Annotated in this window: 49 protein-coding genes, 1 pseudogene and 1 riboswitch (1 of these 51 cut by a window edge); of the genes and pseudogenes, 27 read left to right on the top strand and 23 right to left on the bottom strand. The window is 71.4% G+C overall.

The genetic code is table 11. The features are described 5' to 3' along the window. Window positions 1–425: the 3' portion of a TetR family transcriptional regulator gene (locus ACFYY1_RS18495; RefSeq protein WP_388586409.1), read on the top strand. The gene continues 226 nt to the left of window position 1, outside the view; the window shows 425 of its 651 coding nt (coding positions 227–651); its start codon lies beyond the left edge, outside the window; its stop codon occupies window positions 423–425. A gap of 41 nt (window positions 426–466) precedes the next feature. On the opposite strand, the gene def is transcribed toward ACFYY1_RS18495, so the two are convergent. Then, window positions 467–1,030 carry a peptide deformylase gene (gene def, locus ACFYY1_RS18490; RefSeq protein ID WP_388586407.1) on the bottom strand — a complete coding sequence of 188 codons (564 nt, stop codon included), beginning with the start codon at window positions 1,028–1,030 and terminating at the stop codon, window positions 467–469. A 114-nt stretch (window positions 1,031–1,144) separates the two neighbouring features. Between def and ACFYY1_RS18485 the strand changes: the two genes are divergently transcribed. The 5 genes from ACFYY1_RS18485 to ACFYY1_RS18465 all read left to right on the top strand — a co-directional run bounded on the left by ACFYY1_RS18485 (window position 1,145) and on the right by ACFYY1_RS18465 (window position 5,605). Next, window positions 1,145–2,383, top strand: a complete 1,239-nt coding sequence (locus ACFYY1_RS18485; RefSeq protein ID WP_189544649.1) for a MurT ligase domain-containing protein — start codon at window positions 1,145–1,147, stop codon at window positions 2,381–2,383. A gap of 34 nt (window positions 2,384–2,417) precedes the next feature. Next, window positions 2,418–3,146: a type 1 glutamine amidotransferase gene (locus ACFYY1_RS18480; RefSeq protein WP_388586404.1), complete on the top strand. Its 729-nt coding sequence runs from the start codon at window positions 2,418–2,420 to the stop codon at window positions 3,144–3,146. Between the two features lie 143 nt (window positions 3,147–3,289). Beyond that, window positions 3,290–4,318 carry a 6-phosphofructokinase gene (locus ACFYY1_RS18475; protein ID WP_388586402.1) on the top strand — a complete coding sequence of 343 codons (1,029 nt, stop codon included), beginning with the start codon at window positions 3,290–3,292 and terminating at the stop codon, window positions 4,316–4,318. A 111-nt stretch (window positions 4,319–4,429) separates the two neighbouring features. Further along, complete coding sequence (locus tag ACFYY1_RS18470; protein WP_388586399.1) at window positions 4,430–5,380, top strand: cytochrome c oxidase assembly protein; 951 nt, start codon at window positions 4,430–4,432, stop codon at window positions 5,378–5,380. A gap of 66 nt (window positions 5,381–5,446) precedes the next feature. After that, window positions 5,447–5,605, top strand: coding sequence for a hypothetical protein (locus ACFYY1_RS18465; RefSeq protein WP_107408259.1), 159 nt, complete (start codon window positions 5,447–5,449; stop codon window positions 5,603–5,605). Between the two features lie 59 nt (window positions 5,606–5,664). Here ACFYY1_RS18465 and ACFYY1_RS18460 read toward each other — a convergent pair whose 3' ends face one another. Then, window positions 5,665–7,218 carry an alkaline phosphatase D family protein gene (locus tag ACFYY1_RS18460; RefSeq protein ID WP_388586396.1) on the bottom strand — a complete coding sequence of 518 codons (1,554 nt, stop codon included), beginning with the start codon at window positions 7,216–7,218 and terminating at the stop codon, window positions 5,665–5,667. A gap of 360 nt (window positions 7,219–7,578) precedes the next feature. On the opposite strand from ACFYY1_RS18460, the gene ACFYY1_RS18455 reads away from it, so the two are divergent. Genes ACFYY1_RS18455 through ACFYY1_RS18435 form a run of 5 tightly spaced genes read left to right on the top strand, consistent with a single transcriptional unit; the run spans window position 7,579 to window position 17,700 of the window. Next, on the top strand, window positions 7,579–10,494 hold the full coding sequence (locus ACFYY1_RS18455) for a family 78 glycoside hydrolase catalytic domain (protein WP_388586393.1): 2,916 nt from the start codon (window positions 7,579–7,581) through the stop codon (window positions 10,492–10,494). Then, window positions 10,491–11,798, top strand: a complete 1,308-nt coding sequence (locus tag ACFYY1_RS18450) for an extracellular solute-binding protein (RefSeq protein ID WP_388586392.1) — start codon at window positions 10,491–10,493, stop codon at window positions 11,796–11,798. The genes ACFYY1_RS18455 and ACFYY1_RS18450 overlap by 4 nt, the downstream gene beginning before the upstream one ends. Further along, window positions 11,795–12,757, top strand: a complete 963-nt coding sequence (locus ACFYY1_RS18445; protein WP_388586389.1) for a carbohydrate ABC transporter permease — start codon at window positions 11,795–11,797, stop codon at window positions 12,755–12,757. The genes ACFYY1_RS18450 and ACFYY1_RS18445 overlap by 4 nt, the downstream gene beginning before the upstream one ends. Continuing rightward, window positions 12,754–13,629, top strand: coding sequence for a carbohydrate ABC transporter permease (locus ACFYY1_RS18440; RefSeq protein WP_388586386.1), 876 nt, complete (start codon window positions 12,754–12,756; stop codon window positions 13,627–13,629). The genes ACFYY1_RS18445 and ACFYY1_RS18440 overlap by 4 nt, the downstream gene beginning before the upstream one ends. Before the next feature lie 9 nt (window positions 13,630–13,638). Next, window positions 13,639–17,700: a hypothetical protein gene (locus ACFYY1_RS18435; RefSeq protein WP_388586384.1), complete on the top strand. Its 4,062-nt coding sequence runs from the start codon at window positions 13,639–13,641 to the stop codon at window positions 17,698–17,700. 11 nt (window positions 17,701–17,711) lie between these two features. Here ACFYY1_RS18435 and ACFYY1_RS18430 read toward each other — a convergent pair whose 3' ends face one another. Genes ACFYY1_RS18430 through ACFYY1_RS18410 form a run of 5 tightly spaced genes read right to left on the bottom strand, consistent with a single transcriptional unit; the run spans window position 17,712 to window position 24,987 of the window. Continuing rightward, a complete protein-coding gene (locus tag ACFYY1_RS18430; protein ID WP_388586382.1) occupies window positions 17,712–19,916 on the bottom strand; it encodes a trehalase family glycosidase in 2,205 nt (734 codons plus the stop codon). Next, a complete protein-coding gene (locus tag ACFYY1_RS18425; RefSeq protein WP_388586379.1) occupies window positions 19,913–21,946 on the bottom strand; it encodes a beta-galactosidase in 2,034 nt (677 codons plus the stop codon). The genes ACFYY1_RS18430 and ACFYY1_RS18425 overlap by 4 nt, the downstream gene beginning before the upstream one ends. Further along, complete coding sequence (locus ACFYY1_RS18420; protein WP_388586376.1) at window positions 21,943–22,800, bottom strand: carbohydrate ABC transporter permease; 858 nt, start codon at window positions 22,798–22,800, stop codon at window positions 21,943–21,945. The genes ACFYY1_RS18425 and ACFYY1_RS18420 overlap by 4 nt, the downstream gene beginning before the upstream one ends. After that, window positions 22,797–23,726: a carbohydrate ABC transporter permease gene (locus ACFYY1_RS18415; protein ID WP_388586374.1), complete on the bottom strand. Its 930-nt coding sequence runs from the start codon at window positions 23,724–23,726 to the stop codon at window positions 22,797–22,799. The genes ACFYY1_RS18420 and ACFYY1_RS18415 overlap by 4 nt, the downstream gene beginning before the upstream one ends. 4 nt (window positions 23,727–23,730) lie before the next feature. Next, the gene (locus ACFYY1_RS18410; RefSeq protein ID WP_388586371.1) at window positions 23,731–24,987 is read right to left on the bottom strand and encodes an ABC transporter substrate-binding protein; all 1,257 of its coding nucleotides are present in this window, start codon (window positions 24,985–24,987) and stop codon (window positions 23,731–23,733) included. A 227-nt stretch (window positions 24,988–25,214) separates the two neighbouring features. Between ACFYY1_RS18410 and gcvPA the strand changes: the two genes are divergently transcribed. From gcvPA to ACFYY1_RS18370, 8 genes are all read left to right on the top strand, one after another. Continuing rightward, a complete protein-coding gene (gcvPA, locus tag ACFYY1_RS18405) occupies window positions 25,215–26,606 on the top strand; it encodes an aminomethyl-transferring glycine dehydrogenase subunit GcvPA (RefSeq protein ID WP_388586369.1) in 1,392 nt (463 codons plus the stop codon). Continuing rightward, complete coding sequence (gene gcvPB, locus ACFYY1_RS18400; protein WP_388586367.1) at window positions 26,603–28,201, top strand: aminomethyl-transferring glycine dehydrogenase subunit GcvPB; 1,599 nt, start codon at window positions 26,603–26,605, stop codon at window positions 28,199–28,201. The genes gcvPA and gcvPB overlap by 4 nt, the downstream gene beginning before the upstream one ends. After that, window positions 28,198–29,397 (top strand): ATP-NAD kinase family protein, encoded by a 1,200-nt coding sequence (locus ACFYY1_RS18395; RefSeq protein WP_388586364.1) that lies wholly within the window; start codon window positions 28,198–28,200, stop codon window positions 29,395–29,397. Before gcvPB ends, ACFYY1_RS18395 begins: the two co-directional genes overlap by 4 nt. Window positions 29,398–29,457: 60 nt before the next feature. Continuing rightward, the gene (locus ACFYY1_RS18390) at window positions 29,458–30,204 is read left to right on the top strand and encodes an SDR family NAD(P)-dependent oxidoreductase (RefSeq protein ID WP_388586362.1); all 747 of its coding nucleotides are present in this window, start codon (window positions 29,458–29,460) and stop codon (window positions 30,202–30,204) included. Between the two features lie 49 nt (window positions 30,205–30,253). After that, complete coding sequence (locus ACFYY1_RS18385) at window positions 30,254–30,895, top strand: GntR family transcriptional regulator (RefSeq protein WP_351253834.1); 642 nt, start codon at window positions 30,254–30,256, stop codon at window positions 30,893–30,895. 99 nt (window positions 30,896–30,994) lie between these two features. Continuing rightward, on the top strand, window positions 30,995–32,212 hold the full coding sequence (locus tag ACFYY1_RS18380) for a DUF4032 domain-containing protein (RefSeq protein WP_388586360.1): 1,218 nt from the start codon (window positions 30,995–30,997) through the stop codon (window positions 32,210–32,212). A 69-nt stretch (window positions 32,213–32,281) separates the two neighbouring features. Then, window positions 32,282–33,001, top strand: a complete 720-nt coding sequence (locus tag ACFYY1_RS18375) for a lysophospholipid acyltransferase family protein (protein WP_388586358.1) — start codon at window positions 32,282–32,284, stop codon at window positions 32,999–33,001. Between the two features lie 64 nt (window positions 33,002–33,065). Continuing rightward, on the top strand, window positions 33,066–34,115 hold the full coding sequence (locus ACFYY1_RS18370; protein WP_388586357.1) for an NAD-dependent epimerase/dehydratase family protein: 1,050 nt from the start codon (window positions 33,066–33,068) through the stop codon (window positions 34,113–34,115). 16 nt (window positions 34,116–34,131) lie between these two features. On the opposite strand, the gene ACFYY1_RS18365 is transcribed toward ACFYY1_RS18370, so the two are convergent. From ACFYY1_RS18365 to ACFYY1_RS18335, 7 genes are all read right to left on the bottom strand, one after another. Beyond that, a complete protein-coding gene (locus ACFYY1_RS18365) occupies window positions 34,132–34,899 on the bottom strand; it encodes an urease accessory protein UreD (RefSeq protein ID WP_388586356.1) in 768 nt (255 codons plus the stop codon). Further along, a complete protein-coding gene (gene ureG, locus ACFYY1_RS18360) occupies window positions 34,896–35,573 on the bottom strand; it encodes an urease accessory protein UreG (RefSeq protein WP_388586354.1) in 678 nt (225 codons plus the stop codon). The genes ACFYY1_RS18365 and ureG overlap by 4 nt, the downstream gene beginning before the upstream one ends. 26 nt (window positions 35,574–35,599) lie before the next feature. Beyond that, complete coding sequence (locus tag ACFYY1_RS18355; protein WP_388586887.1) at window positions 35,600–36,262, bottom strand: urease accessory protein UreF; 663 nt, start codon at window positions 36,260–36,262, stop codon at window positions 35,600–35,602. Between the two features lie 34 nt (window positions 36,263–36,296). Next, entirely contained in the window at window positions 36,297–38,018 is a 1,722-nt protein-coding gene (locus ACFYY1_RS18350) for an urease subunit alpha (protein ID WP_388586353.1), read from the bottom strand. Then, the gene (locus tag ACFYY1_RS18345; protein WP_388586350.1) at window positions 38,011–38,322 is read right to left on the bottom strand and encodes an urease subunit beta; all 312 of its coding nucleotides are present in this window, start codon (window positions 38,320–38,322) and stop codon (window positions 38,011–38,013) included. Before ACFYY1_RS18345 ends, ACFYY1_RS18350 begins: the two co-directional genes overlap by 8 nt. 15 nt (window positions 38,323–38,337) lie before the next feature. Then, entirely contained in the window at window positions 38,338–38,640 is a 303-nt protein-coding gene (locus tag ACFYY1_RS18340; RefSeq protein ID WP_388586345.1) for an urease subunit gamma, read from the bottom strand. 268 nt (window positions 38,641–38,908) lie between these two features. Beyond that, window positions 38,909–39,193, bottom strand: a complete 285-nt coding sequence (locus ACFYY1_RS18335; protein WP_388586342.1) for a type II toxin-antitoxin system Phd/YefM family antitoxin — start codon at window positions 39,191–39,193, stop codon at window positions 38,909–38,911. Window positions 39,194–39,630: 437 nt separating this feature from the next. On the opposite strand from ACFYY1_RS18335, the gene ACFYY1_RS18330 reads away from it, so the two are divergent. Beyond that, window positions 39,631–40,761, top strand: a complete 1,131-nt coding sequence (locus ACFYY1_RS18330) for a CapA family protein (RefSeq protein ID WP_388586339.1) — start codon at window positions 39,631–39,633, stop codon at window positions 40,759–40,761. Window positions 40,762–40,830: 69 nt separating this feature from the next. Here the strand turns inward: ACFYY1_RS18330 and ACFYY1_RS18325 are convergent. The 6 genes and pseudogenes from ACFYY1_RS18325 to ACFYY1_RS18300 all read right to left on the bottom strand — a co-directional run. Next, a pseudogene (locus ACFYY1_RS18325) lies at window positions 40,831–41,574 on the bottom strand (agmatine/peptidylarginine deiminase); the annotation flags it as partial. Between the two features lie 378 nt (window positions 41,575–41,952). Next, window positions 41,953–42,750 (bottom strand): ABC transporter ATP-binding protein, encoded by a 798-nt coding sequence (locus ACFYY1_RS18320; RefSeq protein ID WP_388586336.1) that lies wholly within the window; start codon window positions 42,748–42,750, stop codon window positions 41,953–41,955. Further along, window positions 42,743–43,747 carry an ABC transporter ATP-binding protein gene (locus ACFYY1_RS18315; RefSeq protein WP_388586335.1) on the bottom strand — a complete coding sequence of 335 codons (1,005 nt, stop codon included), beginning with the start codon at window positions 43,745–43,747 and terminating at the stop codon, window positions 42,743–42,745. The genes ACFYY1_RS18320 and ACFYY1_RS18315 overlap by 8 nt, the downstream gene beginning before the upstream one ends. Next, complete coding sequence (locus ACFYY1_RS18310) at window positions 43,744–44,433, bottom strand: ABC transporter permease subunit (RefSeq protein WP_388586333.1); 690 nt, start codon at window positions 44,431–44,433, stop codon at window positions 43,744–43,746. Before ACFYY1_RS18310 ends, ACFYY1_RS18315 begins: the two co-directional genes overlap by 4 nt. Window positions 44,434–44,566: 133 nt before the next feature. Next, entirely contained in the window at window positions 44,567–45,577 is a 1,011-nt protein-coding gene (locus ACFYY1_RS18305; protein WP_388586331.1) for an agmatine/peptidylarginine deiminase, read from the bottom strand. Window positions 45,578–46,094: 517 nt separating this feature from the next. After that, complete coding sequence (locus ACFYY1_RS18300) at window positions 46,095–46,673, bottom strand: TetR/AcrR family transcriptional regulator (RefSeq protein ID WP_388586328.1); 579 nt, start codon at window positions 46,671–46,673, stop codon at window positions 46,095–46,097. A 345-nt stretch (window positions 46,674–47,018) separates the two neighbouring features. On the opposite strand from ACFYY1_RS18300, the gene ACFYY1_RS18295 reads away from it, so the two are divergent. Further along, complete coding sequence (locus ACFYY1_RS18295) at window positions 47,019–48,176, top strand: agmatine deiminase family protein (RefSeq protein ID WP_388586325.1); 1,158 nt, start codon at window positions 47,019–47,021, stop codon at window positions 48,174–48,176. A 428-nt stretch (window positions 48,177–48,604) separates the two neighbouring features. Here the strand turns inward: ACFYY1_RS18295 and abc-f are convergent, their stop codons facing one another. Beyond that, window positions 48,605–50,254 (bottom strand): ribosomal protection-like ABC-F family protein, encoded by a 1,650-nt coding sequence (gene abc-f / locus ACFYY1_RS18290; protein WP_388586323.1) that lies wholly within the window; start codon window positions 50,252–50,254, stop codon window positions 48,605–48,607. Window positions 50,255–50,810: 556 nt separating this feature from the next. On the opposite strand from abc-f, the gene ACFYY1_RS18285 reads away from it, so the two are divergent. From ACFYY1_RS18285 to ACFYY1_RS18275, 3 genes are all read left to right on the top strand, one after another. Continuing rightward, window positions 50,811–51,446 (top strand): ATP-dependent Clp protease proteolytic subunit, encoded by a 636-nt coding sequence (locus ACFYY1_RS18285; RefSeq protein ID WP_388586884.1) that lies wholly within the window; start codon window positions 50,811–50,813, stop codon window positions 51,444–51,446. A gap of 7 nt (window positions 51,447–51,453) precedes the next feature. Beyond that, window positions 51,454–51,762, top strand: coding sequence for a hypothetical protein (locus ACFYY1_RS18280; RefSeq protein ID WP_358945282.1), 309 nt, complete (start codon window positions 51,454–51,456; stop codon window positions 51,760–51,762). Window positions 51,763–52,163: 401 nt separating this feature from the next. Continuing rightward, window positions 52,164–52,336: riboswitch (cyclic di-AMP (ydaO/yuaA leader) on the top strand. Between the two features lie 3 nt (window positions 52,337–52,339). Further along, window positions 52,340–52,813, top strand: a complete 474-nt coding sequence (locus ACFYY1_RS18275; protein WP_388586320.1) for a C40 family peptidase — start codon at window positions 52,340–52,342, stop codon at window positions 52,811–52,813. A 47-nt stretch (window positions 52,814–52,860) separates the two neighbouring features. Here ACFYY1_RS18275 and ACFYY1_RS18270 read toward each other — a convergent pair whose 3' ends face one another. After that, the gene (locus ACFYY1_RS18270; protein WP_388586317.1) at window positions 52,861–53,493 is read right to left on the bottom strand and encodes a LysE family translocator; all 633 of its coding nucleotides are present in this window, start codon (window positions 53,491–53,493) and stop codon (window positions 52,861–52,863) included. 72 nt (window positions 53,494–53,565) lie between these two features. On the opposite strand from ACFYY1_RS18270, the gene ACFYY1_RS18265 reads away from it, so the two are divergent. Next, window positions 53,566–54,504: a LysR family transcriptional regulator gene (locus ACFYY1_RS18265; RefSeq protein ID WP_388586314.1), complete on the top strand. Its 939-nt coding sequence runs from the start codon at window positions 53,566–53,568 to the stop codon at window positions 54,502–54,504. Window positions 54,505–54,531: 27 nt separating this feature from the next. On the opposite strand, the gene ACFYY1_RS18260 is transcribed toward ACFYY1_RS18265, so the two are convergent. Then, the gene (locus tag ACFYY1_RS18260; RefSeq protein WP_388586312.1) at window positions 54,532–54,963 is read right to left on the bottom strand and encodes an ATP-binding protein; all 432 of its coding nucleotides are present in this window, start codon (window positions 54,961–54,963) and stop codon (window positions 54,532–54,534) included. Window positions 54,964–55,167: 204 nt separating this feature from the next. Between ACFYY1_RS18260 and ACFYY1_RS18255 the strand changes: the two genes are divergently transcribed. Both ACFYY1_RS18255 and ACFYY1_RS18250 read left to right on the top strand, forming a co-directional pair. Beyond that, a complete protein-coding gene (locus tag ACFYY1_RS18255) occupies window positions 55,168–56,028 on the top strand; it encodes a helix-turn-helix domain-containing protein (protein ID WP_388586310.1) in 861 nt (286 codons plus the stop codon). Window positions 56,029–56,053: 25 nt separating this feature from the next. Then, window positions 56,054–56,260, top strand: a complete 207-nt coding sequence (locus ACFYY1_RS18250; protein ID WP_388586308.1) for a DUF397 domain-containing protein — start codon at window positions 56,054–56,056, stop codon at window positions 56,258–56,260. Window positions 56,261–56,421 lie beyond the last annotated feature (161 nt).

Genomic DNA, 56,421 nt, shown 5'->3' with positions numbered 1-56,421 from the left:
TCGCCCTGCGCGCCGCGCTCGACGCCCCCGCCGAGCGCCGTCGGCGCGTCGAGTCGACGCTCGACACCTATCTCGCGGCCATCGAGGCCCGCCCGCAGGTCTACCGGTTCCTGATGCACCCGTCCGACGACGCGGCGCCCTCGACGGAGCAGGGCTTCGACATCGGACGGCACTCGGCACCGCTGCTGCGCCGGCTCGGCGAGGAACTCGCCCTGGTGATCGCCGAGCGGGTGGACCTCGGCCCGGACAGCGATGCCATGGCCCGCATCTGGGGCCACGGCATCGTCGGCATGATGCACGCGGCGGGCGACTGGTGGCTGGGCGAACGCCCCTGCTCCCGCGAGCAGCTGGTGAGCAGCCTGGCCGATCTGCTGTGGGGCCGGCTGTCCGCCGCGGGCGACCGGCCGGGCGGCCCCGGATTCTGAGCGGCCGTCGGGCGGTCTCCGGCCGGAGCCGTCCGGCAGCCTCAGACCCCCGACGCGGCCGGACCGGTGCGCGCCCAGGGCGCCCGGCGGGCCGCCCGCAGCGCCCTCCTGCGGCGCAGCCCGGCCAACCGGTCCGTGTAGACCTTGCCTTCGAGATGGTCGCACTCGTGCTGGAGGCAGCGCGCGAAGAACCCGGTACCGGTGACCCGGACCGGCTCGCCGTCGGCCGTGAAGCCCTCGACGACGGCCCGGTCGAACCGCGGGGTGCCCGCTTCGAGCCCGGGCAGCGAGAGACAGCCCTCCGGGCCGCGTACGGTGATGCCGTCGGCCTCGACGAGCCTGGGGTTGACGAGATGCCCGAGGTGACGGATGTCGTCGTCGTCCGGGCAGTCGTAGACGAACACCCGCAGCGGGACGCCGATCTGGTTGGCCGCCAGGCCGACGCCCTCGGCCGCGTACATGGTGGCGTACATGTCCTCGACGAGCCGGGCGAGCGCGGGACCGAAGTCCGTGACGGGTTCACAGCTCCCGTGCAGCACCGGATCACCGAGCAGGCTCATGGCACGAATCAGTCCGGAACTGCCGGGGATCGGGCGGTTTCGCATGGCCGCAATCGTACGTTCCACGTGACCTCCACCTTCCCGGCGGTGCCAGGGTGCGGCCCTCGCGCCGGACATCGATAGGCTGGGCGTGGACCGATGCAAGGAGGATCTAGGACGATGGCAGGCAACACGGAGCCGCTGTCGCCACGGGCCAAGCTGGCCGTGACGGCGGGCAAGGCCGCGGCGGCGGTGTCACGCGCCGCTGGGCGCGGCAGCGGATCGGTGATCGGCGGCCGGGTGGCGCTCAAGCTCGACCCCGACCTGCTGGGGCGGCTGGCGCAGCACCTGGACGTGATCCTCGTGTCGGCGACGAACGGCAAGACGACGACCACCCGGCTGATCGCCGAGGCGCTGCGGGCCGCGGGCCCGGTGGTGTCGAACGCGCTCGGCGCCAACATGCCGGCGGGCATCACCTCCGCGCTGGCCGGCGGCTCGGACGCGCAGTACGGCGTGATCGAGGTGGACGAGAAGTACCTCGCCGGGGTCGCGCGCGACACGACGCCCAAGGTGATCGCGCTGCTCAACCTCTCCCGCGACCAGCTGGACCGCGCGGCGGAGACCCGGATGCTGGCGGAGAAGTGGCGTGAGGGGCTGTCCGGTTCGAAGGCCGTGATCGTCGCGAACGCCGACGACCCGCTGATCGTCTGGGCGGCGTCCTCCTCCCCCAATGTGGTGTGGGTCGCGGCGGGACAGGCGTGGAAGGACGACGCCTGGTCCTGCCCCTCCTGCGGCGGTGTGATGCAGCGCCCCGGCGACGACTGGTTCTGCGGCGAGTGCGGATTCCGCCGGCCCGCTCCCAGCTGGGTCCTGCACGGCGACTACGTCCTGGACCCGCACGGTTCGGCGTGGCCGATCCACCTCCAGCTGCCCGGCCGCGCAAACAAGGCCAACGCCACCAGCTCCGCCGCCGTGGCCGCCGTCTTCGGTGTGCCGCCGCAGGTCGCGCTGGAGCGCATGTACCAGGTGCAGGCCGTCGCGGGCCGCTACGACGTGGTGTCCTTCCTCGGCCGTGAGCTGCGGCTGCTGCTGGCGAAGAACCCGGCGGGCTGGCTGGAGACGTTCTCCCTGATCGACCCGCCGCCCACGCCGGTGATCCTCTCCGTCAACGCCCGTGGCGCGGACGGCACGGACACCTCGTGGCTGTGGGACGTGGACTACACCCAGCTCGCCGGTCACCCGATCTTCGTGCTCGGCGACCGCAAGCTGGACCTGGCGGTCCGGCTCGAAGTGGCCGGTCTCGACTTCCGGGTCTGCGAGAACCTCGACGAGGCCGTGCAGCAGGCCCCGCCGGGCCGTATCGAGGTCATCGCCAACTACACCGCCTTCCAGGATCTGCGCCGTCGTGTCGGCAACTGACCCCGGCCCCGGCCACCTCCGGAGAGGACGAAGCATGAGCAACAACGGTCTGCGTCTGGTCTGGGTCTACCCCGACCTCCTCAGCACCTACGGCGACCAGGGCAACGCGCTGGTGGTGGAGCGCCGGGCCCGGCAGCGCGGTCTCGACGTGCAGCGCGTCGACGTGCGCAGCGACCAGCCGGTCCCGACGTCCGGCGACATCTATCTGATCGGCGGCGGCGAGGACCGCCCGCAGCGGCTCGCCGCGGAGCGGCTGCGCCGCGACGGCGGGCTCAGCCGGGCCGCGTCGAACGGCGCGATCATCTTCTCGGTCTGCGCGGGTTACCAGATCCTCGGCCACGAGTTCATCAACGACCTCGGTGAGCGCGAGCCCGGTCTGGGGCTGCTCGACGTGGTCTCCACCCGTGGCGAGGGGGCCCGGTGCGTCGGTGACGTACTGGCCGACATCGACCCGAACCTCGGCCTGCCGCCGCTGACCGGGTTCGAGAACCACCAGGGCGTCACCCATCTCGGCCCGACGGCACGGCCGTTCGCCCGGGTGCAGTTCGGTCGGGGCAACGGCACCGGTGACGGCACCGAGGGCGCGTACAACGACACCGTCTTCGGTACGTACATGCACGGCCCCGTCATGGCGCGCAACCCGCTGATCGCGGATCTGCTGCTGAAGCTGGCCCTCGATGTGAACGCCCTGCCGCCGACGGACGACCGCTGGTACGAGGCGCTGCGCGCGGAGCGCATCGCGTCGGCGACACAGCCTGCCTGATGAGGCGGTTTTCGCTCGTCTGAGCGGAGTCCAGCAGGCGGACGCCCGGTTCGGTCCCGCCACCCTGCGCCGGTAGGGTGGCGGGGATCCAACCGGACGACGTGGTCCGGTCGTCGGCCCACGTTGCAAAGGTTTCCCGGGCAATGCGTATTGGTGTTCTCACCTCCGGCGGCGACTGCCCCGGCCTCAACGCCGTCATCCGTTCCGTCGTTCATCGTGCGGTGGTCGACCACGGCGACGAGGTCATCGGCTTCCACGACGGCTGGAAGGGCCTCCTGGAAGGCGACTACCGCAAGCTCGACCTCGACGCGGTCGGTGGCATCCTCGCCCGGGGCGGCACGATCCTCGGCTCCTCCCGGGTCCAGCCCGCCCATCTGCGCGGCGGTGTGGAGCAGGCCAGGGGCCATGTCGCCGAACTCGGTCTCGACGCGATCATCCCGATCGGCGGCGAGGGCACGCTGAAGGCGGCCAGCCTGCTCTCCGAGGCGGGTCTGCCGATCGTCGGCGTACCGAAGACCATCGACAACGACATCGCGTCCACGGATGTGACCTTCGGCTTCGACACCGCCGTCGGTGTCGCGACCGAGGCACTCGACCGGCTCAAGACGACCGCCGAATCGCACCAGCGGGTGCTGATCGTCGAGGTCATGGGCCGCCACACCGGCTGGATCGCCCTGCACTCGGGCATGGCGGCCGGCGCGCACGCCATCGTCGTGCCGGAGCGCCCCTTCGACATCGACGAGCTGACCGAGGTGGTCGGCAGGCGTTTCTCGGCCGGCAAGAAGTTCGCGATCGTCGTCGTCGCCGAGGGCGCCAAGCCCCGCGAGGGCACGTCGATGGAAATCGAGCAGGGCACCAAGGACATCTACGGGCACGAGCGGTTCGCCGGCATGGCCACGCGGCTCTCCGGCGAGCTGGAGCGGCGCCTGGGCAAGGAGGCCCGCCCGGTGATCCTCGGCCATGTGCAACGCGGTGGCACGCCGACCGCGTACGACCGGGTGCTCGCCACCCGCTTCGGCTGGCACGCGGTGGAGGCGGCGCACCGCGGCGAATTCGGCATGCTGACGGCGCTGCGCGGCACGGACATCGTGATGGTGCCGCTGGGCAAGGCCGTGGAGACGCTGAAGACGGTCCCGGCCGAGCGGTACGCCGAGGCGGAGTGCGTGCTCTGAGCGACGTCTCGTCCTTCGGACTGCCCCCGGCCGCAGCTGCGGCCGGGGGCAGTTCTACTCTGGTCGGGACAACCGGCACGAAACGGGGATGCCCCCAGCAGGAGTGAACAGATGGATCACAGCGGGCACGGCATGAACATGGATCTGCCGCCGTTCACGCTGGGACGTGGGCTCCAATTCTCCGCGGACCCGTTCTTTCTCATCGGCTGCGTCCTCGGCATCGTCCTGTACGTGTACGCCGTGCTGCGGCTGCGCAGACGCGGGGACGACTGGCCGGCCGGCCGGATCGTCTTCTTCGTCGTGGGCGTGCTGAGCATCGCCCTGGTGATGTGCACGAAGCTCAATGACTACGGCATGGTCATGTTCAGCGTGCACATGGTGCAGCACATGGTGATCAGCATGCTGTCGCCGATCCTGCTGCTGCTGGGCGCTCCGGTGACGTTGGCGCTGCGTGCGCTGCCGGTCGCGGGCCGTGGCCGCACGGGGCCGCGCGAGCTGCTGCTCAAGCTGCTGCACAGCCGGTACATGAAGATCATCACGCATCCGGCCTTCACGATCCCGCTCTTCATCGCCAGCCTGTACGGGCTGTACTTCACCCCGCTCTTCGACTTCCTGATGGGCTCGAAGACCGGTCACATCGCGATGATGGTGCACTTCCTCGCGGTCGGCCTGGTGTTCTTCTGGCCGATCATGGGCGTCGACCCGGGGCCGCACCGCCCCGGCTATGTGATGCGGATGCTGGAGCTGTTCGCCGGGATGCCGTTCCACGCGTTCTTCGGTATCGCGCTGATGATGGCGTCCACCCCGATGGTGGGGACGTACCAGAATCCGCCGGCCTCGCTGGGCATCGACGCGCTGAGCGATCAGGGCTGGGCGGGCGGGATCGCCTGGGCCTTCAGCGAGATCCCGTCGGTGCTGGTGCTGATCGCGCTGGTCTTCCAGTGGTACCGCTCCGAGCAGCGGACGGCGAAGCGCTCGGACCGCCGGGCCGACCGGGACGGTGACCAGGAGCTGCAGGCGTACAACGCCTATCTCGCCTCATTGCAGGCGCGCGGGCAGTAGCGGTGGGCATGCCTCAGGGGTGACGATGGCATCCACGGCCGCACGGCCGATGAGGAGGGTGCGGGCATGTCCGGATCCACGAAGGCCATGGGAGTGCTCACGCTGACCGCGCTGGTCGTGGTCACCGCCTACACGGTGGCCCTGGGGAGCAGCGGCTGGCTCTGGTTCGGCTGGGTGGTGCTCGGTCTGATCACCTTGGGGATGGCGGCGACGCGCGAGTCCTGACCCCGGTGAGCCGCGCGGGCGGCGCCCCGTTCCCGGGGCACCGCTCGGCGGGTGTTTCCTCAGGCTTCCTGGAGCCCGGGGTGGCCGGCCTCGGTCACGTAGGAGGTCCGGGTCGAGATGGGTGCGCCGGGGGTGGTGACGTACGGCAGCACCTTGAAGTCGGCGCGGCAGCTGTCGCGGGTCAGCGAGCAGTGCACGTATCCGCGCTGGAAGTTCGTGAACTTTATGTGCTCGTTGGCCGCGAGCAGCCTGGCGCCGGACGGGTCCAGGTCCATTCCGTCCTTGGTGGTGGAAATGGACGATCCGACGAATTCGACACCGAGCGTCGGTGATTGCGGATCGTCGAAGTTCTGCTTGAGATCGGCGGCGAGGTGGCGGTGCATGTCGCCGGTGAGGACGACCGGGTTGCTCACGCTGCGGTCGGTGATCTCCTTGAACAGCCGCTGGCGGGCGTCCACGTAGCCGTCCCAGAAGTCCATCACGAATGCCTGGCCGGGGCCGGGGTCGGTGTCGACCTGGGTTATGGGGATCTGCTGGGAGATCATGTTCCACGTCGCGTCGGAGCGCCCGAGGCCGTTGAAGAGCCACTGTTCCTGCTCGGGGCCGAGGATGGTGCGGCCCGGCGTCAGCCGTTCGTCGCAGCCGCTCCTGATGCCGTCGCCGCAGGGCTGGTCGTCGCGGAAGAGCCGGGTGTCGAGGATGTGGAAGGTGGCCATCCGCCCGTAGCGCAGTCGGCGGTACATGCGTGCCTCGAAGCCGTTCGGCTTGTTCGGCAGGCGCAGCGGGAGGTGCTCGTAGTACGCCTGGAAGGCCGCCGCCGCGCGCTCGCGGAAGACCGCCGGGTCCTGGTCGGGCTCGGTGTCGACCTTGGACTTGTCGCGCGCCCAGTTGTCCTCGACCTCGTGGTCGTCCCAGACGAGGGCGAACGGGTGGGCCTGGTGGGCGGCGATGAGGTCGGGGTCGAAGCGGTGGAGGGCGTGGCGGTTGCGGTACTGGACGAGGTTCATCGGCTCGGGCCGCAGCTCGGCGGCCACGGGGACGTTGCGCACGCCTCCCATGGCGTCGATGGCGTTCTCGTAGATGTAGTCGCCCAGGTGCAGGACCAGGTCGACGTCCTCCTCGGCGAGGTGCCGGTAGGCGGTGTAGAAGCCCTCGAACCACGCCTGGCAGGAGACGAAGGCGAAGTCCAGCTCCCTGGGCCTGCTGTTCGGCGGGGGCGCGGTGCGGGTGCGGCCGACCGGGCTGTGCACGCCGCCGGCGCGGAAGCGGTAGTAGTAGTGCCGGTCCGGCTGGAGTCCGGAGACCTCCACGTGGACGGAGTGGGCGAGCTCGGGCACCGCCCGGGTCCGTCCCCGGCGTACGACGGACCGGAAGCGGTCGTCGCGGGCGACCTCCCACCGCACGTCGACGGCGTACGGCGGCATGCCGCCGCTGCCGTCGGGCGCGAGGGGCTGGGGGGCGAGGCGGGTCCACAGGACGACTCCGTCCGGCCACGGATCGCCGGACGCGACGCCGAGGGTGAACGGGTCCTCGTGGAAGGGTGTGTCACCCCAGGCCCGGCCGGCCGACAGGCCGGACGCGGCCAGGGCCATGCCGACCGTTCCGCCGAGCATCACCCGTCTTCCGAACCCTCCGGTACCACTTGACGCTCTGTTCATTTGCATGAAACTCGTCCCTTCGTCGGGCGGGATTCCGTCCGGTACGAGATGGGATCGGCGCGTGATTTCACGCCCGTCCATGTGGTAATCACAGGGTGAATATCACAGAGGAAACACACGCCACAAGACCACCTACGAGGGGTCATATCGCCGTTCACAGGCGGTTAGTTGAGGAGACATCAGCCCTTCCCCGACGCGACCGATCCCAGGTCGGCAACACCCTTGACACCCCTGAGGGCGGCTCATAGTCTCCACGCCACAGAATTAACGTTAGATTTCACATCGGGAAATTCGGTGCGACGGAAGGACGTGTTCGTGTCCGGTTCCCCGGAAGCGGGTGCACCCGCCCGCCGCCGCGCCGAAGGGCCGGTGACCGGCCGCCCGAAGGCCCGGAGGCTGCGTCCGTACGCCCTGCGGTGCGAGCACCGCACCACCCCGCTGGGGATCGACGAACCGGCGCCCCGGTTCTCCTGGCGGCTGGCCTCCGACGTCCGTGGCGACGACCCGGTGGCCTACCGGGTCCGCGTCGCCGAGCACGCCGAGGATCTGGACGGGGACGGCCGGCTCCTGTGGGACACCGGCCGGGTGGCCGACCCCGGCGCCATCGCCGTCGACTACGCCGGTCCCGCTCTGCCGGGCCGCACGCGCTTCCACTGGCGGGTCTCGGTGTGGCCGGCCGGGTCGGACACGCCCGCCGAGGACAGCTCATGGTTCGAGACCGGCTTCACCCGGACCGACCAGTGGCGGGCTTCGTGGATCACCCACGACCCGCGCCCGGTCGATGTCATGGACGCGCCCACCGAGGGCGAGTTCGCTCTCGACGACCACGGGCTCGCCCCGTGCCCGGTGCTGCGCCGGACCTTCACCGCGGCGGCCGGCACCCGGGCCAGGCTGTACGTCAGCGCGCGCGGCCTGTACGAGGTCCGGCTCAACGGCGAACGGGTCGGTGACGCCGAACTCGCGCCCGGCTGGACCGACTACCACCACCGTGTGCAGTACCAGACGTACGACGTCACCGCGTCGCTGCGGGACGGCGAGAACGTCCTCGCGGCCACCGTCGCCGACGGGTGGTGGAGCGGATTCGTCGGCTTCGAACCGCGCCGGGCCGGGGCCCACTACGGCTCGTACCCCCAGTTCCTGGCCGAACTCCACCTGACCGGGGCGGACGGCCGGGGCTCCGTGCTGGCCACCGACGACACCTGGCGCACCGCCACCGGGGTGATCCGGCACGCGGATCTGCTGATGGGTGAGTGCCATGACCTGCGGCGCTCCGCCGAGGGCTGGGAGCTGCCCGGTTTCGACGACTCCGGCTGGTCCCCCGCCCGGGTCACCGACGCCGATCACCGCCTGCTGGTGGCCGCCGCCGACGAACCCGTGCGGGCGATGGCCGAACTGCGCCCGTGCTCGGTCGCACGTGTCTCCCCCGGCACCCACGTCGTCGACTTCGGCCAGAACCTCGCCGGGCGCGTACGGCTGAGGGTGCGCCGGCTCGCGGCCGGGGCACGGGTGGTGATCCGGCACGCCGAGGTGCTGGACGGGGCGGGGCGGCTCTACACCGCCAATCTGCGCACGGCCGCGGCGACCGATGTGCTCGTCGGGGACGGGCGCGAGCACATCGTGTTCGAGCCGCGCTTCACGTATCACGGGTTCCGGTACGCGGAGATCAGCGGCCTTCCCGAGCTGACCGAGGCCGATGTCGTCGCCGTGGCGCTGCACAGCGACACCCCGTGGGCCGGGGAGTTCGACTGCTCGGACGCCGAGCTGAGGCGGCTGCACGACTGTGTGGCGTGGGGGCAGCGCTCGAACTTCGTGAGCGTGCCCACGGACTGTCCGCAGCGTGACGAGCGGCTCGGCTGGCTGGCCGACGCGCAGGTCTTCCTGCCCACGGCCGCGCTCAACGCGGATGTCGCCGCGTTCTTCACCAAGTGGCTGCGCGATGTCGACGACGCCCGCACCCCCGACGGGGGGTTCACCAATGTCGCCCCGCGCCTGGTGGGGGTCGCCGACGAGGGCGCGCCCGGCTGGGCCGACGCGGGGGTGATCGTCCCATGGCACCTGTACCGCGTCTACGACGACCCGCGGTTCCTCTCCCGGGCCCTGGAGGGCATGTGTGCCTGGGTCGATCTGATCCACCGCCACAACACCGGTCTGATCTGGCGCGACCGGGTGGGGCCGCACTTCTCCGACTGGCTCGCCCCGGGCACTCCCACCCCGCGGGACGTCGTCGCGACCGCGTACTTCGCGCTGAGTGCCCGGCTCACCGCGAAGGCCGCCGACGTGCTGGGGCGGAAGGACGTCGGCGAGCGCTACCACCGGCTGGCGGACGAGATCCGCCGTGCGTTCACCGAACGGTTCGTCACCACCGGGGCCGCCGCGGGCGGCCTGTCCGTGCGCGTCGCCGGTGACACCCAGACCGGGTACCTCCTCGCGCTCGCCTTCGACCTGCTGCCCGCCGCTCTGGCCGGCGCGGCCGCCCGCCGGCTCGCCGAACTCATCGAGTCGGCCGGGCCCGCCCTGCTGACGGGTTTTCTCGGGGTGGCTCTCGCCGCGCCCGTCCTCGACGACCACGGGCGGGCCGACCTCGCCCATGCGCTCCTGCTCCGCGACGAGGTGCCGTCGTGGCGGTTCCCGCTGCGGCACGGCGCCACCACGATCTGGGAACGCTGGGACGGCTGGACCCCGGGCACGGGATTCCGGGCACCGTCGATGAACTCCTTCAACCACTACGCGCTCGGCTCGATCGGCGAGTGGCTCTACCGCGGTGTCGCCGGCCTGGACCAGGCACCGGACTCCACGGGATACCGGCGCCTGCGGATCCGGCCGCGCCCCGGCGGCCTGCGCCACGCGAGCGCCCACCACGAGTCCGTGCGCGGCGCGGTGAAGGTGACCTGGGAGCGGCAGGGCGACCGGATCGCCCTGCGTGTCCTGGTGCCGCCCGGCGCCACCGCCGATGTGTACGTGCCCACCACGGACCCCGGCTCGGTCCGCGAATCAGGTCTGGTGCCGAGCGCCGACGACCGCCACATCACACTGATCGCGACCGCCTCCGACCACGTGGTCCACCGCGTGTCCTCGGGCGCCTACCGCTTCACCGCGGTCCATCCCCCGGTGGACCGCCACGCGGGGCCGCCCGGGACGGAACCGCAGCTGTCGCTCACCCCGAGCCGACGCGCATCAGGACCGGCGACGAAACCTTCGTTCGCCCGCTCGTACGAGGAGGACACACCATGACGACGGGTTCTCACTTCCGGCCGGGCCGAAGCACGGTCGGCCGCCGGGGATTCCTCCGGATCGGCGGCGGGGTCGCGGCGCTCGCCGCGCTGCCGCCCGCTCTCACCGCCTGCTCCGGCTCCGACGGCGCTTCCGGCAAGCTACGGGTGGTCGGCGTCGCCGACCAGCAGAAGCCGATAGAGGAACTCGTCGCCCTCTACCGCAAGTCCCACCCCGACGACACGTTCGCCACCTCCTTCGCACCCACCGACCAGGTGCAGACGGTGCTGCGCACCCAGCTCGCCGGGGGCAACGCCCCGGATGTGCACGTGCTCTATCCGGGCAGCGGCAGTGCCATGTCCATGGTCGAGCTGGCCAAGGCCGGGCTGCTCGCCGACCTCAGCGACCAGGCATGGACCAAAGAGGTCCCGGCGAACTTCCACCCCGCTTACCAGCGCGAAGGAAAAACGTATCTGTACTCGGCGGGCAGCAGTGCCATCGGCGCCATCTACAACAAGAAGGCCTTCGCCAAGGCCGGGGTGGAGCCGCCCCGGACATGGAGCGAACTCCTGGACGTCTGTACGAAGTTGAAGGCCAAGGGGATCATTCCGATCGCGCTCGGCACGCAGACCCCCTGGGTCACCCAGCTGATCACGTACGCGCTGGTGCCCAACGCGGTCTATGCGAAGAACCCGGGGTTCGACGCCGAGATGGCCTCCGGCAAGGCGCACTTCCGCGGCTCCGGGTGGGCCGACGCGATGGGCAAGTACCAGGAGCTCCAGCGCCGGGGCTTCTTCAACGAGAACCCCAACGGAACGACGTACGAGCAGCAGACGTCGATGGTCGCCGGCGGCCGGGCGGCGATGGCCGTCCAGGTCTCCGCCGTGCTCGCCAACTTCCGCCAGGCCGCCCGGAGTCCGGAGGATCTCGGCATGTTCCCCTTCCCTGGTGGTGAGGACGCCTCGGAGCTGTGGATCCCGGCGGGCATCGTCGTCGGGCTCGGAGTCTCGGCGCGATCCAAGCAGTCGGCCGGGGCGAGGGCCTTCATCGAGTTCCTCGGGAAGCAGGAGAACGTCGACCGCTGGGCACAGTCCGTGGCCGCGATCCCGTTCAAGCGCAACGCCTCGACGAAGATCGACCCGGTCCTCGACGACTTCCTGCCCATCATCGACGACAACCGGGCCGTGCCCTTCATGGACCAGAGCTGGCCCAACGCCGAGGTGCAGCCCGCTCACTTCGCCGCCGTGCAGAACCTGCTCGCCGGCAAGACGGATGTCGACGGCGCGCTGGGACAGATGGACGAGGCCTACGGGAAGAAATCGTGACGAGCACCCCCCAGAAGACCGTCCCCGGCGTTGTCACAGAGGCCGGGGACGTTCCACGAACGGGTCGCGGCCGCCCGGCCCGGCGCCGCGACCACACCGTCCCGCCCTGGCTCTTCGTCGCCCCGGCTCTCGTCGTCTACGCCGTCGTCGTGCTCTACCCGAGCCTCGCCGGGGTGATGTACGCCTTCACCGACTGGTCCGGCATCGGCGGCTTCTCCTTCACCGGGGTGGACAACTTCCGCGCCCTGCTCGACGACGGCCGGGCCCTGGAGTCCGTCACCAACACGCTGCTCCTGACCGTCGCCGTGGTCGTCGTCCAGAACGGCATCGGTCTGCTGCTCGCGCTCGGTGTCCACGCCAACATCAAGTCCCGTGCGGTACTGCGGCTGATCTTCTTCGCCCCGGCCGTGGTCAGCCCCGTCATGGTCGCGATCCTGTGGAAGTACGTCTACAACCCGGAGAACGGCGCGGGTCTCAACGGACTGCTCGGCGCCGTCGGACTCGGCGGGCTCCGTCAGGACTGGCTCGGCAATCCCTCGCTCGCCCTGTGGTCCGTCGCGGCGATGGTCGTGTGGCAGTACGCGGGCTACTCGATGGTCATCTTCCTGGCCGGGCTCCAGGGCGTGCCCGCCGAACTCCACGAGGCCGCGAGGATCGACGGGGCGGGGACCTGGCAGCGCTTCCGCTATGTCACCTGGCCGCTGCTGGCCCCGGCGCTGACGATCAACCTGATGCTCTCCACCATCGGCGGTCTCAAGCTCTTCGACCAGGTCTACGCCGCCACGAACGGCGGTCCCGGTACCTCCAGCGAGACCCTGTCGACCGTCCTGTACAAGGAGGCCTTCGTCTACGGGAAGTTCGGCTACAGCACCGCCGTGGCCCTGGTCCTCGCGCTGTTCGTCGCCGCGGTCTCCCTGGTGCAGCTCCGTTATCTGCGTGCGAGGGAGGTCACCGCATGAGCGTCGAAACGGCCCGCGGGCCGGCGAACCGGAAGGCCGGCCGCGGGGGCCGCGGACCGCGGTACGGGCAGTACGCCCTCGAACTGGTCATGATCGCCGTCGCCGCCGCCTTCCTGTTCCCGGTGTACGCCCTGATCACCCTGGCGATGAAGGACCCCCGGCAGATCTCCGAGTCGCCGCTCTCGCTGCCCTCGCCGCCCACCTTCGGCAACTTCGGCGACGCCTGGTCCGCCGCGTCCCTGGGGCCCGCGCTGCTCAACAGCACGGTCATCACCGTCGTCAGCCTGCTGCTCCTGATCGTCCTCGGTTCCACCGGGGCCTACTACCTCGCACGGTGCGCCCGCGGCCTCGGCTACGGGCTGTACATCCTGTTCCTGCTGGGCATCGTGCTGCCGTTCCAGCTCGGCATGATCCCGCTCTACAAGCTCGTCGACGACCTCGGCTGGCTCGGCACGTACCAGGGCATGGTGCTCTTCTACACCGGCATCCAACTGCCGTTCACCGTCTTCCTGTACACCGGGTTCGTCCGTGCCCTGCCGCAGGACTACGCCCAGGCGGCGCTGATCGACGGCTGCAACCACCGGCAGGCGTTCACCCGGATCGTCTTCCCGCTGCTGCGCCCCATCACCGGCACCGTGATCATCCTGAACGCGGTGTTCATCTGGAACGACTTCTTCACTCCGCTGCTGTATCTGGGCGGTTCCGAGAAGGAGACCGTGCCGGTGGGCATCTTCGCGTTCGTCGGCCAGTACGTTTCGGACTACGGGCTCGTCTTCGCCGGACTGGTGCTCGCCGCACTGCCGATCCTGATCGTCTTCGTGGTCCTCCAGCGCTATGTGATCAAGGGCTTCGCGGGCGGCCTCAAGGGCTGAGGACCTCGCATGACACACCCGGGTGATCCGCTCCTCCCACCGAGCGTCGCGGCGGTACTCACGGCGCCCCCGCGCGCCTTCTCGCCCGTCGCGATCTGGTGGTGGAGCGGGGAGCGGCTCGACCGGGCGCGGCTGCGGGCGCAGCTGGAGCGCTTCGCCGAGGGCGGCGTGCACAATCTGGTGCTCCTCAACCTGGCGCCGTCCGGCCCGTTGTTCGGCTCCGACGCCGACGACCCGCCGTTCCTGTCCGACGCGTGGTGGGCGCTGCTCGACGGGGTGTGCGAGGACGCCCGGGAGCTGGGGGTCGGGCTCTGGTTCTACGACCAGCTCGGCTTCTCCGGCGCGGATCTGCAGGCCCGCCTCGTCGACGAGCGGCCCGCGTACGCCGGCCGTCGGCTCGGCCGGGTGCGGGCCGTGGTCGAGTCCTCGGCGGAGCGCACCGGCGAGTTGCGGTGCCCGGCGGGCGGCAGGCCGCTCGCGGGCCGTGCCGAACCGCTCGACGACGAGGGCCGCACCCTCGGCCCGGCGGTCGTGGTGCCGGTGGCCGACGGGGTCGTACAGGCGCCCGGAGCCGGCCGCTGGCGGCTGACGCTCCATCATCATGAGGCTCTCGGCTTCGACTATCTCGGGGCCGAGGCATGCAAGGCACTGCTGGCCCGGGTTCACGGAGAGTTCGAGCGGCGGCTCGGTGACCGGCTCGGGACCGTCGTCGTCGGCTCGTTCCAGGACGAACTGCCGTCCCTGCCCACCTGGTCCACCGGTTTCACCGACGCCTTTCTGCGGCTTCGCGGGTACGACATCACCGAGCGGCTGGACACCCTGTACGACGACAGCACCGCCCCGGACGTCCACCGGATCCGCCGCGACTACCACCTGACCCGTGCCGAACTGGCCGAGGAGGCGTTCTTCCGGCCGCTGGCCGCCTGGCACGAGCGGCACGGGCTGCTCATCGGCTGCGACCAGCAGGACCCGGCCCGCGCCGGACACCCGGTCGCGGGCGTGGAGCTGTACGCCGACTACGCGCGGACCCATCGCTGGTTCTCGGCGCCCGGCTCCGACCACCACGGGGACGCCCGTATCCACTCCTCGCTCGCCCACCTCTACGGCCGTCCCCGCACCTGGATCGAGGCCTTCCACTCGACCGGCTGGGGCAGCACGCTGGAGGAGACCTTCGACTGGCTGCTCCCCTGGCTCAAGGCCGGTGCCACGCTGTACAACCCGCATGCCGTCTACTACACGACCAAGGGCGGCTGGTGGGAGTGGGCGCCGCCCGGGACCGACTGGCGTCAGCCGTACTGGCGCCACCACCGCGTGTTCGCCGACGCCGTGACCCGGCTGTGCGCGGTCCTGAGCCTCGGTCACCATCTGTGCGACGTCGCGGTCCTGCTGCCCACCACCACCGCCCAGGCGGGCACCGCCCTGGACGGTGTCGGTGAAGCGGCGTCCCGTGCCCAGTCCGCGTATCTCGAACTCGTCGGGGACATGGCCTGGTTCCGCACCCGGCCCGGCGTCCTGGACCGGCTCGGTCTCGACGCCGACGTCATCGACGACGCCTCGGTGGCCCGGGCCCGCGTATCGCGGCTCGACGACGGCGTACGGCTGCGGGTCGCGGACGAGGCGTACTCGACGATCGTGCTTCCCTCATGCACCGTCCTCGAACGGGAGACGGCCGAGCGGCTCGTCGAATTCGCCTCCGCCGGTGGGCTGTTGATCGCCTGGGGCGAGCTCCCCGAGCAGCTCGTGGGCTCCGGGGCGGCCTCGGCGGCGGTCGCGCTGCGGGCGTGCTTCGCGGACGGCCGGGCCGTGCACGTCCCCCGGACGGACGACCCGGCCGGTGCGCTGGGCGCCGCTCTCGGCGCGGTGCGGCCCGTCGTCCGCGCGCCGGTTCCCGCACTCGCGCGGCGGGTGGACGGGGCCACGGTGGTGTTCCTGACCGCGGCCGCCCCACGGGCGACCCGTGCGGAGGTCGCCGCCCCCGACGAGCGGGGCGCCGCCCTGGGCTGGCTGGACGTCCGTTACGACTTCGACCCCGGCCGCTACGCGCGGCGGGCCCGGGTCCGGGTGCGGGACGTCGCGGGTCCGGCCGTCCTGGTGGACCCGTTCGGCGGCGCTCCCCGCAGGCTGCCGGTGCGGCCCGTCGCCGACGAGCCCCGTACCGTCGAGGTCGACGTCCCGTTCGACACGGGCCCCGCGGCCGTGCTGGTCCTCCCGGCCGCACAGGGCCGGGAGCCGGACGAACCCGTGGATTCCGGCGCCCGGCCATCCACCACCACCGTCGAGATCCCCCCGGACGCGGAGTGGGACATGGTGCTCGTGCCCACGCTCGACAACACCTGGGGCGACTTCGCCCGCCCGGCGACCGGTCCGCCCGCCGGCCCGGCCGTCACCGAGTGCCGGACCTTCCGGCACCGGGTGGAGGCTGCCGGTGAGGACGGCGTACGGGACGGCTGGGCATCGGCGCCTCCCGGCTCCGGTCCGCCACCGGCCACGGTCCGCGCGACGTTCGGGCCGCGCGCGCTGGTGCTCCGTGAGGGGCCCGGCCGGGACGGCCCGTCGGTGCTCGAATGGTCCGAGACCCTGGGCGTGCACAAGGACCCGGTGCATCGCGCCGTTCTGGGACCGAAGGGGCATGTGCCGGAGGAGTTCGTGCACATCGGCCGGGCGGTCGCCGGAGAGGTGGTGCGGCTGCGTACGGGGGTCTGCCTGGACGAGGACTTCGACGGGCACCTCGCGATCGGGGCCGGGGCGGCGAAGCGGGTCCGGCTGGACGGCGTGCCCGTGGCGCTCGGCGACGGGGGCCATCTCGCGACGGGCCCGGTGCGGATGACTGCCGGGTTCCATCTGCTCGAACTGGATCTGGCGCCTGAGCAGGACGGTGACCTGCGGGCACATCTGGCGCTCGTGCGCGATCCCGGGCGCTACCGGCGTCCGGAGTGGATCCGCGCGGCCGGGACGATGGGCACCACGCTGAAGCTGACCGCGCTCCCCGTCCACGCCGTCGTGCAGGTGGCCGCCCAGGTGCCCTGCGCGCTGCGCATCAATGGCCGGCTCATCGGCGGACAGGGCGGGTTCGACCCGTACGCCGAGCATGCGGTGCCACGCGTACGACGGCACGATGTGACGGCCGCCCTGCGCATCGGTGACAACGACATCACGGTCGAGACGTCCGGGAGCGGCGAGCGCGCGGTCCTGGTGGACGCGGTCCTCGACGACGAGCACGGCGAACCCGTCGCGACGCTGCACAGCGACGCCCGCTGGTGGGCCCAGGGGCCACAGGGTCGCGGGCCGGTAGGGGTGCGGCGCGAGCCGGTGGGCGACCCCGCCGCGCTGTGTCTGCGCCGCCGCCCGCATCCGCTGCCGGGTACCGCCTGGCTGGACCCGGAGGCCGACGACGGGACGGTGGTTCCGGTCCGGTTCGCGGTTCCGGGGCGCCGGGGCGGCGTGGAGTGGCTGTGGTACGAACTCCCGCCCGGAACGACCCGGTTGACGGCGCAGGTGCACGGTGAGGTCGCCCTCCACGTGGACGGCGCCGAGTGCCCCGCCGTTGTGAGCGCCGCCGACGCCCGGGGAGTGCGCACCGTGACGGCCGATCTGCCGCCCGGTGACCGTGGCGGGCCGCGGACAGCGGCGCTGCGGGTCCGGACCCGCCCGGGGTACGAGGGTGGCGCCGCGCTGGCCGGTCCGGTGCGCTGCGTGGTGGGCCCCGGGCGGATCCGGCTCGGCGACTGGGAGGGCCAGGGGCTGGCCGAGTACAGCGGCGGGGTGCGGTACGGCCGCGAGGTGACCGTGCCGGCCGAGGCCGTCGCGGGACGGGTGTCGCTCGACCTCGGGCGGGTCAGGGGAACGGCGGAGGTGCGGGTCGGTGGCGTCGTGGCGGGGGTGCGGGTGTGTTCCCCGTACGTGTTCGACCTGACGGGTCTGGTCGTGCCGGGGGCCAACGCCGTGGAGATCACCGTGTTCGGGACGTTGGCACCCCACCTGGACTCGACGAGCCCGACCCACTTCGTCTTTCCCGGGCAGCGCGTCAGCGGCCTGCTGGGGCCGGTACGGCTGCGCACCGAGCGGGGGTGACGGACCGGGCCCTACTTCTCTCCCGTCAGCATCGGCAGCAGCAGCGCCGCCGACCAGCTGAAGTCGGGCGAGTTGAGCGGCGCCCCGGTGGTGGGGTCGTAGTTCTCCATGATGGGTCCGTTGCCCGTGAGGCCCGAGGCATGGGTGAGGAGCCGGTCCGTCAGAGCGTCCGCGTCCTTGCCGTAGCCGTAGCGGCGCAGGCCGCCGAGGGCGAAGTAGGCCTGGTCGAACCAGACGGGGCCGCGCCAGTACGCGGTCGGCGAGAAGTAGGGCGAGCTCTTCGCCACGGTCGGGAAGGGCACGGTGGTGGCGAACTCCGCGGGGTCCGTCAGCTTGTCCCGCACGGCGCGGGCCTGGGCGGCCGACGCCGTTCCGGTCCACAGCGGGACAGCGCCCTCGATGCCGCGGCCGCGTGCCGTGAGCGGTGCGCCGGTGCCGAGCGCGATGTCGTGGAACCAGCCGTCCGCGGGGTCGTACATCGTCGTGCGGACGGCGGCCGAGGTGGCGGTGGAGCGCTGCTTCCAGTGCCTGGCGTCGGCGCCCCTGCCGATCGCTCCCGCGATGCGGGCCAAGTAGCCCTGGTCGGCGGCCAGGTAGGAGTTCAGGTCGACGGATTCCTGGTCGATGGAGTAGCCGAGGAGCGTTCCGCCGGCGGCCCGGTTGGCGACGGTGCCGGTGCCGAGTCCGGCGTCGAAGCGGGGCGCGTTGTCCATGCCGCTCTCCCAGGCCGCGGCGAGCCGTCGTTGCTCGGGCGAGTCGTTGGCCGGGTCGACGGTGGCGCCGTACTCGGCGAGCCCGTCCCGGTCGTGGTCCCGGTTGCGGTACCACCAGTCCTGGTACGCGACGAGCTTCGGGTACATCTCGCGCAGGAACGCCCTGTCCCCGGACTTCGCGTACACCTCCCACACGGCCCAGGCGGCCAGCGGGGGCTTGGAGTTGCGCTCGTTCCAGTTGCCGCCGCCGCGTTCGGGGTCGTTGTAGAAGATGACGTCGGGGATCATCCCGGCGTCCTGGGGCCGGGTCGCGGAGTCGGGGCGGATCTGCCAGTCGAACATGGAGCGGATCTGCGACTGGGCCAGATCGGGTGCGAAGCGCGCCGTGCCCACCGCCTGCTTCCAGGTGTCCCAGGCCCAGATGCCGCCGGTGAACCACTTGTAGGAGATCGACGGGGTGATCCCGTCGTGCTTGATCCGTCCCGCCGCGCCCCGCCAGTTGGTGACGAGGGTCTGGAGGGACTTCACGGCCGTGCGCCGCCGGTCGGCCGGGACGCCCCGGGTCACCCCGGCGACATAGCCGCGCCAGCGCGCGTCCGACGCGGACACGACGGCGGCGGGGCGGGCCAGTACGCCGCGGACCCTCGCCTGTTCCTTCGTGCGCTCGGCGGCGGTGAAGGTGTAGGACTCGGTCCAGTCGAAGCTGTGCGAGCGGCCGGGCGCGAGGGTCACCGGCTTCGCGGCCTCGGTGCGGTACGAGTCGCCGTCCACGGTCGTACGGACGCGGTCCTTGTGGGTGACCTCGAAGCGTTCCGTGCCGTCGGTGAGGTAGTCCCACATCTCGCGGACCCTCGCGAAGTCGACCCCGACGCCGGATCCGGTGGCGGTCAGCGAGGGTGCGTCGCGCATCGGCTTGTCGGCGGGGCGCAGCAGGCTGCCGGTCCAGTCGGCGCCCAGGGTGCGGGGGGCGGGGCCGGTGTTGCGGACCTCGGCCCTGATCAGGGCGGTGCGGCCGGTGGCGAAGCGGAGTTCGAGGGTGAGGTGCAGGCCGCGGCCGAGGTCGTAGGACTGGAGGAGGCGGCCCGGGAGCGAGGTGGAGCGGGGTGCGCCGCCGCCGGCCAGGTCCAGGGGGCGGCCGTTCTCGGTGAGGCGGATGCGGCTGAAGGACTTGCTGAGCCACCAGGGGTATTCCTGGGCGATGTAGAGGGGTCCGGAGAAGCCGCCGTAGGCGTCCTCGTCCCCGGCCTCCGGCAGGGCGTAGGCGTGCCAGGAGCCCCGGTCGGCGAAGACGGTGACGGGGTTGTTGTCCTCGTCGTCGCCGGGCTCGGCGGCGGTGGGGGTGCCGTGCAGATCGAGGACGTCGGCGTAGGCGGGCGGGGGTTCGGGGTGCCCGTGGGCGGCGGCCGTCTGCGGTACGGCGAGGGCGCCGGCGGCGAGCAGGAGCGCGGTCAGGGCGCCGACGGTACGGTGCGCGGTCAGGTTCCGGACTCTGCGGCGGGTCATTTCGCGGTCCCTTCGAGGGGGTCGGTGGCGATGCGCAGGACGGCGGCGCCGAGCGGGCCGAGGTCGATGTGGTCGCGGACGGCGGTGCCGGTGAGCAGATCGGTGCCGCCGGCCCCGTAGCGGCCGGTCAGTGGCGTCCGGGTGTCGTGGTCGGCGTGGTTGAGGACGAAGAGGTACGTGCCCTGCGCGCCGGAGCGCACGGTCGCCTCGACGCCCTCGGGGACGTCGAGCACGGGGCGTACGCCCGCCGCCCGCAGCGCCTCGTCGAGCACGGCCGCGATGCCGTCGCCGAGGTGGGCGCTGACGTACCAGGCGGTGCCGGTGCCGTGGCGGTGGCGGGTGACCGCGGGGCGGCCCGCCAGTTCGCCGGCCGCGTACGAGTCGACGGTCTCGGTGTCCGGTCCCACGGGCTCGATCCACTCGCTCCACAGGGTGGCCCGTGCGCCGGAGGCGAGCGGCAGCTCCGAGCCGTCGGGGATCGGCCAGAACTCGTCGACGGACACGCCGAGCACGTCCCGCAGCGGTCCCGGTGCGCCGCCGTCGTGGATGTGGTCGTGGCCGTCGACGACGCCGCTGAAGGGCCCGCAGACGAAGTGGCCGCCGCCGTGCACGTAGGCGGTGATGCGGGCGGCGTTCTCGGGCCGCAGCAGATGGAGGTTGGGGGCGAGGACGGCCCGGTAGCCGTCCAGGCCGGCGTGCGGGGGCACGAAGTCGACGGAGACTGCGCGGGCGTGGAGCGCCGCGTACCAGGGGCGCAGCAGCTCGCGCCAGCGCATCCGGGCGGAGGGGTGGTCCTCGGCCTCCAGGGCCCACCAGGAGTCCCAGTCCAGGACGATCGCCACCTCCGCCGGGGTGGTGGTGCCGGTGAGCTCGCCGAGCCGGGCGAGTTCGGCGCCGAAGCGGACGGTCTCGCGCCACCCCCGGGAGGCGGTGCCGCGGTGCGGGAGCAGTGCGCTGTGGTACTTCTCCGCGCCGGCGCGGGAGGCGCGCCACTGGAAGTACATGATGCCGTCGGCGCCGCGGGCCAGTGCCTGGAGCGACCAGAGGCGTTGCAGTCCGGGCTTCTTGGGAACGTTGACCGGCCGCCAGCTGACGGCGGACGGTGCCTGTTCCAGGAGCAGCCAGGGCCGGCCGCCCTTGAGGGAGCGCATCAGGTCGTAGTTGAGCGAGGCGTTGACGTGGGCGTGCGGGTCGGCGGGGTCCGGATAGGCGTCGTCGGAGACGAGGTCCTCGTGCTCGGCCCACTTCCAGTAGTCGAGTGCCTTGAACATCGACATGAAGTTGGTGGTGGCCGGGATGTCCGGGCTGATCTCCCGCAGCGCCTCGCGTTCGGCGCGGTGGCAGGCGAGGAGGGCGTCGGAGCAGAATCGGCGCCAGTCCAGGAGTTGTGTCGGGTTGACAGGTCCGGGTGCGGTGCGCGGCGGTTCGATCTCGTCGTAGCCGCCGTAACGCTGCGACCAGAACGCGGTGCCCCAGGCGTGGTTGAGGGCGTCGACGGTGCCGTAGCGGTCGGTGAGCCAGGTGCGGAAGTGGTCGGCGGAGCGGGCGCAGAAGCACTCGGTGACGTGGTCGCCGTACTCGTTGTGGATGTGCCACAGGGCGAGCGCCGGGTGGTGCGCGTAGCGTTCGGCGAGGGTGCGGGTGAGGCGGAGCGCGGCGGCGCGGTAGTCGGGCGAGGAGGGACAGTAGTGCTGGCGGGAGCCGAATTCGAAGCGTACGCCGTCGGCGGTGACCGGCAGGATCTCCGGGTGGGCGCGGACCAGCCAGGCCGGCGGTGACGCGGTCGCGGTGGCCAGGTCGACGGCGACGCCGTGGGCGTGCAGCAGGTCCAGCAGCCGGTCGAACCATTCGAAGTCCCAGGTGTCCGGGCCGGGTTGGAGCCTGGCCCAGGAGAAGACGCCGACGGTCACCATGGTGACACCCGCCTCGCGCATCAGCGCGGCGTCCTCGGCCCACACCTCCTCGGGCCACTGCTCGGGGTTGTAGTCACCGCCGTAGAGGATGCCCTGGACTCGGGTCGGGCGGCTCATCCCTTCACCGCCCCGCCGAGCAGCCCGGCCACGAACTGCCGCTGGAACAGCAGGAAGAGGAGCATCAGCGGGAGCGTGGCGAGGAGCGAGCCGAGCATCAGGCCGGAGTAGTCGACATGCGAGAGACCGGTGAGGGTGTTGAGCGCGACGGGCACGGTGTACTTGTCCTCCGAGTTCAGCATGAGCAGGGGCCAGATGAAGCTGTTCCACTGCGCCATGAACGTGAAGATGACCAGGGCGCCGAGTTGCGGGCGCACGCACGGCAGCACGACCTGGTAGAAGGTGCGCAGTTCGCCGGAGCCGTCGATGCGGGCGGATTCGAGGAGCTCGTCGGGGAAGTCGACGAAGCTCTGCCGCATCAGGAGGATGCCGAAGGAGTTCGCCAGGAACGGCAGGATCACCGCCTGGTACGAGTCGATCCAGCCGACGCTCGCCATCATCTGGAACAGCGGCACGAGCAGGACCTGGAACGGGATCATCATCGTGGCGAGCACGGCGCCGAGCAGCAGACCGCGGCCGCGGAAGCGGTACTTGGCCAGTCCGTAGCCGCACATGGCGGAGATCAGCGAGCTGAGCGCGGTGTGGACGACGGCGATGCCGACGCTGTTGAGCAGGACCCGGCCGAAGCCGATGGTGTCCTGGAGCCGCACGAGGTTGTCGAGCAGCCGTCCGCCGGGCAGGAACGGGGGCGGCGAGTGGAACAGCTCGGACGTGGAGTGCGTCGAGGCGATCGCCATCCAGAGGAACGGCACCAGGCTGACGACGGCACCGGCCGCGAGCAGCAGCCGCACGGCGTAGCGGCCCAGGCGTCGGACCGGGTGGACGCGTACGGGGGCCTGCTGGAGGGCGGTCACCGGCGGCGCTCCCTTCCGAAGGCGATGTACTGGAGGGCGGAGATCGCGGCGATGAGGGCCACGACCACCCAGGCGATGGCGGCGGCGTAGCCGAAGTCGAGCTGCTGGAAGCCGACCTTGTAGAGGTAGACGACGGGGGTGAGGGTCGCGTCGTCGGGGCCGCCGCGGGTGAGGACGTAGTTCTCGTCGAAGAGCTGGAGTGTTCCGATGGTGGAGGTGATCACGCAGAACAGGACGACGGGGCGCAGCTGCGGCAGGATCACCCTGGTGTACGTGGAGAAGGTGGTGGCGCCGTCGATGGCGGCGGCCTCGTACTGTTCCTTGCCGATGGACTGGAGTCCGGCGAGCAGGATGACGGCGTTGTAGCCGGTCCAGCGCCAGGTCAGGGACGCGATCAGGGAGACGCGGGCCCAGGTGGGGCTGTTGAGCCAGTCGACCTGGCCGATGCCGACGGTGCCGAGGATCTGGTTGACGAGGCCGCCGTCGGTCTTGAGGAGCACCTGGAAGACGACGGCGTACGCGACGAGTGTGGTGACGGCGGGCAGGAAGTAGACGGCCCGCCAGGTGCCGCGGAAGCGCAGCCAGGACTGGTTGAGCAGGACGGCGAGGACGAGGGCCAGGCCGATCATGACGGGGACCTGGACGACGAGGATGACCCCGGTGTTGAACAGGGACTCCAGGAAGGCGGGGTCCTCGATCATCCGCCGGTACTGGGCGAGTCCGGCCCAGTGGGTGGCGCCGGCGTCCTCGGTGGTGAAGCTCTGCAGGAAGCTCGCGCCCAGCGGGTAGGCGAAGAAGAGCGCGAAGAGGACGGCCGCCGGTCCGGCGAAGATCCAGGCGGTGGGCCGCCGGCGTTTGCGGCGTGCCGGCGTGGCCGGGGCACGGGCGGGGGCGACCGGCCGCTCGTAGGTGGTGGGGACGGCCATCGGGCTACTTCACCCTTTCGCGGCCGGTGGCCGTGGCGAGCTGCCGCGCGGCCGATTCGAGGGCGGTGCGCGGGTCCTTGCCGCGCAGCATCACACCGTTGACGGCGGAGACCACGATGTCGGTGGCCTTCGCGTCGTCCTTGTTGTTCTCGACCGGAGGGATGTTGCGGGCGAGCCGGGCGAACACGTCGAGGGCGGCCTGCCCGCCGAAGTACTCCTGCTTCTCGCTCAGGTACGGGTCGTCGAGCGCGGGCAGATAGGCGGGAAAGAGCCCTTCGCCCTTGAGCATGGAGACCTGGTTGGCCTTGTCGGTGAGCAGGAACTCGATGAACGCCCAGGCCAGGCGGGGGTTCTTGCTCTGCGCGGGGACGCAGAGCGTGGAGCCGCCGACGTTGGAGGTGCGGATGCCGTCGATGGTGAAGCCGGGCAGCGGCACCACCCCGAACCTGCCCTTCAGCTCCGGCATCTCGTCGGTGAGCGTGCCCGTCCACCAGGCGGCGGTGGGTGTGGTGGTGACCTTGCCCTCCTTGGTGGCGGTGACGAGTCCGTCCCAGCCCTTCTCGTAGTCGACGAGCCCCTCGTCCTGCAGGGTCTTCATCAGGGTGAGGGCCCGCACGGCCTCCGGGGTGCCGAGCGCGACCCGGCCGCCCTTGAAGTAGTACTGGCCCTGCTGCTGGAGCAGCATCGGCAGGATCCCGGCGTCCGTGGAGTCCATGATGAGCAGCTTGCGGCCGGTGGCCTTCTTGATGCGGACGCCCGCCGCCACGTAGTCGTCCCATGTCACCAGCGACGCGGGGTCCACTCCCGCGGCACGGAAGTGGTCCCTGCGGTAGTAGAGCGCGCAGGGGCCGATGTCCCAGGGCAGGGCGAAGACCGCCTTGTCCTTGCCGGTGACGGTGCGCCAGGCGGCGCGGTCGAAGTCGCCTCCGTAGCGGCCGCCGAGGCTGGTCAGGTCGTAGAAGCCACTGGGGAAGTTGCCGGTGAAGCGGGGCATGTGGCTGCCCTCGACCGTGAGGACGTCGGCGAGACCCGAGCCGCCGCGCAGGCCCACGGTGATCTTGTCGTAGGCGTTGTCGTAGCCGATGTCGACGATGTCGACGGTGGTGCCGGGGTGGCGCTTCTCGAAGGTGCGGGCGAGGCGCTTCATGGCCCCGGCCGCCACGTCCCACGACCAGACGCTGATCCTGCCGCTGACCTCGCCCCCTTCGTCGTCCTTCCTGCCGTCGATGTCCCGGGCCTCTCCGCTGCCCGCGCCTCCCATGGCACAGCCACTGACCAGGGACGTTGCCGCGGTCGCGAAACCTGTGGCCAGAACAACCCGTCGGGTGGGTCTCGTTGACACTCTTGCCTCCCAGAGCCTGAATGCCTAATGCTGTATTCAGAACACTGAATGACGGAGCTCGCCGTCAAGAGGTGTACACCCAAAGACTTTTGCTGCTGTGGTCCATGACCGACCGACCCCGAGTCGGCTCACGCGAAAGGCGCGGCATGACGTCACCCCAGGACCCCGCCCCCACCTACACCCATCCCTACATCCCGAACGCGGTGCCGGCCGTGCGGCAGGCGATGCTGGCGGAGATCGGCGCCGCGGGCGTCGAGGACTTCTACGCCGACATCCCGGACGGCATCCGGCTGCACCGCCCCCTCGACCTGCCGGCGCCGCTGCGTTCGGAGGCCGAACTCACCCGCCACATGGAGGAGTTGCTCGGCCGCAACACCTCCACGCGGCAGGCGCTCAGCTTCCTCGGCTCCGGCTGCTACCAGCACCACGTACCGGCGGTCGTGGACGAGGTGGTCAACCGCAGCGAGTTCCTCACGGCGTACGCGGGCGAGCCCTACGAGGACCACGGCCGCTTCCAGGCGCTGTGGGAGTACCAGTCGATGATGGCCGAGCTGCTCGACGTCGAGATCGTCAACGTCCCGGTGTACGACGGCTTCCAGGCCTCGGGAACGGCCCTGCGCATGGCCGGACGGATCACCGGCCGCCGACGGCTGCTCGTCGCCACCGCGATCGACGCCGACAAGCTCTCCCGCATCCGTGACTACGTACGCCCCGACCACGACGTCACGGTGGTCCCGGTCGACCCGGCCACCGGCGGCGCCGACCTCGAAGCGGTGCGCGAGGCGCTCGCCGCGGGCGACACCGCGGCGGTGTACGCGGACACGCCCTCCGCGCTCGGCATCGTCGACGAGGCGCTCCCCCGCCTCGCCGAACTCGCCCACGAGACAGGAGCGTTGTACGTGGTCGGCTGCAATCCGCTCACGCTCGGCGTGCTCGCGCCGCCCTCCGCGTACGGCGCCGACATCGCGTGCGGCGACATCCAGCCGCTGGGCCTGCACCAGAGCTTCGGCGGCGCGAACGCCGGTTTCATCGCCACCCGCGACGAGGAGCGGCTGGTCGCCGAGTATCCGTCCCGGCTGTTCGGCCTGGTGCCGACGAGCGTCGAGGGCGAGTACGGCTTCGGTGACGTCGCCTACGAGCGGACCTCGTTCGCGCTGCGCGAGGAGGGCAAGGAGTGGGTCGGCACGGCCGCCGCGCTGCACGGCATCGGTGCCGGGGTCTATCTCGCGCTGATGGGCCCGCAGGGCATGCGGGAGATCGGCGAGACGGTCCTCGCGCTCACCGCGTACGCCCGGCGGTGCCTGGCCGAGGTGCCCGGCATCGAGGTCCCGTACGGCGGCGCCCTGCACTTCGCCGACTTCACCGTCCGCTACACGGGCGGCCGGACCGCCGCCGAGATCCGCGCCGAACTCAAGGAGCGGGGCATCTTCGGCTCCACCCCGACCGGCACGTACGAGGCCGCGTTCTGCGTCACCGAGGTCCACACCAGGTCCGACATCGACCGGCTCGCCGCGACCCTGAAGGAGATCGTCAAGTGACCGCCCCGCACGCGCCCGTGTCCGTCTCCCCCGAGGAGGCGCGCATCGCCCACAAGCCCCGGCTTCGCCGGTTCCAGCAGGCGTCCTGGGACGAGAGGCTGATCTTCGAGCTGGGGTCGCCGGGCGAGCGGGGCGTCCTCGTCCCGGCCGCCGGCCCGTCCCTCGGCATGCCCGCGATTCCCGCCGCGCTGCGCCGCGCCGAGCCGCCCGCCCTGCCGGAGATGTCCCAACAGCAGGTCCTGCGCCACTACTTGCGCCTTTCGCAGGAGAACCTCGGCGCCGATCTCAACATCGACGTCGGCCAGGGCACCTGCACCATGAAGTACAGCCCCAAGGTCAACGACCAGTTCGTGCGCGACCCCCGGATCGCGGCGCTGCACCCGCTCCAGGACGAGGACACGGTCCAGGGCGTCCTCGGGATCATCCACGGCCTGGAGCAGCTGCTGAAGGAGATCTCCGGCATGGACCGGGTCTCGCTCCAGCCGGGCGCGGGCTCCGCCGCGATCTACACCAACGTCGCCATGATCCGCGCGTACTTCGCCGCGCGCGGCGAGCTGGACCGGCGCGACGAGGTCATCACGACGATCTTCTCCCACCCGTCCAACGCTGCCTGCGCGAAGACCGCCGGCTTCAAGGTCATCACCCTCCATCCGGACGCCGACGGCTACCCCGACATCGAGGCGCTCCGGGCGGCGGTCGGCCCGCGCACGGCGGCGCTCCTGATCACCAACCCCGAGGACACCGGGATCTACAACCCGCGCATCGAGGAGTTCGTGCGCATCGTGCACGAGGCGGGCGGCCTGTGCTCGTACGACCAGGCCAACGCCAACGGCATCCTCGGCATCACCCGCGCCCGGGACGCGGGCTTCGACCTGTGCCACTTCAACCTGCACAAGACGTTCTCGACCCCGCACGCCTGCGGCGGCCCGGCGGCGGGCGCCTGTGCGGTCACCGAGGAGCTCGCCCCGTATCTCCCGCGCCCGACCGTCGAGTTCGACCCGGGGACGGGCACGTACCGGCTGGACGACGACCGGCCCGATTCGGTCGGCAAGATGCGGCCGTTCTACGGCGTCGTGCCGAACCTGGTCCGCGCGTACGCCTGGATCATGACGCTCGGGGCGGACGGATTGCGGGCCGCCGCCGAGACGGCCGTCCTCAACAACAACTACCTGCTCCACAAGGTCCGGCAGATCCCGGGCGTCTGCGTGCCGTACGCGGCCGGGCGCCCGCGCGTCGAACAGGTCCGCTACAGCTGGGAGAAGCTCCACCAGGACACCGGGCTGCACTCCGAGGACATCGGCCTGCGCGCCGCGGACTTCGGCACGCACTACTGGACCAGCCACCACCCGTACGTGGTGCCGGAGCCCATGACCCTGGAGCCGACCGAGTCGTACACGCGCGCCGACCTCGACGAGTACGCGGCGATCCTCGCGGAGATCGCCCGCGAGGCGTACGAGGACCCGGAGACCGTACGCACCGCGCCGCACCGTTCGACCATCCACAGGGTGCGCCCCGAGGCCCTGGACGACCCCGCGGTCTGGGCGGTCTCGTGGCGCGCGTACCGCCGCAAGGTGCTCGGTGAGGCCGGCCGGTGACGAGGCTCGGCCTGGTGGTCAACCCGGTCGCCGGGCTCGGCGGCCGGGTGGGCCTGGGCGGCACCGACGGCCCGGACCGGGTCCGCACGGCCCTGTCGCTGGGCGCACGCCCGCTGGCGGGGGCGCGGGCGGCCGCGGCCCTGGGCGAACTGGCGGCGCGTGCGGGCGGGCCGGCCCGGGACGGGCTCCTCGTCGTCACCGCCGCGGGGCGCCTGGGCGCCGACTCCGTCGCCGCCGCGGGGCTCGCGGAACGGATCGTGTACGCCGCCGGGGCCGGCCGCGAGACGTCGGCCACGGACACGGCCGCCGCGGTGCGGGCGGTCGTCGCCGAGGGCGTCGACCTGCTGCTCTTCGCCGGTGGAGACGGCACCGCGCGGGACGTGCTCGGCGCCCTCGGCCCTTCCGGCGTGGTCGGCGCCCCCGGCTCCCGCGGTGTCCTCGGCTCCCCCGGCCACGTGCCCTGCCCGGTCCTCGGCGTGCCGACCGGCGTCAAGATGCACTCGGCCGTCTTCGCCGTCGGCCCGCGTGCCGCGGGCGAGGTCGCGGCGGCGTGGCTGGCCCGCGCGGGCGGCGTCCGGCTACGGGACGCCGAGGTGATGGACCGCGACGAGGACGCCCTGGGCGAAGGGCGCGTGACCTCCCGGCTGTTCGGGTGGCTGCCCGTCCCCGACGTCCCGGTCCGCGTCCAGCAGCGCAAGACCGGCAGCACCGCCGCCTCGCCCGAGGCGGTCGGCGGGATCGCGGCCGAGGTCGCCGAGCGGATCGGGGAAGGACTGCTCGTGCTCGGCCCCGGCAGCACCACCCGGGCGGTGGCGGCGGCGCTCGGCGCGGACGTCTCGCTCACCGGGGTCGACGCGCTGGCCCTGCGGCCGGGCCACCCGCCCCGCGTCGTGGCCCGTGATGCCGGGGAGGACACCCTCCTGGCCCTCGGCCCCGCCTGGATCGCCCTCTCCCCCATCGGCGGCCAGGGGTTCCTCCTCGGCCGCGGCAACCAGCAGATCTCGCCGCGCGTGCTGCGCTCGGCGGGCGGCCGCGAGCGCCTGCTCGTGCTGTGCACGGAAGCCAAACTGGCCGCGCTCGGCGGCCGCCCGCTGCTCCTGGACACCGGCGACGAGGCGCTCGACGCGGAGCTGTCCGGCCACCTTCGCGTCATCACCGGCAGGCGGCGCACCTCGCTGTACCGCCTGGCCATGTGACCACGTCATCCCGACACCGCAACACCCCGACATCCCGACCCACGACACAAGGAGCCCAGGATGATCTCCCTCGACGGCAAGCGCGCGATCGTCACCGGCGGCGGAGCCGGCATCGGCCGCGCCACCGCCCAGGTCCTGGCCGAGCTCGGCGCCCGCGTGGTGATCGCCGACATCGACACGGAGGGCGGCGAACACACCGCGAAGGACACCGGAGGAACCTTCGTACGCTGCGACGTGTCGCGGCGCGAGGACTGCGAGGCCGTCGTGCACACGGCACAGGAACGGTTCGGCGGCGTGGACGTCCTCTTCAACAACGCCGGCATCATCCGCCGCTCCACGGTCTGCGAGATCACCGAGGACGACTGGGACCTGGTGATGGCCGTGAACATCCGCTCGGTGATGCTGATGAGCCGCCTGGTGATCCCGGGAATGGCGGCCCGGGGCGGCGGCTCCATCGTCAACACCGGCTCCGGATGGGGCATCCGCGGCGGCGGCCGGGCCGTCTCGTACTGCGCGTCGAAGGGCGCCGTCGTCAACATGACCCGCGCCATGGCCATCGACCACGGCCCCGACAACATCCGCGTCAACTGTGTCTGCCCCGGCGACACGGCGACCGGGATGCTCGCCGAGGAGGCCCGCCAGCTCGGCGAGAGCTCCGACGCCTTCTACGCCGACGCCGCCGACCGGCCGCTCGGCCGGATCGGGCAGCCCCGCGACATCGCGCAGACCGTGGCGTTCCTCGCCTCCGACGCCTCGGCGTTCCTGAGCGGGGCGATCATCCCCGTCGACGGCGCCGGTACCGCGTGACCCGCCGGTAGCGGATAATCGACCGGACCGAAGGGGAGGGCCGCCTCACATGCCAATCGAAAACCGCCCGTTGCGCGAACAGGTCAAGGAGGAACTGATCAAGCGCCTCGGGCGCGGCACGATCGCGACCAACTCGCCGATCAACGAGGGGCAGCTCGCCACCGAGCTCGGCGTCAGCCGTACTCCGCTGCGCGAGGCACTGATCACGCTGGAGCGTGAGGGCGTCATCACCAGCGAGCGCGGCAAGGGCTTCCGCTTCACGCCGCTCAGCGCGCAGGAGTTCCGCGATCTGTCCGCGATCGTCGCCACGCTGGAGGCGCTCGCCCTGGAGTCCAGCGACCCGGAGCATCTGGCGGCGACGGCCCCCCGCCTCCTGGAGGAGGCACGCGCGTTCTCGGCCCCGCAGGCACCGCACGACGTCATAGAGCGTTACGACGACGCGTGGCACGACCTGCTCCTGTCCGGCTGCACCAACGACCGCCTGATGAAGCTGATCACCTCCCTGAAGGTGACGATGCACCGCTACGAGCGGGTCGCCCTGGGCGACCAGGACATCCTGGAGCGCTCGGCACAGGAGCACGAACGGATCGCCGAGTGCCTGCAACGCGGCGACCTGGACGCGGCCGTCGCCGCGCTCAAGGAGAACTGGAACAGCGGGATGCACCGGATCCTGGAACACCTGAAGGACTGACTCCGCGTGACGGCGGTGCGGACCCGGGTCTTGACCCGCACCGCCCCTTCGGGGTCCGATCACGGTCGACCCGCCGCACGACCCAGGGACTGTGACCGCATGACTCTGCAGATCAGCGCCACCAACCCCGAACACCCGGCCCTCCTGCTCGAACTGCCCTGGCACATCCCCCTGGAGCAGTGGCCCGACGAGTACCTCGTGCCACTCCCCCGCGGCATCTCCCGGCACGTCGTGCGCTACGCGCGAGCGGGCGAGGAGACCGTGGCCGTGAAGGAGCTCGCCGAACGGCCCGCGCTGCGCGAGTACGAACTCCTGCGCACGCTCGACCGGCTCGGGATACCCGCCGTCGACCCGCTCGCCGTGGTCACCGGCCGGACCGGGGCCGACGGCTCGCCCCTGGAACCCGTCCTGATCACCCGCCACCTGGGCGGTTCGCTGCCCTACCGGTCGATGTTCGAGACGACCCTGCGCCCCGGCACGGTGCACCGCCTCATGGACGCCCTCGCCGTCCTGCTCGTACGGCTGCATCTGACGGGGTTCGCCTGGGGGGACTGCTCGCTGTCCAACACCCTGTTCCGGCGGGACGCGGGCGCGTACGCCGCCTACCTGGTGGACGCCGAGACCGGTGAGCTGCACCCCCGGCTCAGCGACGGGCAGCGCGGGTACGACATCGAGCTCGCCCGGGTCAACATCAGCGGCGAGATGCTCGATCTGGAGGCATCGGGCGCGCTGCATCCGTCCATCGACCCGATCGCGTTCGGTCGGGAGATCGAGGAGCGCTATCAGGCGCTGTGGACGGAGCTGACGCGTACCTCCGTCTACCCGGCGGGCAAGCACCACTACATGGAGCGCCGCATCCGCCGCCTCAACGACCTGGGCTTCGACGTCGCCGAGATGCAGATATCGCACTCGGACCGGGGGAACACGGTCACGTTCGTGCCCAAGGTCGTGGATGCCGGCCACCATCAGCGCCAACTCCTGCGGCTCACCGGGATGGACGCGGAGGAGAACCAGGCGCGCCGGCTCCTGAACGACCTGGAGAGCTGGATGGCCACCCAGGACGACTACGCGCCCGGCGACCGGCACGGCGCCCGCACCGAGGTGCTGGCCCACCGCTGGGTCCGGGAGGTCTTCCGGCCCACCGTGCGCGCGGCGCGCGACCACGCGCCCGCCCGGATGGACGCCGCCGAGCTCTACCACGAGCTCCTCGAACACCGCTGGTACCTCTCCGAGCAGGCCCAGCACGACATCGGACTCGACGCGGCGGTCCAGGACTACGTCAGGAAGACGGTTACGGAGGACGACAGCTGCACATAGGCTGCCCACCTTGAGATGTGCGCTGGCGAGCCAGGCATGATCCGGACGAGAGGAACGAGGAGCCGCCCCGTGTTCTACCAGGTGCTCAAATACGTCATCATCGGGCCGCTCCTGCGCTTGTTCTTCCGCCCGAGGATCGAGGGCCTGGAGCACATCCCCGAGGAGGGCGCGGCGATCGTCGCCGGGAACCATCTGTCGTTCTCGGACCATTTCCTGATGCCCGCGATCCTCAAGCGGCGGATCACGTTCCTCGCCAAGGCCGAGTACTTCACCGGGCCGGGGGTGAAGGGGCGGCTGACCGCCGCCTTCTTCCGGGGCATCGGCCAGATCCCGGTGGACCGTTCCGGCAAGGAGGCGGGACAGGCTGCGATCCGGGAAGGGCTCGGGGTGCTGAGCCGGGGCGAACTCCTCGGGATCTACCCGGAGGGCACCCGCTCGCACGACGGCCGGCTCTACAAGGGCAAGGTGGGCGTGGCCGTCATGGCGATCAAGGCGCAGGTGCCCGTGGTGCCGTGCGCGATGGTGGGCACGTTCGAGATCCAGCCGCCGGGACAGACCGTCCCGCGCATCAAGCGCGTCACCATCCGCTTCGGCGAGCCGCTGGACTTCTCCCGCTACGCCGGGCTGGAGAACCAGAAGGCCGCGGTCCGGGCGGTCACCGACGAGATCATGTACGCGATCCTGGGGCTCTCGGGTCAGGAGTACGTGGACGAGTACGCGGTCAAGGTGAAGGCCGCGCAGGCCGAACAGGCGGGGCAGTCGAAGAAGTTCCCGAAACTGCGACGCTGACGGCGGATCCGCGCTCGGTGAAACCCGCCGGGACCGGTGGCCGACCGGCCCTAGCGTGGCTCCCATGAGCAAGGGACACGCATGGGTACTGGGCGCGACGGGACAGATCGGGCGAGTGGCGGTCAGCTCGCTCGTCGAGGACGGCTGGGAGGTGACGGCCGCCTCGCTGGGCGGCGGCCGGGACGACCGTTGGGACGCGGCGGTGCGCACGACCGCCCTGGACCGGAATGACGAAGGGGCGCTCGCGGCGGCGCTGGGTGACGGCTGTGACGTACTGGTCGACATGGTGGCGTACGACGCGGGGCACGCCCGTCAGCTGACCGGTCTGGCGGACCGCATCGGTTCGGCGGTGGTCGTCTCCAGCGGAGCGGCGTACGAGGACGATCGGGGCCGCAGCTTCGACACGCAGGGCGAGCCCGACGGGGCGCCTCGGTATCCGGTGCCGATCCCGGAGTCGCAGCGCACCGTGCCGCCCGGCGACACGACGTACGGGACGCGGAAGATACAGCTGGAGCGGGATCTGCTGGCGGCCGGGGACGCGCTGCCGGTGACGCTGCTGCGGGCCGGGGCGATCCACGGGAAGTACTGCCGGTCGCCGCGTGAGCTGTATTTCGTGAAGCGGCTCCTGGACGGCCGTGAGAGGCGGGTGCTCGCCTTCGGCGGGGAGTCCCGCTTCCATCCGGTCCATGCCTCCAACCTGGCCGAGCTGATCCGGCTCGCCGCCCGGCGGCCCGGTTCGCGGGTGCTGAACGCCGGGGATCCGCAGGCGCCGACGGTCGCGGAGATCGGCGAGGCCGTCGACGCGGTGCTCGGCCGCAGGACCGAGACCGTGCTCATGGCGGGCCCGTTCGGGGAGGACTTTGTCGGCGCGACGCCCTGGAGCGGTGCCCATCCCGTCGTGTACGACATGACGGCCGCCGAGCGTGAGCTGGGGTACCGGCCGGTCACCGGCTATGTGGAGTCGCTTCCGGAGACGGTGGAGTGGCTCGCGGAACGGCTGGCGGGCCAGGACTGGACGGAGGCATTCCCCGCCATGCTGCGGACGTACGGGAAGAAGCTCTTCGACTACGCGGCGGAGGACGCCTGGCTGGCGGCGTACGACCGGAAGGGGTGAGACGGGGCCGCTCCGCTCACCCCGCGAGGACGTCGAGCAGCTCGTCCAGCGCGTCGTCCAGGACGGTGCGCAGCAGGCGCGCGTCGGGGGCGAGGGCGGTGACCAGCACGGCCGGGCCGGCGAGCGGGGTGCGGACGGCGGTGTCCCCCAGCATGCGCGCATCGGGGCACCGCTCCTCGAACACCGGGTCCACAACCAGGAGTTGGCCGACGGCCCGGTGGCCGCCCAGGACCGCGGCACCGTCCCAGCCGCCGGGGGCGCCCGGCCCGTACGCCGTCTGCTGGTCGATCAGCGGGCGGCCCGCGCGGTGCACGGTGAGGCGGCCGACGAGGGTGCCGGTGGTCTCGGCGTGGCGGCCTAGGATCTGTTCCTCCCGCAGCACCAGCCGTGCGGTGGGGGCGAGCCGGACGCGGGTGGTCATGTGCAGGACGCTGCCGTGGGCCGAGACGAGCTGCTCCGGCAGCCAGCGCAGCTCGGCCCGCTCTCCCACGCTCGACTCGATGTCGTACGTGGCGGGTTCGTGTCCCGAGCCGGGCAGGGCGATGGTGGCCGCCGCGGAGTCGACGGTGAGCCGGGCGCCTTCTTCGACCCGTGTCCCGATGGTGAGCCGGTCCCCGCCGAGCGGTGCGCTCATGGCGCCGACGACGGTGACCCGGGCGCCGGAACCGGAGGTGTCACGGGTGCGGCGCACGGCGAGCGGTCCATCGCCCCGCAGCAGAGGCAGCGAGGTGACGCCCCGGTCGTCGAGCGCCGCGGTGATCCGGGCGGTGGCCCGGACGCTCATGCGGTCCAGCCGGCGAGCTGCTCGCGCACCCAGTCGGCGACGGGCCCGATTCCCGCCCCGGAGGTGAGCGAGGTGAGGACGACGGGGAGCGTCCCGCGTTGCCGGGCGGCGTCGTGGGCCATCCGGCCGAGATCGGAGCCGACGTACGGGGCCAGGTCGGTCTTGTTGATGACGAGCAGGTCGGAGGTGGTGACGCCGGGGCCGCCCTTGCGCGGGACGTCGTCGCCGCCCGCCACGTCGATGACGAAGATCTGCGCGTCGACGAGCCCCTTGGAGAAGGTCGCGGTGAGGTTGTCGCCACCGGATTCGACCAGGATCAGATCGAGTGGTCCGACGGTGTCCTCCAGGTCCTCGACGGCTTCGAGGTTGGCGGAGATGTCGTCGCGGATCGCGGTGTGCGGGCAGGCGCCGGTCTCCACGGCCTGGATGCGCTCGGGCGGCAGTACGGCGTGGCGCAGCAGGAAGGCGGCGTCCTCGCGGGTGTAGATGTCGTTGGTGACCACCGCGATGGACAGCTGGTCGCGCAGGGTCCGGCAGAGGGCGGCGACCGTCGCGGTCTTGCCCGAGCCGACCGGTCCGCCGAGTCCGATGCGCAGGGCGCGCCGGGTGCCGTCGGGGCGGGCGGCGTCGGCGCTCACGGCGGCGGGGCCGTGCCGGGTGTGGTCGAGGTGCATGGGTGAGGCTCCTGGTTTCTGCGGGGTCATGAGGCGAACAGGCGGACCGGCCGGGCCGCATGCGCCTCGGCGGTGATGTCGAGGAGCGGGGCCGAGGCGGCGGGCAGCGCGTCGATGGTTCCGTGCGCCGCGGCGGCGGCCCGTGCGGCGATCCGGTCGAGTTCGGGGGCGAGGCGGGCGAGTACGGCGGTGGCCTCGAAGGGGTCGAGGGAGAGCAGGCGGACGACGGCGGTGGCCGGTCCGCCGACGGTCTCGTAGGCCACGCAGTGCGCGGCGTCCTCGGGCCCGAGCCCCGCCGAGCGTGCGGTGAGGCCGAGGACGACGGGTTGGTGGGCGCCGCGCGGCCGGGCCTCGGCGAGCGCGGCGAGTTCGGGGCCGGGCCAGGTGGCGCGGGCCGCCCGCATCAGCTGCCGGCCGAGCCTGCGGGCGACGGCACGCAGCGCGGGTGACGGGGTGCGGGCGTCGGCGGCCTCGTCGAGCGCGAGCGGGTCGTGGCCGTGGGCGGCCGCCGCGGCGAGTGCGGCGGCCGTGAGTCCGGTGGTGTGCAGGCGGCCCCGGCAGAATTCGGCGAGGTCCTCGGCGTCGCGGATCCGCCCCGACTTCACGGCCTGTTCGGCGCCACCGGAGTGGGCGTGCCCACCGGCGGGGAACCGGCCGTCGGCGAGGACGAGCAGCGCGGCGCGGCTCACCGCGGCGCCCGCTTCGGCTCTCCGGTGCATCTCATCAGAAGAGGAAGTAACGCTGGGCCATGGGGAGTTCGGCGGCAGGTGCCGGTTCGACCGGCTCGCCGTCGATCGTCACGGCGAAGCTGTCGGGATCGACCCGGACCCGGGGAGTCGCGTCGTTCTCCCGCATGTCCGCCTTGGTGACGCCGCGCGTACCGCTGATCGGCACGAAGCTCTTGCCGAGACCGAGGCGTTCCGGCAAGCCGTCCTGGATGGCCGCATCGGCCACGAAGTTGAGGGAGTCGGCCGCCGGTGAGCGGCCCACCGCGCCGAACATCGGGCGGGGCAGCACCGGTTGCGGGGTCGGGATCGAGGCGTTGGCATCGCCCATCTGCGCATAGGCGATCTGGCCGCCCTTGAGCACGGTCTGCGGTTTGACGCCGAAGAACGCCGGTTCCCACAGCACCAGATCGGCGAGCTTGCCGGGCTCCACCGAGCCGATCTCCCGGTCGATCCCCTGGGCGACCGCCGGATTGATGGTGTATTTGGCGACATAGCGACGTACCCGCCGGTTGTCGGCCCGTCCGTCGCCGGGCAGTGCTCCGCGGCGCTTCTTCATCACATGGGCGGTCTGCCAGGTACGCAGCACGACCTCGCCGATGCGGCCCATCGCCTGGGAGTCGGACGAGATGATCGAGATGGCCCCGAGGTCGTGCAGGATGTCCTCGGCCGCGATGGTGGTGGGCCGGATCCGGGATTCCGCGAAGGCCAGGTCCTCCGGCACCGCCGGGTTGAGGTGGTGGCAGACCATCAGCATGTCGAGGTGTTCCTCGACGGTGTTGACGGTGTGCGGCCGGGTCGGGTTGGTGGAGCTGGGCAGGACGTACGGCTCCGAGACGATGCCGATGATGTCCGGCGCGTGCCCGCCACCGGCGCCTTCGGTGTGGTACGCGTGGATGGAGCGGCCGGCGATGGCGGCGAGGGTGTCGGCGACGAATCCGGCCTCGTTGAGGGTGTCGGTGTGGATGGCGAGCTGGGCGCCCGTCTCCTCGCAGACGCCCAGGCAGGCGTCGATGACGGCCGGAGTGGCCCCCCAGTCCTCGTGGATCTTGAATCCGAGTGCGCCGGACCGCAGTTGGGAGTGCATGGCCTCGCGCGACATGGTGTTGCCCTTGCCCAGCAGGCCGATGTTGACGGGGTACGTGTCCAGCGCCCCGAACATCCGGGCCAGGTGCCATGGCCCCGGGGTGACGGTGGTGGCCTTGGTGCCTTCGGCCGGTCCGGTGCCGCCGCCGACCAGGGTGGTGATCCCGGAGCAGAGCGCCTGGTCGATCAGGGTCGGCGAGATGAAGTGGACATGGGCGTCGACGGCCCCAGCGGTGAGGAGCTTCCCGTTGCCCGCGATGATCTCGGTCTCGGGGCCGATGACCAGGTCGGGGTGGACGCCGTCCATGGTGTCGGGGTTGCCGGCCTTGCCGATCCCGGTGATCCGGCCGTCGCGGATGCCGATGTCCGCCTTGACGACGCCCCAGTGGTCGATGATCACTGCGCCGGTGACGACGGTGTCGGGGGCACCCTCGGCCCGGGTGGTGCGGGCCTGGCCCATCGATTCGCGCAGCACCTTGCCGCCGCCGAACACGGCCTCGTCACCGGCGAGTCCGGGGCCGCCCGAGCGGTCCTCCTCGATCTCGACGAGCAGATCGGTGTCGGCGAGCCGGATGCGGTCGCCGGTCGTGGGGCCGAACAGGTCGGCGTACACGGCGCGGTCGAGTTCAGCCATCGAGGGCACCTCCGGTCTCGCCGCGCAGGCCGGGTACCATGCGCCGTCCGGCGAGCGGGACGAGTTCGACGTCGACCGGGATGCCGGGTTCGAAGCGCACGGCGGTGCCGGCGGCGATGTTCAGCCGCAGTCCGCGGGCGGCCGGACGGTCGAAGTCCAGGCCGGGGTTGGCCTCGGCGAAGTGGTAGTGCGAGCCGATCTGGACGGGCCGGTCGGCGGCGTTGAGCACGGTGAGGCGGGTGACGGGGCGCCCCTCGTTGAACGGCACGGGCCCGTCCGCGTAGAGGATCTCTCCGGGAATCATCGGCGGCACCTCCGGTCAGACGATCGGGTCGTGGACGGTGACGAGCTTGGTGCCGTCCGGGAAGGTGGCCTCGACCTGGACGTCGTGGATCATCTCGGGCACCCCGTCCATGACGTCGTCGCGGCCCAGCACCGTACGGCCCGACGCCATCAGCTCGGAGACCGTACGGCCGTCGCGGGCGCCCTCCAGCAGGTGGACGGTGATCAGCGCGATCGCCTCTGGGTGGTTGAGCCGCAGTCCGCGTGCCCGGCGCTGCGACGCCACATCGGCGGCGACATGGACGAGCAGGCGTTCCTGTTCGTGCGGGGTCAGTCGCATGGCTCCACCTCACGGTCCGGTGCCCAGTACCGTCCCTGGGCGCGGCGAGGCATCGGCCGTGTCCGGTACGGCCGCTGGACGGCGAACCGCCGACTCGCGCGAGACGGTGCACGTTAGGACCGGAGTTTTTCCGGCGCGTTAAATCCGGCGCGACATTTCCGGCACGTCGATTCCGGCACGTAAATTCCCGTGCGTCAGCCGGCCTTCGGCACATCCATGGGCACCGGACCGCGCAGGCCGTCCGCCGGCGCGGGCCGCGGGGCGGGGCTCAGTTGCCCGGCTCGTCGTGCCGCCGGTGCTCCGCCGCGATGCCGAACCGCCGCCGTGCGCCGGGAGCGGACACCGCGGAGTCGAGCGAGGAGACCGAGCTGATCACCTGCTCGTCGACGGCCGCCCCGCCGTTCTCCAGTCGCTCCAGGTCAGCGGCCGAGACAAGCGCCACCAGGGGCTTGCCGTGGCGCGTCACGACCACGCGCTCGCCGCCGTAGACGACGCGGTTGATCAGTTCGGCGAGCTCAGCTCGCGCTTGCGTCACCGGAATCTCGTAGGCCATGCTCCCTAGCCTATGTAATGTCCGCCTGGTCCGCCGTGGTCCGCGGCGACAGCGATTGACCAGGTCAGAGGCGTTCGTGTGACCCCGTGCGCTCTCATCTGCGAGAGGTGTGCGAGACGGGGCGAGACCAAGAGTTTTCTGGTCGCACCGAATCCTGGCGGGTCCCAGCAAAGATCGACACCTCCTATGACGCGGGCTGGTGCGGCCGGATCTCATGGCCGTGAGGTCTCCCGGCCGGCCCGAAGGCGCCGGCGGGCGACTCACCGGGACCGGCCTGCCGCGCACAGCCTCGGTCCGGTCCCACAAGCAGTACGGCCCGCTCCCGCCGCCGTCGCTCACCGGCCACAGGGGCTCCCGCGCGCCGCACCCGCACAGCCGCGTGGCGCCCCGTCGCGCGGAGCCTTCGCGCATCGCCCGCGACGGCTTTAGCGTGGAGGGTGTATGAGGGTGTGGTCACCCTGTTCCTCGGCGGGGACGTGATGCTCGGCCGGGGCGTCGATCAGATCCTCCCGCACCCCGGTGACCCGGCGCTGCGGGAGGCCTACGTCCGCGACGCCCGTGCCTACGTCGACCTGGCGGAGGCGGCGAACGGGCCGATCCCCCGGCCGGTCGGCTTCCGCTGGCCATGGGGCGTGGCGCTGCCGGTCCTGGATGACGCCGCGCCGGACGTGCGGGTGGTCAATCTGGAGACGGCCGTCACCAGTGACGGGGACTTCGCGCCCGGCAAGGGCGTCCACTACCGGATGAGCCCGGCCAATCTGCCGTGCCTGGCCGCGGCCCGGCCGGACGTCTGCGCGCTGGCCAACAACCATGTGCTCGACTTCGGCCCACGCGGCCTCCATGACACGCTCGACGCCCTGGCGGATGCGGGACTGCGGGCGGCGGGGGCGGGCCGCGACGAGGTGCGGGCGAGGCAGCCGGCGATCGTGCCCCTGGGCGCCGGCGGGCGGGTGCTGGTCTTCTCCTTCGGGATGCCGTCCAGCGGGATCCCGAAGGACTGGGCCGCCACTGCACGGCGGGGCGGTGTCAACGTGGTCGCGGAGCCTTCGGCGGCCGCCGCGTCCGCCATCGCCGACCGTCTTCGGCAGGTCGGACGACAGGGAGACATCACGGTCGCCTCGGTGCACTGGGGCCCCAACTGGGGCTACGGCGTCTCCCGCCCCGAGGTCCGCTTCGCCCACGCGCTCCTCGACGCAGGCGTGGACGTCGTGCACGGCCATTCCTCGCACCACCCGCGCCCGCTGGAGGTGTACCGGGACAGGTTCATCCTGTACGGCTGCGGCGACCTCGTCGACGACTACGAGGGCATCGGCGGCTACGAGAACTACCGGGACGACCTGCGGGTGCTGTACCTGGTCTCGGTGGAGGCGGACACCGGCCGGCTGGTCGAGGCACGGATGGTGCCCTTGCAGGCACGGAGGATGCGGCTGGAACACGCCTCACCCGAGGACACCGAGTGGCTGCGCGCCGTCCTCGACAGGCACAGCCGGGAGTTCGGTACCCGCGTCGACTGCGGGCCCGACGGCACGCTCACGCTGCGGCCCCTGCGCGCCGGGCAGCACGCATGAAGACTTCGAGATGACAGCGCCGTTGCAGAGGTAGTAGTTGGCGTAGGAGGCGAGGAAGTTCCGGCTGGTGGAGCGGATCTTGTTGTAGTCGGGGCCCTGGAGCTTCGCCACCGTCATCGCGGTGCCGTTGGCCGCCTTGGACGTGGACAGGATCTGGTACTGCCGGCGTGCGTCCTTCGCGAACGCGTCGTTGTCCGATGCGATGGGCATCTGGACGAGCGCCCTGCCGGCGGCGAGGAAGCGGGACGTGGCGTCCACATGGTCGTCGGTGATGTCCTGGCCTCTGACACCGTCGAACCAGATGACCTCGGTGGCGCCGTACGCGTCGCACATCGCCGTCTCCAGCGCGCTCTGCGACATCCCGGGGTTGCGGTTGCTGTTCACGAGGCTGCTGCGGGTCGCCATCAGGGTGCCGTTGCCGTCCTGTTCGATCGCGCCGCCCTCACCGACGAGGCCGGCGTAGGTGAACGGTGCGCCCGCGTAGGCGGCGATCCGCTCGGCGACGAGGGCGTCCTTGGCGTGGGTCTGCTTGTTGCCCCAGCCGTTGAAGCCGAGGCCCACGGCGTCCAGGCCGCCGGAGCCGTCGGTGCGGAAGACGGGTCCCGTGTCGCGCATCCAGCAGTCGTCGACGGGGATGGAGCTGATGACGGTGACCGTGGAGCCGCACATCGAGCGGGCCTTGGAGGCGCCGGCGGAGTTGGCGCACATGACGACCGGTTCGTACTTCGCGATCGTGCGGGCGATCAGGGCGATGTCGGCCTGGACACCGCTCAGGTCGCTGCCCCAGATCGCGGTGCGGTCCGGCCAGGCCATCCAGGTACGGGTGTGCCGCACGTCCTCGGCCGGGGCCCTGAAGGTGCCTGCGGCCTTGGCCGACCCGGCCCAGCCCTGGGCGGTCGTCGCGACGGCGGCGCCGACGGCGGTCAGCCCGGCCGCCGCGAGGAATCCGCGCCGGTTCAGGCCCCGACGTGCGTGGCGGCCGGCAAGGTGATCGTTCATGATGGACCTCCTGTTTCAACTGGGTTGCTCAGTGGGTTCGTTGGCAGTCATCGAGCGACCGGGTCGGCTGCGCGTCGCGGCCAGGGGGCGGCGGGCACGGCGTGACGCCCGGTCGCAGTGGAACGCACCGTGTGGGCAGGCGACAGGGATGCGCCCGCTCACCGCAGGGGCAATGAGGCCGCCCCGGGGCCGTCAGAGTGCCCGGCGGGCGCCGGCGATGGCCTCGGGGTCCCAGCCGGGGCGGGGAACGGACTCCAACAGGAGCCGCGTATAGGGGTGTTGTGGCGCAGCGAGCACCTCGGCCGTGGGCCCCGCCTCGATGACGCGGCCACGGCGCATGACGATGACCTGGTCGGTGACGCACCGGACCACGCCGAGGTCGTGGGTGATGAACAGGTAGCCGATCCGGGTCTCCTCACGGATGTCGGCGAGCAGGTTGAGGATCTGCGCCTGGACGGAGACGTCGAGCGCGGCGACCGCCTCGTCGAGGACGAGGACTGCTGGTTCGACGGCGAGGGCCCGGGCGATGGCGACGCGCTGGCGCTGGCCGCCGGAGAGCTGCCGCGGCCGCGCGTCGGCGGCGCGGGTGCCCAGGCCGACCTGGTCGAGGAGCTCGCGGATGCGCCGGTCGTGGTCGGTGCTGGGGAAGTGCAGGCGCAAGGTCTCGCGCAGCACGTCTTCGACGGTGGTCCGGGGGTCGAGGGAGAGGTACGGGTCCTGGAAGACCATCTGGACCTCGCGGGCCCGTGCCAGGCGCTGGGCCCGGCCGGGGCTTCGCGCGCCACGGACCTGGCCGCGTACCCGGACCTTCCCGTGGTCGGCCCGCTCCAGACCGACGACGATCCGGGCGGTGGTGGTCTTGCCGGACCCGGATTCTCCGACGATGCCCAGGCAGCCGCCCTCGGGGAGGGCGAAGGACACGTCGTCGACGGCGCGGACGGCCCCGTAGGCGCGGTGGAGGCCGACTGCCTCCAGTACGTGTTCAGGCATCGACGGGGCTCCCTTCGAGGCGGTCGGTGTGATGGCAGGCGGCCTGGTGGTTCGGCAGGCCCGGTGCCCGCAGCGGCTCGGGGGCCTGCTGGTCGCAGACTTCCGTGGCCAGGGGGCAGCGGGCGGCGAACGGACAGCCGTGCAACTCCTGTCGCAGGTCGGGGGGCTGGCCGTCGATGGCGGCAAGCCGCCCCGCAGGGGCTTCCAGGCGCGGGGTGGAGGCGAGCAGCGCTGCTGTGTAGGGGTGTCGCGGCTGGGCGAAGAGGGCCTGCGCGGGGCCGCTCTCCGCGATCCGTCCGGCGTACATGACGTAGACGCGGTCGCTGATGGCGGCGGCGAGGTCGAGGTCGTGGGTGACGAAGAGCAGGCCGGTGCCGAAGCGTTCACGGAGTTCGGTCAGCAGGGCGATGACCTCGGCCTGGGTGGTGACGTCGAGCGCGGTCGTCGGTTCGTCGGCGAGCAGGAGGGCCGGGTCTCCCATCAATGCGGCGGCGATCACGACGCGTTGCAGCATGCCACCGGAGACCTGACCGGGGTACTTGGGCAGCGCGGAGGCGTCCAGGCCGACGGCCTGGAGGAGTTCGGTGGCCCGGGCGGTGGCGTCCGGCCGGCTCATGCTCCTGGTCAGGGTCACACTCTCGATGAGGAAGTCACCGATGCGGCGCAGCGGGTTGAGGGCGGCACGGGGGTCCTGGAAGATCATGGCCACCGTGCTGGTGCGCAGGGCGCGCAGCTGGTCGGCGTCCATGGTGAGTACGTCCTGGCCTCCCACGCGGACGACGCCCTGGACGGTGGCACCGGGCGGCAGCAGGTTCAGGGCGCTGCGCGAGGTGAGCGTCTTCCCGGACCCGGACTCGCCGACGAGGGCGACGGTCTCGCCGGCGCCGATGTGGAGGTCGACGCCGTCCAGGACCGGGCGGGCGGTGCCGGGCAGGCTGATCCGCAGCCCTTGGATGTCGAGTGGGTACGTGGATGTGGTCGGGTCCACCGAATTCATGGGGTCCTCCTGGCGACACGGTCGGCCCAGCGTTCGCCCACCACGTTGAAGGCGACGACGGTCAGCACGATGAACACGCAGGGCAGGATCGCCGACAGCGGGTAGCCGTGCTGGACGGCGGTCTGGCCGTCGAAGACCATGCGGCCCCAGTCCGGGGTGAGCGCGGGGATCCCGAGGCCCAGGAAGGAGAGGCCGGCGAGGTCCATGAGGGCGTATCCGAAGTTGATGGTGGACTGGGCGAGGACGACGGGGGCTATGTTGGGCAGGATGTGGCGCAGGCAGATCTGGAGCGCCGAATGGCCTTGGACCTGGTAGGCGCTGACATAGGGGCGTTTGCGTTCGGCCAGGACGAGGGAGCGGGTGAGCCGGCTGACATAGGGCAGGTAGGCGATGGGGTCGGGGTTGGACGCCTTCTTCGCCAGGCCCGGCTCCATGGTGAGCCCTGGTGTCCAGCGCATCAGGCTCTCGCACACATTGGACAGGATGGTGTTCTGCGGGTAATCGAACGCCGCCGTGTAGTCGAGCGTGGGCGGTTCCGCGTAGACGGCCCAGGTGAACGAGTCGATCTCGCCGCGGGCCTCGGGCGTCGAGGCCGAGAGCTTGAACCCGGCGCCGGTGCCGAAGTCCTTGGGCGGGCCGGAGCAGGCGGCGAGGGTCGCGAGGCAGGTCAGGGCGGCCGTCGTCATGGCTGCCCGTCCGCGCCTGCCGGGGGGACGTTTTCTGCCGAGGAGTCGGGGTGTGGTCATCGTCGCGCTCTCATTTCGAGGCGAGGGCCGGCGGACCGCCGGAGCGGCCCGCCGGGAGCAGTCCGTTCTCGATTCAGACGGTGGCGACGGCGGGGATCTGCTGGGTGATGCAGTGGACACCACCACCACCGAAAGCGATCACGGGCGCCCGCACCCCGACGACCTTGCGCCCGGGATACGCGGCGGCGATGACCGCGAGGGCGTCGTCGTCCTGAGGGACACCGGCGACTGGGACGACGACGCCTCCGTTGGCCACGTAGTGGTTCAGGTAGGACACCTCGACCTCGCCCTCGGCCATGTCGACGAACGCGGTCTGCGGGACGTCGATGATCTCGAACGCCCGGCCGTGGGCGTCCGTGGTGGCCTCAAGGACCGCGCGGTTGGCGCGCATTCGGGCGTAGTCGGGGTGGTCGGGGTCATCGGGCAGGGAGACGACGACCTTGCCGGGAGCGGCGAAGGCGCAGACGCCGTCGACGTGGCCGTCGGTCTCCGTGTCCAGCAGACCGCCGTACGGAAGCCAGACGACCTTGTCGACGCCGAGCCGGGACTTCAGCTCGGTCTCGATCTCGTCCCGGTTCAGCCCCGGGTTCCGGTTGGGGTGGAACAGGCACTGTTCCGTGGTGATCAGCGTGCCCTCGCCGTCAACGGTGATCGCTCCGCCTTCCAGGATCATGTCGGAGGCGATGCGCTCGACGCCGAGGTGCTTGAGCAGCAGGGCGCTCACCCGGTCGTCGGAGTCGTACGGGTGGTGCTTGCGGCCCCAGGCGTTGAAGCGGAAGTCCACCCCGGCGCGGTTGCCGTCACCATCGAGCACGAAGAGCGGGGCGGAGTCGCGGAACCACGAGTCGTCCTGCGCCATCTCCACGACGGCGACCTCGTCGCCGCACCTCGTCCGGGCCTCCTCGCCGTGGCCGGGCGGCGCGACCATGGTCACCGGCTCGAACCCGGCGATCGCTCGGGCCACGTTCGCGTACTCCTCCTTGGCGCCGTCCAACACGCTGCCCCACAGGTCCTCACGGACGGGCCAGGCCATCAGGCACCCCTCGTGCTCGGACCACTCGGCAGGCATACGGAATGCAGTCATCACGGATCTCTCTTCGTTTCGCCAGAAGTACCCTCCGTCGGCGGCCGACTCGGCCTGGCAGCAGCACAGGATGGGTACGCGGTGTGAACAGCATCCTGTCTTCGACTGAAAATTCAGTCAAGAGGAGGGGTGGTATGGATTCCCCTCAACCGAAAAAGGCTTGCACCCAAGGCTGATTGCACCAATTCGCACCATCAATGAAGCCGCCCTCCCCGGGCAAGCGATCAGGGAAGGCGGCCTCTGGGCGTGAATTTGAAAATTTAGTCAGCCAGCAAGAGAACGGAGACCGCGGGAGCGGCGACGATCACGTGGAGGGGGACGGAAGGGAGCGAGGGCTTGGGGCTGGGGCTCGCGGTGGTTCGCGCGATCACCTCACCCACCATGGCAAGGTCGCCGCAGCCCCCGCCCCGGCGGCGGTCTCACGGTGCGGGACGGCCTGCCGCATCGGCCCCACAGGGAACCCCGACGGAAGGGAACGAGGCGCGGGCCCGGGGGGATTTGGCGCCGACGCGGGCCGTCAGCGGCTCAGTCGTTCGACCTCGGCGTCGATGGCCTCGCTCATCAGAGTCCGCGCGTGGGCAATCTGGAGCGTACCGCTGAGCCAGCGCATGCTCAGACCCTCCAGGAGGGCGGTGAGCCGCTCGGCGGCCGCCGCGAGGGCCACTGCCGGAGCCATCGGCTGGACCCGGCCCAGCAGGCCCGCCACGTCCTGGACCCAGACCAGGGTGGCCCTCGCCAGTTCCTCACGCAGGGCTTCGTCGAAGACGGCGCTGGCCCGCAACTCGCCCCAGGCGCTGCTGTTCTCCCTGACTTCGGTCGTGTCCTGGAGTTCCAGCAGAAGCGTCTGGTCCAATTCCTCGCGCGGGCTGAGCGGTTCGGCGTCCGGATCCCGCTGGGCCGTGTAGCGCTCGGCACGGTCGCTGATGAACTCCAGCGTCTGGCGCAGGATCCCGGTGCGGTCCTTGAAGTGGTAGTAGATCAGCGCGGTGGACACGCCTGCCTCAGCAGCCAGTTCCTCCACGCGCAGGCCACGGACTCCGCGCCGGGCGATCACCCGGGCGGCAGCTTCGAGGATCTGAGTGCTGCGAGACGCCATGGCCCGAACCCTACCGGGACCCTCTCGCCCGAGTAATCACGCCCCTGACCGGCGGGTGCGGGGTCGGACCCGTCGCGCGTACAGCCTTGGCCGCCCTTCTCCGGCCGATCCGGACCACCGGGCGCCCGATCCGATGATCGAGGCTGCCCCCATCGCTGCCCAGTCGACGCACACCCGAGGCGACGCATTTTTGACTGAATTTTCAGTCCATGCCAGAGTCGGGGCAGCGATCGGCTCCGTCCGCATCGCGTCGTCGTACTCGCCCCCCATGGCCGCGGCGCCGCTCGTCGAGCGTCACGCCATGCCGAGGGACAGCTTGTCCCCTCACGATGATCGGAGCTCACCGTGTCTTCTCTCCTCCCCTCCCGTCGCTCAGCTCTGCGCACATTCGCCGGAATCGGCGCCGTCGTCCTCGGCACCTCGGCCTGCGGACCCGGTGACGAACCGACGGGTTCCGCGAGCACCGCCGGTGACCAGGACCCGGCGGCCGAGGGACTGCGCATGGGTGCCGAGTGGGAGAGCCACGCGCGCACGTTCATGTCGTGGCCCGCCCTGGAGTCGGTGTGGGATGAGGATCTCCGCCACGTACGCGAGGACATCGCACGCGTCGCCCGCGCCATCGCGGAGTACGAGTACGTCGTGATGATGGCCGGGCCCGACCAGCAGAAGGCCGCCCAGAAGGCGTGCGGACGAGATGTCGAGGTCATCCCGCTGGCCGTCGACGACCTGTGGGCCCGCGACACCGTGCCGGTCTTCGTGGAGCAGGACGGCGACGTCGTCGGTGTCGACTTCAATTTCAACGGGTGGGGCAACAAGCAGGTACACACCAACGACGCCCTGGTGGGCCGCACCCTTCTGGCGAACTACGACATCCCCCGCAGGACGGCTCCGTTGGTCGCCGAGGGCGGGTCCTTCGAGACCGACGGCGAGGGCACGCTGCTCCTCACCGAAAGCTCGATCGTCAACGACAACCGCAACCGCGGGAAGAGCCGGGACCAGATCGAGGCCGAGCTCAAGCGGACCTTGGGCATCAAGAAGGTGATCTGGCTGGCAGGCGTACGCGGCCAGGACATCACCGACGCACACGTGGACAGCCTCGTACGGTTCACCGAGCCCGGGGTGGTACTCCTGGACAAGGCACATGCCGACACACCCGTCGACTCCTGGTCACGCGCGGCCGACCAGGCGAAGGCCGTGCTCAGCAAGGCGACCGACGCCAAGGGCCGGCCGTTCGAGATCGTCGATCTGCCGCAGCCCGACCTGTACGAGATCACCGGCGAAGGCGACGACTTCGTGTCGACGTACGCCAACTTCTACGTCGCCAACGACTCCGTGTTCCTGCCCGAGTTCGGGGACCGGAAGGCCGACAAGCGCGCCCGGAGCATCCTGCAGGAGCACTTCCCCGGGCGTGACATCGTGCAGGTCCGGATCGACACCATCGCCTCCGGCGGTGGCGGCATCCACTGCTCGACGCACGACGAGCCCGGCAAGCCGGTCGACTGAGCCAGGCCCACCCGACGGAGCGGCAGTGGTCACGATGCGCCCCCGTCCCCGGCGGACCGCTGATCGACGGGCCGGCTCTGCTCACACCACCGTGGCGGTGGTCACCCCACCCGGCAGCTACGCACCACCGATCGGTTCACTCCTCGGCCATGCCGCCTCCATCCGGACGCGGACGACGCGATGGAACCGGCATCGCACCGAGGGATGCGACATTTTTGGTTCGGACCACCAGGAGGAGATCGCGTGTCGACGGGCCGCCGGAGGGCCATCCTGGAAGGTGCCGCCCGCGGCATGGTCCGGCAGGGGGGGCCGCGGGCTGCGCATGGAGGATCCGAGCGATCTCGGTGGAGATCGAGCGGCTGGGTCGCTGACAGCGGGCACGCGGCCTACGGGCCCGGGACACGACCTCACTTGAGGACCCGGCGGGGTCAGCATCCACGGCCGGCGTGCAGATGCAACTGCACCCCTTTGAAGCGTGCGCGGAAGTCCTGGTCGTGCGACACCATGACCACTGCTCCCGGGTACGTGGCGAGCGCCGCCCGAATGTCCTCGACCAGGTCGAGAGCGATGTGGTTGGTCGGCTCGTCGAGGACGAGGAGGTCAGCGGGCCGGGTCACGAGGCGGGCGATCTGCAGTCGCCGTCGCTGTCCCGCGGACAGGGCGGCGACCGGGACGGGCAGGTCCTCCTCACGGAACAGGCCCAGTGCCAGAAGCTGTTCGGTGTACTCGTCCGGCAGCCCGGGGCGTCCGGCAGCGAACGCGTCGAGCAGCGGGAGCCGCGTGGAGTGCGTGGGCAGTTCCTGGGCGAGGTAGCCGATCCGGGCAGGGCGGCGTGCCGTGCCGGCGTCCGGTTCCAGGTCGCCCGCCAGGACGCGCAGGAGCGTCGTCTTACCCGCGCCGTTCTCCCCCGTGACCAGCAGCCTCTGTCCCGGCGTGATCGCAAGGCGCCCGTCCAGATGCAGCCGGTCGCCGACCCGAATGCTGTCGAGCTCGGCGATCGGGTGGCCGGCAGGATCTTTGGTGTCGGCTGTTGGCAGCCCTGTCGTGAAGCGCAGTGGTGCCGGTGGCTCTGCCACCGGGTTGCGCCGCAGTTGGGCCAGGCGCTCCCGGACGGCTCGCACCTGCCCGCCGAGCTTCGCCTCGCTGGAGCGGCGGTGCTTGCCGAATCCCTGCCGCGGGTCGCGGCCGGTGGTGGCGAGCCGTGTCCCCGCAGCCGCGAGAAGCTCCTCCATGCGGGTCACCTCGTCGGCCCAGTCCGCATATTGCTGCTCGGCGCGGCGCCGGACGGCGGCCTTCGCGGCGCGGTAGCCGGTCCATCCGTCGCCGTACCGGCACACCGTGCGCGTGTCCCGGTCGACCTCCAGGATCGTGGTGGCGATGCGCTCCAGGAAGCCACGGTCATGAGTGACCGCGACAACGGTGCCGCGGTGAGCACGCAGATGCTCCTCCAGCCAGCGGACCGCCGCAGCGTCGAGGTGGTTCGTCGGCTCGTCGAGGAGCAGCAGCTCGGGGGCGGCGGCCAGTACGCAGGCGAGGGCGAGCCGCGACTGCTCGCCGCCGGAGAGCGAGCCCAGCACGCGGTCGCGGGTGATCCGGGCGAGTCCGAGACCGTGCAGGGCGGCGTCGACGCGGGCGTCCGCCTCGTATCCGCCCCGTTCCTCGTAGGCGTTCAGCAGCTCACCGTACGCGGCGAGTTCGTCCTCGGATGCCTCGCCCAGGCGCTCCTCCGCCGAGCGCAGCCGGCGTTCCATGTCGCGCAGCTCGGCGAGGGCGAGGTCGACCGCGTCCTGTACGACGCAGTCCGGATCGAGGTCGAGGGTCTGGGCGAGGTGGCCGCGTCCGCCCGGGAAGCTGACGGTGATCTCCCCGGCGTCCGGTACCTCGGCCGCGGCGAGCAGCCGCAGCAGGGTGGACTTGCCGGATCCGTTCTCGCCGATGACGGCGGCCTTCTCACCCGGGCGGACGGTGAAGGAGACCTGGTCGAGGACGGTCCGGGTGCCATAGGACTTGGTGACGTCCTTGACGGACAGCTGCGCCACGGCAGCGGAGGTCGCGGTGGTACGAGCGCGGTCGCGCATGTGACTTTCCCTGGTATGCGAAGGGTCTACGGGCAGCAGAAACGGCGGCATCGGCCGTGCCCGGACTCAGACGAAGAAGAAAGCCATGCCATCACCGTAACAAGACGGATCGCCTCGCCTCAATTTCGGCGTACAAGGTCCCTTCCATTGGGGGAAGTTGGGCGCTGCGCCGGCTGTGAGCGGCCTACGACCACGCCGTAGTCACCATGTGCAGTTGTCGACCACAAGGGGTGGCCGACAGGAATGCGGTGCTTCCCGGAACAACGGGCCGGATCCTGCGCCTCGCCTGTCGGCACGCACTGCCCGTCCCGGAGATCACCGAGCCGCTGTCCGTACCGGCCGGTCAACAGAGTTCCAAGACGTCTGGAGATGGTGAGACATCCGCCCTCAGCGAACAGCCAAACAGCCTCTGACCAGGAACTCTTAGCGGATCGCCAGCACCAGGCCCCATCATGACCTTCTGTACGTCCTGTACATTTTTCACGGAAGTCGATGCGGCCCCTGCGCAGCATCCGTACAGACCCCGTGCAGACCCCGGAGGAAAGGCATCGCCATGCTGTTCCGTCCCACCGCCCGTCACGTACTGCCCGAGTTCACCGAGCGCACGGCCAACGGGACCCGCACCCTCGACCCGTACTCCAAACTGCTCTCCGAACGGATCGTCTTCCTCGGCACCCCGGTCGACGACGCCGCGGCGAGCGATCTGATCGCGCAACTCATGTACCTGGAGCACGACGCCCCGGACCGGCCCGTATCGCTCTACATCAACTCGCCCGGCGGCTCGTTCGGGGCCATGTCCGCGATCTACGACACGATGCAGTACCTCACGTGCGAGGTGGAGACCTACTGTCTCGGCCAGGCCGGCTCCTGCGCCTCCGCGCTGCTCGCCGCGGGCGCTCCCGGCCGGCGGCACGCACTGCCCGGCGCACGGGTCGTCGTGCGGCAGCCCGAGCTCACCGAGCCGGTGCGGGGCCGGCCGTCCGACCTGGAGATCGAGGCACAGGAGCTGGGACGGGTCCGTGCGATGCTCACCGCGCTGTTGGCCCGTCACACGGGCCGCACCGAGGGGCAGATCACCGCCGACACCGAACGCGACCTCATCCTCGACGCGGCGGGCGCCAAGGCGTACGGGCTGGTGGACCACGTCCTGGAGAGCCGGAATTCCTCACTCCCGCCGCACGGCGCGAGGTGAACGCCCGATGCGACCACCGGAGTTCCCACCGCTGCCCGCGCTGACCCGCGCCGAGGGGGAGTTCATCGACCACTACCTCGAAGTCCTCGACCAGGTGGGCCGGATCAACCCGGCCCGAGGCAGTGACACCTACGGTGCGCTGCGCGCCGCACAGGCACTCGTGACCCGGTCACGGGCGCTGCGGGACGCCCTCGCGTTGATGCACGAGCGCGGCGAGGCACGGATCCACGCCGCCACGCTCGCCCGGGCGCTGCGCGTGCTGGACGGGGAACGGCGGGCCGGACGGGTCACCGTACCCCCGGCTCCGGGCAGTTGACCGACTGCCGCACCGCGTGCCGACGGCGGGGCCCCGCCCAACTGCCCCCGCCTCGCCGTCCGGCGGCCCTTCACCCAACTCCCGTACCCGACACGCCCGACAGGGCCACCGAAATTCCTCGCTCGTTCGGCGTAGGAAGTCCCCCTCACGAGGGACCACTCAACTTGCGTTTTGCACGTGGACAGTGAATGGAATCCAGCCTTCCGTGCCTGGTACGAACCCTTTCCGGATCACTGGCGGAGCGTCAAAAATCCTCATGTCCACCCGAACGGATCAGTCGTGAGGAGCCTCACATATCCCTGTTTCAGCTCGGAAATCCGGCAGTCGGTGAGTCAAGATCCCTGGGACGACAAGCCCCCGCCACCGCGGCGGGGCGGTCCGGGCGGACGCCGAGTCCTGCCGCCGTCCGGATGCCTGGTCGACAGAAGTGGATCGGCAGGAGTGGAGGACCCGAGCACAACGGGTCGACCTGAACACCGGTCGACCCTCGGGGTGAAGCCGCCGAACGCGGCCGGGCAACTTCGCCAGCCCGAACCCGACAGGTCATCCTTCACAGGCGGCTGACGAAGGGTTGCGCATGACTGCGCAGGTTCATGTCCCGTCTCTGCTCGTCCGGGCCGGTACGGCCTCGGTTCTCACACTCGCCGCCGTCGGCGGCACCATGTTCGCCCCGGGCGCCGCGACGGACGCCCAGGCGGCGACGCTGTCGATGAAGGCACTCAAGATCGCGGCGTCGAAGAAGGGATCGCCCTACGGGTGGGGGGCCACCGGCCCGAGCCGCTTCGACTGCTCGGGGCTGACGCTCTATTCCTTCAAGAAAGCGGGCAAGAAGCTCCCCCGCACGGCCCAGCAGCAGTACAACCGGACCCGGCACATCTCGGCCTCGCACCGCAAACGCGGCGATCTGGTCTTCTTCCACTACGGCCGCAGCGTCTACCACGTCGGGATCTACGCCGGTAAGGGCAAGATCTGGCACTCGCCGAGGACCGGCGCCGTGGTGCGGCTGGAGAAGATCTGGACCAAGAGCGTCTACTACGGCCGGGTCCGCTGAGGCGCGGCCCGTCCGGCAGGCCCCGGGCCGCCGGACCCGGCCCCCGCTCAGTGCGGCAGCGGCCCGGTCACCAGCACCAGCCCCAGCGCGGTGAGCGCCGCGCCGCTGCCGCCCTCGATGGCGCGCGCGGTACGCGGCCGGCGCAGCCACCGCCCCAGCCGGTCCACGAGGAGCGCCACGGCCGGGAACCAGACCAGCGCCATCGCGACGACGATCGCCGCGAGGAGCAGGGTCCTGGGCAGCGGCGGCTGCCCGTCGGGGACGAACTGCGGCAGCAGGCTGAGGAAGAGCACCGGCGCCTTGGGATTGAGCGCGTTGGTCAGGAAGCCCTGCCGCAGCGCGCGCCCGCGTCCCCGGTCCGCGGGCCGGTCCTCGGGACCGTCCCCGCCCGGGGCGCGGCGCCGGGCCGCGCGCAGGGCGCTGATGCCGAGGTACAGGACGTAGACCCCGCCGAGCAGCTGGACGGTACGCAGCAGGGCGGGCACCGCCACGAGCACCGCGGCGAGCCCGGCGACGGCCAGGGCGGTGTGCACCAGCAGGCCGCCGGCCACGCCCAGCGCGCTGGCCACGCCCGCGCTCCGGGAGGCGAGCGCGTTGCGTACGACGACGGTGAAGTCCGCGCCCGGCAGCGCGACCATTCCCGCGGCGACCCCGACGAAGGCGATCAGTTGTGCGTCCATGGGTCCACCCTGACCCGGCAGAGCCTTTAGCGTGTACTTGCAATCTTCTGGGTCTGCCAAAAGGAACGCTTAATGTACGACCCGACACGACTGGCGGCGCTGGTGGCGGTCGCGGAGGCCGGATCGATCACCCGGGCCGCCACACGTCTGGGCTACACCGCGCCGGCCCTCTCCCAGCAGCTCGCCAAGCTGGAGCGGGAGGCGGGCGCCGCACTGCTGGTACGTCACCACCGAGGTGCCCGGCTCACGGCCGCGGGCGAACTGCTGGCCGGACGCGCCCGGCGCGTCCTCGACGAGATGGACCAGGCCCGCCATGAGCTGGCCCGCCTCTCCGGACTGTCCGGCGGGCGCCTGCGGGTCGGCACGTTCACCACGGCGGGCATCCATCTGCTGCCGCCGGTGCTGAGCGCCTTCCGGCGTGCCCATCCGGACGTGGAGCTGGCGGTCACCGAGTACGAACCGCCCCAGGGGGTGGCGGCGGTGGCCGCCGGCGACGTCGATCTGGCGCTGACCCATGTGTACGAGCCGGCCGCCGCGACGCCCTGGCCCGCCGGGGTCTTCGCCGAACCGCTGCTGGTCGAGGAGCTGGTGCTGATCACGGCGGTCGGCCAGATGCTGTCCGAGGGCAGCGGGAGACTGCCGGTGACCGAACTGGCGGGTCGGCCGCTGATCAGCAGCGCGCCCACGCATCCGCCGCGGCGCGGGGTCGAGCAGGCGCTGGCCGAGGCCGGGGCGACACCCGCCGTGGTCTGTGAGTCGCCCGGCTATGCGCTGGTGTGCGCGCTGGTCAGTGCGGGCATCGGAATGGCGGTCGTCCCGGAGATGGTCGCCGCGATGTCACCGACGCCGCTGTCCGTACGTCGGCTGGATCCCGCTTCCTTCCGGCGGACGATCTCGGTGGTGCACCGCGGTGACCGGGCGAGTGCCGCGGCGGCGACGCTCCAGGCGCTGTTGCGCAGCGGGTTCGGGAGGGCGGGCTCGGCGCAGCGGCCGGGCTACGAAGCGGGGTGAGGCGTCGATGCGGGGTGCCCACGCCGGTCAACTCTGCACGGGGATGCTCCACGGAAGCGCGATCCACACCGTCTTGCCGCCCTCGGCGGTGGGGGTGACGGTGAGCCGGCCGCCGCATTCCTTGGCCAGACAGCGGATGATCACCATGCCGCGGCCGTTGTCCTGCTGGACGGCGGCGGGCAGCCGCCTGGGCCAGCGGGGATGGCTGTCCGTCACCCCGAGGTGCAGCTGTTCCTCCCGCTCCAGCCGGAGGTCCACGGTGAACGTGGGTGACTGCCCGAAGGTGTGCTGGACGGCGTTGGTCGCGAGCTCCGAGACGATGAGCTGGATGCTGTCGCCGAAGTCGGTGCCGGTGGCCAGGCCCCATTCGGTGAGCACCCGGGCCACGTACCTGCGGGCCGCCGCGACCGAGACCGGCTCGCTCGGCAGAGTGACGTTTGCTTCCTGATGGTCTGCCATGGCGAGCCGTCCCTTTCCCACCCGAACCGACCCGCGATCGGTACAGGTTGTGCTTCGCGCCAGATTGCCACTGATGCTGCCCTCTGCGACGGCGATCCACCAAGATATGCATATATCTGTCGCTCGAAGCGGTGAACCCTGCCACGCAAGACCGTATGCGGGCGGCACACTGTCCGCTCGGCAGAAGAGGGAGGGAGGCCGCGGATGCAGCACGGCCCTGCGGTTCGACGCCGCAAGCTCGGGGAGGAGCTCCGGAGTCTGCGCCACGCGTCGGGACTGACCAGTCGGGACGCGGCGCGGATGCTCGGCTGGCACCAGTCGAAGGTGAGCCGGATCGAGACCGGGGTGAGCGGGGTGCAGCCGGGCGATGTGACCCGGCTGCTGGACACCTACGGCGTGGACGACCCCCAGTTGCGGGATCTCCTGGCCACGTTGGCGGGTTCGGCGGGCGGTGGCGGCACCGGGTGGTGGCACGCCTATCGCGGTCTGATCCCGCCCCAGTACCGCGACTTCATCAGCCTGGAGTCCCAGGCGCGGACCGCGCGCACGCTGGAGACCTCGGTGGTACCGGGTCTGCTGCAGACGGCCGACTACGCGCGTGCGGTGACCCGGGCCTCGCTGGACGGGCTGCCGGCCGGTCAGCTGGACTCCCTGGTGGAGGTGCGGCTCGCCCGGCAGGGGGTGCTGCGGACCGATCCGCCGCTGCGGCTGAGCGCGGTGCTCGACGAGGCGGTGCTGCGGCGCCAGGTCGGCGGCTGCCGGGTGATGCGGGAGCAGTTGCGCCATCTGACCCGGGTGGCCCAACTGCCCCATGTGCAGCTCCAGTTGCTGCCATTCTCGATGGGCGCCTATGCCGGCCTCACTGGGCCTTTCGTTATCTTCTCATTTCCGATCACTTCTGATCTGGATGTGGTTGTTCTCGACCATTTGACGAGTAGCCTCTACCTGGAGCGGAAAGAAGACCTTGAGGCGTACAGCTCGGCCTTCCGCACGATGCAGGCTCACGCGCTGTCGCCGGAGCACTCGTTGGACCTCATCGCCGCGATCGACCGCGACGGTCAGTGACCCCGGACCGCCCGAGGGGGGCGTCATGTCGGATTGCCTCGCACAGCACGGCTTACGGTGGCGGCGCAGCAGCCGCAGCACGGGTATGAACAACTGTGTGGAGGCCGCACCGTTCGGTGACGGGCGGCTGGCCGTGCGGGACTCCAAGGATGTGTCCAGACCACCGCTGCGGTTCTCCGCGGCGGCCTGGACCTCGTTCGTCGTCGGCCTGCACCGGGGACGGGTCGGCTGACGCGAGCGGGTCGGACCCCTCACATCGGCTGTCGCAAGCGGCCCGGCCCCCTCGCGTCGGCCGACCGGAGCGGTCCGGCCCCCTCGCGTCGGGGGGGGGGGGGGGGGGGGGCGGCCGCCGCGGAGCGCGCCCGGGGGGGGGGCGGGGGGGCGGGGCCGGCG

It is taken from the genome of Streptomyces sp. NPDC001890 (assembly GCF_042891445.1).
Taxonomy (GTDB): Bacteria; Actinomycetota; Actinomycetes; order Streptomycetales; family Streptomycetaceae; genus Streptomyces.
This window is presented reverse-complemented; position numbering and strand designations above follow the sequence as displayed.

Bases quoted from the DNA above. Each gene is read 5' to 3' on its own strand.
- def (WP_388586407.1), bottom strand. From the start codon at position 1,030: ATGCGAAACCGCCCGATCCCCGGCAGTTCCGGACTGATTCGTGCCATG.
- ACFYY1_RS18485 (WP_189544649.1), top strand. From the start codon at position 1,145: ATGGCAGGCAACACGGAGCCGCTGTCGCCACGGGCCAAGCTGGCCGTG.
- ACFYY1_RS18480 (WP_388586404.1), top strand. From the start codon at position 2,418: ATGAGCAACAACGGTCTGCGTCTGGTCTGGGTCTACCCCGACCTCCTC.
- ACFYY1_RS18475 (WP_388586402.1), top strand. From the start codon at position 3,290: ATGCGTATTGGTGTTCTCACCTCCGGCGGCGACTGCCCCGGCCTCAAC.
- ACFYY1_RS18470 (WP_388586399.1), top strand. From the start codon at position 4,430: ATGGATCACAGCGGGCACGGCATGAACATGGATCTGCCGCCGTTCACG.
- ACFYY1_RS18465 (WP_107408259.1), top strand. From the start codon at position 5,447: ATGTCCGGATCCACGAAGGCCATGGGAGTGCTCACGCTGACCGCGCTG.
- ACFYY1_RS18460 (WP_388586396.1), bottom strand. From the start codon at position 7,218: ATGCTCGGCGGAACGGTCGGCATGGCCCTGGCCGCGTCCGGCCTGTCG.
- ACFYY1_RS18450 (WP_388586392.1), top strand. From the start codon at position 10,491: ATGACGACGGGTTCTCACTTCCGGCCGGGCCGAAGCACGGTCGGCCGC.
- ACFYY1_RS18440 (WP_388586386.1), top strand. From the start codon at position 12,754: ATGAGCGTCGAAACGGCCCGCGGGCCGGCGAACCGGAAGGCCGGCCGC.
- ACFYY1_RS18435 (WP_388586384.1), top strand. From the start codon at position 13,639: ATGACACACCCGGGTGATCCGCTCCTCCCACCGAGCGTCGCGGCGGTA.
- ACFYY1_RS18430 (WP_388586382.1), bottom strand. From the start codon at position 19,916: ATGACCCGCCGCAGAGTCCGGAACCTGACCGCGCACCGTACCGTCGGC.
- ACFYY1_RS18425 (WP_388586379.1), bottom strand. From the start codon at position 21,946: ATGAGCCGCCCGACCCGAGTCCAGGGCATCCTCTACGGCGGTGACTAC.
- ACFYY1_RS18415 (WP_388586374.1), bottom strand. From the start codon at position 23,726: ATGGCCGTCCCCACCACCTACGAGCGGCCGGTCGCCCCCGCCCGTGCC.
- ACFYY1_RS18410 (WP_388586371.1), bottom strand. From the start codon at position 24,987: ATGGGAGGCGCGGGCAGCGGAGAGGCCCGGGACATCGACGGCAGGAAG.
- gcvPA (WP_388586369.1), top strand. From the start codon at position 25,215: ATGACGTCACCCCAGGACCCCGCCCCCACCTACACCCATCCCTACATC.
- ACFYY1_RS18390 (WP_388586362.1), top strand. From the start codon at position 29,458: ATGATCTCCCTCGACGGCAAGCGCGCGATCGTCACCGGCGGCGGAGCC.
- ACFYY1_RS18385 (WP_351253834.1), top strand. From the start codon at position 30,254: ATGCCAATCGAAAACCGCCCGTTGCGCGAACAGGTCAAGGAGGAACTG.
- ACFYY1_RS18380 (WP_388586360.1), top strand. From the start codon at position 30,995: ATGACTCTGCAGATCAGCGCCACCAACCCCGAACACCCGGCCCTCCTG.
- ACFYY1_RS18370 (WP_388586357.1), top strand. From the start codon at position 33,066: ATGAGCAAGGGACACGCATGGGTACTGGGCGCGACGGGACAGATCGGG.
- ACFYY1_RS18365 (WP_388586356.1), bottom strand. From the start codon at position 34,899: ATGAGCGTCCGGGCCACCGCCCGGATCACCGCGGCGCTCGACGACCGG.
- ureG (WP_388586354.1), bottom strand. From the start codon at position 35,573: ATGCACCTCGACCACACCCGGCACGGCCCCGCCGCCGTGAGCGCCGAC.
- ACFYY1_RS18350 (WP_388586353.1), bottom strand. From the start codon at position 38,018: ATGGCTGAACTCGACCGCGCCGTGTACGCCGACCTGTTCGGCCCCACG.
- ACFYY1_RS18345 (WP_388586350.1), bottom strand. From the start codon at position 38,322: ATGATTCCCGGAGAGATCCTCTACGCGGACGGGCCCGTGCCGTTCAAC.
- ACFYY1_RS18340 (WP_388586345.1), bottom strand. From the start codon at position 38,640: ATGCGACTGACCCCGCACGAACAGGAACGCCTGCTCGTCCATGTCGCC.
- ACFYY1_RS18335 (WP_388586342.1), bottom strand. From the start codon at position 39,193: ATGGCCTACGAGATTCCGGTGACGCAAGCGCGAGCTGAGCTCGCCGAA.
- ACFYY1_RS18320 (WP_388586336.1), bottom strand. From the start codon at position 42,750: ATGCCTGAACACGTACTGGAGGCAGTCGGCCTCCACCGCGCCTACGGG.
- ACFYY1_RS18315 (WP_388586335.1), bottom strand. From the start codon at position 43,747: ATGAATTCGGTGGACCCGACCACATCCACGTACCCACTCGACATCCAA.
- ACFYY1_RS18310 (WP_388586333.1), bottom strand. From the start codon at position 44,433: ATGACGACGGCCGCCCTGACCTGCCTCGCGACCCTCGCCGCCTGCTCC.
- ACFYY1_RS18305 (WP_388586331.1), bottom strand. From the start codon at position 45,577: ATGACTGCATTCCGTATGCCTGCCGAGTGGTCCGAGCACGAGGGGTGC.
- ACFYY1_RS18300 (WP_388586328.1), bottom strand. From the start codon at position 46,673: ATGGCGTCTCGCAGCACTCAGATCCTCGAAGCTGCCGCCCGGGTGATC.
- abc-f (WP_388586323.1), bottom strand. From the start codon at position 50,254: ATGCGCGACCGCGCTCGTACCACCGCGACCTCCGCTGCCGTGGCGCAG.
- ACFYY1_RS18280 (WP_358945282.1), top strand. From the start codon at position 51,454: ATGCGACCACCGGAGTTCCCACCGCTGCCCGCGCTGACCCGCGCCGAG.
- ACFYY1_RS18275 (WP_388586320.1), top strand. From the start codon at position 52,340: ATGACTGCGCAGGTTCATGTCCCGTCTCTGCTCGTCCGGGCCGGTACG.
- ACFYY1_RS18270 (WP_388586317.1), bottom strand. From the start codon at position 53,493: ATGGACGCACAACTGATCGCCTTCGTCGGGGTCGCCGCGGGAATGGTC.
- ACFYY1_RS18265 (WP_388586314.1), top strand. From the start codon at position 53,566: ATGTACGACCCGACACGACTGGCGGCGCTGGTGGCGGTCGCGGAGGCC.
- ACFYY1_RS18260 (WP_388586312.1), bottom strand. From the start codon at position 54,963: ATGGCAGACCATCAGGAAGCAAACGTCACTCTGCCGAGCGAGCCGGTC.
- ACFYY1_RS18255 (WP_388586310.1), top strand. From the start codon at position 55,168: ATGCAGCACGGCCCTGCGGTTCGACGCCGCAAGCTCGGGGAGGAGCTC.
- ACFYY1_RS18250 (WP_388586308.1), top strand. From the start codon at position 56,054: ATGTCGGATTGCCTCGCACAGCACGGCTTACGGTGGCGGCGCAGCAGC.